Origin of the sequence: Leisingera thetidis (assembly GCF_025857195.1) — a bacterium.
Lineage (GTDB): Bacteria > Pseudomonadota > Alphaproteobacteria > Rhodobacterales > Rhodobacteraceae > Leisingera > Leisingera thetidis.
The window spans coordinates 2579425-2632518 of record NZ_CP109787.1 but is presented as its reverse complement, the minus strand read 5'-3'; the positions used below and the strand labels follow the sequence as shown (position 1 = coordinate 2632518).

The window sequence follows — 53094 nt, the reverse complement described above, 5'->3', positions numbered from 1 at the left end:
CGGGCGGCGGGGCTGGGTTTCGCTGTTCGGGTGATAGCCGGGCCGCAAGGACAAAGTCTATGGCTATTGCCGCCCGCACGGGGCATGTCTGCGGCATGGGAAAGCCGAAGACGAAAGACCTGCCGGATTTGAGCCATCTGTGCGTGCCGGGGGCGGAAATCGCCGTGCGGGCCACCCCCAAGGCTGCGCGCAACGCCATTGCGGCGGCGGAGGGCGTGCTCAAGGTCCGGATCACCGCGGCGCCGGAACACGGCAAGGCCAATGAGGCCGTCCGCCAGCTGCTGGCGATGGCGATGGGGACGGCGGTGTCCAATCTGGAACTGCGCCGCGGAGCAGCCTCCCGCGACAAGCTTTTTGTCTATCTGGGTCCGGCCTGAGGCCTAGTCATCCCCGGGCACCAGCCGGTAGACGCCCTCGGGCAGGTCCAGCGCTGCGGCCAGGTCCCGGACCTGCAGGTGCGACAGGGTGATTTTCTGCACGCTGTCGGTGCGCGGGTCGTATTGTTCGACCGTGACGCATTCGGCAAAGGAATTGATGGTCACATCCTCGTTGAGCGGGTGTCCGTCCTCGTCAACAAGGGTGATGACCGTCGAGTCGAATTCATGTTCGATGGTAAACATGACCCCAGCCTGCACTCTGGCCCGGCTGCTGGCAAGGCCTTGCAATTGCAGACTATCATTCCAATGCAGCGGCAAAGTTCCGCCGCCGCGCGATTGCACTCCGCCAGTGTTGCGCGATAAAGTGGCGGCGAACCGCAAAAGGAGCCGCCATGCGCCGTTTTCTGTGTCTGTTTGCCCTTGCTGCCAGTGCCTGCAACATGGTGGTCGAACCCGCGCAGCAGCCTGTCCCCGCCGCACAGAGGCAGCAGGTGCCGGGGATGGCCCCGGGCGAGGCGCGCGATGCCTTTGCCACCGTCTCGCGCCGGGTGGAGCCGGTGGCGGAGCGCGAATGCCGCCAGCGCACCCAGGGGCTGAACTGCGATTTCCTGATCCGCATCGACCCGAATCCGAATGCGGCGCCCAACGCCTATCAGAGCCTGGACCGCTCCGGCCGGCCGGTGATCACCTTCACCCAGCGGATGCTGGGGCAGATTGCCAACCAGGATGAGCTGGCCTTTGTGATGTCGCATGAGGCGGCGCACCACATCCGCGGCCACCTGGCGCGGCAGGCGCAGAATTCGGCGCTGGTGAGCGTCGGCGCCGGGCTGATCACCGCGCTGGCGGGCGGCGGCCAGGCGACGGTGACCACGGCGCAGGATATCGGCGGCTTTGTCGGCGCGCGCACCTATTCCAAGGATTTCGAGCTGGAGGCGGATGAACTGGGCACCATCATCACCTACCAGTCCGGCTACCGGCCCAGCATCGGCGTGCGCTTCTTCAACCGGCTGCCGGATCCGGGCGACCGTTTCCTCGGCACCCACCCGGCCAACCCGGACCGGGTGCGGGTGGTGCAATCCACGATCGACCGCCACGGGCTGAACTGACCGTGGCCGCCAAGGAGCAGGCGGCTGCGGCGCTGCACAGGCTCGGCGTGGTGCTGACCGACCGCGGCTCGCGCTATGCGGTGACCGGTGCGCCGGTCACCACGCGCGAGGAGGTCGACGCGGTGCTGGCGGAGCTGAAAACAGACCGGGCCTATGCCAAGGCGACCCACAACACCTGGGCGGCGATGCTGCCCGCGGGCGGGCTCAAGGCCGACGACGGCGAGTCCGGGGCCGGCATGGTGATTCTGCGGATGATGGAGCGCGAGGGCCTGAAGGATCACGTCATCATCGTCACCCGCTGGTATGGCGGCAAGAAGCTGGGCGGCGACCGATTCCGCCGGGTGCAGGACGCGGTGCGCGCCTATCTCGGCCACCTGGGCGGGAAATCCGCATAAATCCTGTCCCGTTTGACCTGTGTCAAATCCGCACCATCGCGCCGCGGCTAAGCTGCACTTGGGATAAATGATTCCGGGGAGTGCGCGATGACCACCCAAGCCGACCTGAAAAAACACGCCGAGCTGTTCGACCGGATGGCCGCAACCGTAGGCCTGGACCTGGAGGAAGAAGCGGTGGCCGGCACCCTGCGGTTTGACGAGATTGCCGAGGCGGTGCTGCGCTGCTCGCGCTGCGGCGGCGTCGGTGCCTGCCGCAAATGGCTCGCCGAAGGGCAGCGGCCGGGGGCAGATGCCCCGGATTTCTGCCGCAACCGCGACCTGCTCGGCTACCTGAACGAGCAGCAGGCCTGACGTGCCCTGGCCGCGCGAGGGAGATCACGGCATGCAGCCATTGGGGGACCCGCTCTATCATCTGCGGCTGATGGCCCGGATGGGTCGGACCGTCGGCGCCGACCTGAACGGCGCCTTTGCCGCCGGGGAGATCCGCCACCGGGACTGGGCGGCAATGATCACCCGCTGCCGCGGCTGCACGTCGCCGGAACAGTGCGAGGCCTTCCTGGCCGCGCATGAGCACGCCGAAGCCCCGATGCCAGGCTGCCGCAATGCCGCCGCGCTGATGCAATTGAAGGGCCGCAGCTGATGAAAGACATGGCAGCGGAGGCTGAGGACCTCGGCAATATCTACCGGCACTTGTGGCTGCTGCGGGCGGTGGCGGAGGCGGCGGGCGCGGACCTGGACCAGGCGGTGCGCAGCGGGCGGCTCAGCGGGCTGGACTACGCCCGGTTGGTGACGTCCTGCCGCGGCGCGGGCTGCAGCAAGTCCTGCGCCCTGTGGCTCTCCTCCCGCCGCGGCGGCGGCCCCGCAGTGCCGGACTTCTGCCCCAACGCGGATGTGTTCAAGCGGCTGATGCCCTGAGGCGGGGCAGCCGCCGGTCTGTGCGTCCGGGCGCTGCGGCCTGGCCGTTCAAAGTTTGGAATGGGTGCCGTCGCACAGGGGTTTCCTGCCGGAGTGCTTGCAGCCGCAGAAGAACACCTTGCCGTCCTTCTGCGCGGTGTATTTCACCGGTTCGAAGTCCGTGTCTTTGTGCGAGCCATCGCAGAACGGCTGCCGCGAGGACTTGCCGCAGGCGCACCAGAAATAGGACTTCCCCTCCTTCACCTCGACGGGGAAGGGGGCTTTCTGCGCGATTTGAGGTTCTGGCGTGGTGTCATTCGGCATGGCTGGGGCTCTCCCTGGCTGGTTGCGGCGCCGGACCGGTGCAATACCGGTCCAGCGGCAGTGAACAGGCAGTCTTGGCCGCTGCCTGCACATACGTGTTCTGCAGACTTATTTCTTTTGGATGACAAAGTGCTTCAGCACATTCTCCTTGATCTCCCAGGTGCCCTTGAAGCCGGCTTCGATGACAAAGGCGTCGCCCGGACCCACTTCACCGGGTTCTTCGCCTTCGGCGGTGATGACGATGCGGCCTTCGATCATATGCACAAATTCCCAGTCGTCATAGGTGGCGTGATAGGTGCCCGGCGTTGCCTCCCACCAGCCGCTGATCAGGCTTTCATCCTCCGAGGAATATTCGATCCAGGTTCTCATGGAAGGGCTGCCAGCGGTCTTGGTCCAGCCGGGAAGGTCATCCGGAATCGGCTCCACCGACCGGTCGGGCAGCTTGGTAAATGCTGGTCTGTTCACGGTATTCTCCACTGTTGAGGTGATTTTTCGGGTGTTTGTTTTCCTGTGGTGAAAGAAATATAACCCAAAGTGGCGGCCTTGCAATGACATGCTGACGGCCCGCAGACGAAAAAGGCGGAGCCTTGCCGGCCCCGCCTTCGGAATTCAAATGTGCTGCTGAGGCGGGCTCAGGCGGGCAGCCGCCCCCACAGATCGTATTCGCCGGCCTCGTCCACCTCGACTGTCACCAGGTCGCCTGTCTGCAGCCCTTCGGTGCCGTCGTCGATGAACAGGTTGCCGTCGATTTCCGGCGCGTCGGCCTTGGTGCGGCAGGTGGCGATGCCGTCCTCGTCGATGTCGTCCACGATCACCTGCAGGGTCTGGCCGACTTTGGCCTCAAGCTTGGCCTCGGAAATCGCCTGCGCCTTCTCCATGAACCGCTCCCAGCGCTCCTGCTTCACTTCTTCGGGCACGTGGTCCGGCAGATCGTTGGAGCGCGCGCCAGCGACGTTTTCGTATTTGAAGCAGCCGACCCGGTCCAGCTGGGCCTCGTCCATCCAGTCCAGCAGGTGCTGGAACTCGGCCTCGGTCTCGCCCGGGAAGCCGACGATGAAAGTGGAGCGCAGGGTGATATCCGGGCAGGTTGCGCGCCAGGCGCGGATCTCGTCCAGCGTCTTCGCCGCCGCCGCGGGCCGTGCCATGCGGCGCAGCACATCCGGATGGGCGTGCTGGAAGGGGATGTCGAGATAGGGCAGCAGCGCGTTGTCCGGGTCCGCCATCAGCGGGATCAGCTCGCGCACATGCGGGTAGGGATAGACATAGTGCAGCCGCACCCACAGCTCATCTGCGGGTGCCAGCCTGCCCAGCTCGCGGCTGAGGTCCTGGATATGGCTGCGCACGTCTTCGCCCTTCCACGGGTGCGCGGAATACTTGCGGTCGAGACCGTAGGCGGAGGTGTCCTGGCTGATCACCAGCAGCTCGCGCACCCCGGCCTCGACCAGCTTTTCCGCCTCGCGCAGCACTGCGTGGACGGGACGCGACGCCAGCAGCCCGCGCATGTCGGGGATGATGCAGAACTTGCACTTGTGGTTGCAGCCCTCGGAAATCTTCAGGTAGCTGAAGTGCCGCGGGGTCAGCTTGACGCCCGCCGCGGGCAAGAGGTCCACGTAAGGGTTGGGGCTGGGCGGCACCGCGGAATGCACCGCGTCCAGCACCTGTTCGTACTGGTGCGGGCCGGTGACGGCGTGGATGCGCGGGTGATGCTCGCGGATGTAATCGGGCTCGGCGCCCAGGCAGCCGGTGACGATCACCTTGCCGTTTTCCTTCAGCGCCTCGCCGATGGCCTCCAGGCTTTCCGCCTTGGCGCTGTCGAGGAAGCCGCAGGTGTTGACGATCACCGCATCGGCGCCCGCGTAGTCGGGCGAGATGCCGTAGCCTTCGGCGCGCAGCCGGGTCAGGATGCGTTCGGAGTCCACCAGCGCCTTGGGGCAGCCGAGCGAGACCATGCCGAGAGTCGGCTGGCCGTCACGGGGGGTGTCGCGGAACTGCGGTTCCGGGGCAAGGTCGGGGCGGAGGCTGGGCGGGTTGCTGGTCATGCGCGCGCATATAGCGTGGCTGAACCGTCTTTCCTAGGCCCTGTGATGCATTGCACCTATGTGCGCAGACGCTAAGCTGGGGAAAAGACCCTTGGTGGAACGGGGGACACGGCATGAGGAATGGGCTGATGAAGCTGATAATCCGGGTTGCAACGGCACTGGTGCTGACTGTTGTTGTGCTTGCGGGGCTGCTGCTGCTGCTGCCGGGCGAGAAAATTGCGCGGCTGGCGGCCGATCAGCTGGAAACGCAGACGGGGCGCAAACTGGAGATCGGCGGCAAGGTGCGGTTCACCTTCTGGCCGACGCTGGGGGTCAAGGCGGATGCGGTGACGCTTTCGAACGCTGACTGGGCCGGGCCGGAGCCGATGCTGCGGGCCGAGCGTCTGACCATCGGGGTGGCGGCCTCGGACCTGCTGCAGGGCAATGTGCGGGTCACAGAAGTGTCGGCCATTCTGCCGCACCTCGATCTCGCCACCCGCGAGGACGGCACCGGCAACTGGGTCTTTGGCAGCAGCACCGCAGCGCAGGCCGGCACGGGCACGGGCCGCAGCGCAGTGCCGCTCAGGATCGAAGCGGTTGAGCTGACCGGGGCCTCGCTGCGGTACAGGGCGCATGGCGAGGCGCCGGTGGAACTGAAGAATATCGACCTCAGCCTGCTGTGGCCGGACCCTGCCGGCACGGTGAACGCCAAGGTGACCCTGCGCCCGGCCGGCGAGCCGGTGAGGGTTGATGCGGAGATCGGCACCTTTGCGGCGTTTCTGGCCGGCGACGTGTCCTCGGTCGGGGCAACGGTGGCGGCACCGGGCGGCAAGGGACGGTTCGACGGCCATGCGGCTATCAGCGGCGAGGCCGGCGGACGGCTGACCTTCGGCAGCGAGAACGCGCTGCAAACAGGTGTTGCGCTTGGGGTGTTCCTGCCGGATGCGCTGGCGCAGAAGGCCGTTTTCGGCGCCGATGTGACCTATACCGCGGACGGGCGGCTGTCGATGCGGGATCTGGCGGTTGAACTGGGCGGCAACAGGCTGACCGGTGCGGCAGACGTCGAAGTCAGGAAACGCCCGAAAATCACCGCGCAGCTGCAGGGCGGTGCGCTGGATTTCTCTGCTTTTGCCGCCAGCACGGGCAGCGGCGGGGCCGGGGCGGGGGCCGGCGGATGGTCTGAAGAAGCCATCGATGCGGCGGCGCTGGGACTGGCAAATGCGGTGGTCGATCTGTCCTTTGACAGCCTCAGGACCGGCAGCGTCAACATGGGGCCAAGCAAGCTGACCCTGACCATCAAGCGCAAGCGGGCTGTGCTGCAATTCCTCCCGGCCTCGATGTTCGGCGGAGAGGTGAAGGGGCAGCTTGTGGCCAACAACCGCGATGGCCTGTCGGTGGGCGGCAAGCTCAGTTTCAACGGCATCCGGCTGGAGCGCGCCCTGGGCGAGACCGCAGGCTACAGCCGCCTCAACGGCGAGGCGCTGGGCGAGGTGGAGTTTCTCGGGTCGGGCAAATCGGTGGATGCGATCATGCGCTCGCTGAGCGGAAAAGGCTGGCTGGAAGCGGGCAAGGGGTTTTTCACCGGCTTTGATTTGGAGCGGCTGATGCGCTCGGGCGGCAATGGCGGCAGCACCGTGTTCGACCGGCTGACGGCGAGCTATACCATCGAGGGCGGCAGCCTCGGAAATCAGGACCTGCTGGTGCTGCTGAAAGGGTTTCGCGCGGACGGCAAGGGCCGGATCGGCCTCGGCGCGCGGGATCTGGACTACCTGTTCACGCCGCAGCTGGTGCGGGCAGGCAGCGATCAGGTGCTGACCATTCCGGTCCGCATTACCGGCCCCTGGGACGATCCGCATATCCGCCCGGACCTGAGCCAGGCGCTGCAGACGCGGGTGGACGAGGTGGAGCAAAGCGCCAAGGACCGGGTGCGCCAGAAACTCAGCGAGGAGCTGAACCTGAACACGGACACCGCCCCGGCGCAGGATCTGAACGACGCGCTGAGACAGCGGATCGAGCAGGAAGCGCGGGATCAGCTGCTGAAGCTGCTCGGCGGCAACTGACCGCCCCGGCCTGTCCTTGACGCGGCCGCGCAGGCGCCTTGCACTGGAACTGGCGCATGCAAGGGCAGACCTGCCATTGCATCGCGTCTCAGCCAAAAGAAAAGCGCCCGCCGGAGGCGGGCGCGGATCGCCTGCGCAGCAGGCGAAATCCCTTTGGGTCCGGGGATCAGATGGTCTGGTCGTAGTCGCCGACCAGCGGTTCGGTGCGGATCACCGCGTCGATATCCGCGAAAATCGCGCGCATCTCGGCTTCGCTTTGCGAGCTTTCGCAGACCACCACCAGGTTCGGCGTGTTGGACGACGCCCGCACCAGCCCCCAGGAGCCGTTGTCCAAGATCACCCGCGCACCGTTCACGGTGACGACCTCCTTGATGGCGCGGCCTGCGAATTCCTCGCCCGCCTCATGCTTGGCCGCCAGTTTCTGCACCAGCCGCTCCAGCACGGTGTATTTCTCGGTGTCGGCGCAATGGGGCGACATGGTCGGGGTCGACCAGGTCTTGGGCAGCGCCTTGCGCAGGTCCGACATCGACTGGTCCGGGTTGCGGTCCAGCATCTTGCAGATCTCGACCGCGACGCGCATGCCGCAGTCGTAGCCGCGGCCGACAGGTTCGGCCAGGAAGTAGTGGCCGGATTTCTCGAACCCGGCCAGCGCGCCGATTTCCTTCACCCGCCGCTTCATGTGGCTGTGGCCGGTCTTCCAGTAGTCGGCGGTGACGCCGTTCTTCTGCAGCTCCGGATCGGAGGCAAACAGGCCGGTCGATTTCACATCCGCCACAAAGGTGGCATTCGGATAGATCTTGCTGAGGTCGCGGGCCATGATCACGCCGACCTTGTCGGCAAAGATCTCCTCGCCCTCGTCATCCACCACGCCGCAGCGGTCGCCGTCGCCGTCAAAACCCAGCGCCAGGTCGGCGCCCGAGGCTTTCACCGATGCCGACATGTCGTGCAGCATCTCCATCGCTTCGGGGTTGGGGTTGTAATGCGGGAAGGTATAGTCGAGCCGGTTGTGGCTTTCGACCACCTCGACGCCCATGCGGGCAAACAGCTCCGGCGCAAAGGCGGAGGCGGTGCCGTTGCCGGTGGCGCAGACCACTTTCAGCGGGCGGGACATTTTGAAATCGCCCACCAGATCGTCGAGATAGGCTTCCTTGACGCCGTCCACGAATTCGTAGGAGCCACCGGGCGCGGGCCGGCCTTCGCCGTTCAGCACGATGTCGCGCAGCTCTGCCATCTCGTCCGGGCCGTGGGTCAGCGGGCGGTCAAAGCCCATCTTGACGCCGGTCCAGCCGTTCGGGTTGTGGCTGGCGGTGACCATGGCGACCGCGGGCACATCGAGGTGGAACTGGGCGAAATAGGCCATCGGCGATAGCGCCGGGCCGATGTCCTTGACCTGAATGCCCGCCTGCATCAGGCCGAGGATCAGCGCATTCTTGATCGCCAGCGAGTAGTCGCGGTAGTCGTTGCCGACCGCGATCACCGGCGCGATGCCGCGCTTGCGCATCTGGGTGCCGAGGCCGAGGCCCAAGGCGGTCATGCCGGGGAGGTTGATTTCCTCCGGGTATTTCCAGCGTGCGTCATATTCGCGGAAGCCCGTGGGCGTGATCATCGCGTCGCGCAGAAAGCTCCAGGTGTTCGGGGTCACCTCGGACAGCGGTTTGGTCATGTCTGAAATCTCTTGCTTGGGTCAAATACGGATGGGGTCGGCCTTGGCCAGCGCATCAAAGCGCATCAGGCTGCCGATCAGCTGCGGCATCTGGTCGAGATAGATCATGTTCGGCCCGTCGGACGGCGCGTTGTCCGGGTCCTGATGGGTCTCGATGAACACCGCCGAAATGCCCAGCGACACCGCCGCGCGCGCCATCAGCGGCGCAAATTCGCGCTGGCCGCCGGTGGAGCCGCCCTTGCCGCCGGGCTGCTGCACCGAATGGGTGGCATCCATCACCACCGGGTAGCCGCCCTGCGCCATCTGCGGCAGCGCGCGCATGTCGGCGACAAGCGTGTTGTAGCCGAAGGAGGTGCCGCGCTCGGTCAGCAGGATGTTGGTGTTGCCGGTGCTTTCCACCTTGGCAACCACATTGGCCATGTCCCAGGGCGCCAGGAACTGGCCCTTCTTGATGTTGACCGCCTTGCCGGTGCGCCCTGCTGCCAGCAGCATGTCGGTCTGGCGGCACAGGAAGGCCGGGATCTGCAGGATGTCGACAGCCTCGGCCGCGGCGGCGCATTGCGCCTCGGTGTGGACGTCGGTCAGCACCGGCACATCGAACTCGCGGCGGATCCCGTCCAGAACCTTCAGCCCCTCGTCAATGCCGAGCCCGCGCACGCCGGACAGCGAGGTGCGGTTGGCCTTGTCGTAGGAGGCCTTGAACACGAATTGGGCGCCGGCCTTTTCGCAGGCGTCCTTGAGGGCGCCGGCAATCATCCGGGCGTGGTCCGCGGTTTCCAGCTGGCAGGGGCCGGCAATGATGGTCAGCGGACAATCATTGCCGAGGGTGAGGCCGGCGATATCGATGTTTTTCATGAGCTTCCGATAGCGTTATGATGAGACCTGTTCCCGCAGGATCGATGCGGTGAGCGAGCACATCAGGTAAATACCGGAAAAGATCAGGAAAGCCAAAACGGTATTCTCGAACTTGCGCGGGTATGACGGTTCCTCGCTCGGCACCGGCTCCACCGCGGTGGTCAGGTAGCGGACCTGGCGGTTGGCCTCCAGACGGGTGGTTTCCACTTGCTGCAAAGCCGATTGCAGCATCAGGTCGCGGGTGGCGAGGTCGGCCTGGGCCATCTGGATCTGGATCCGCAGGTTGGCCAGCGAGTTTTCGCCGGCCGAGGCATCCACCATCCGGTTGTTGAGGCTTTCGATCACCGTTTCCAGCCGCCGGATGTCGGCCTCGGCGCCGGACACCTTGGCCCGGTTGGGGCGCGCGTTGTCCTGCAGGGCGGCCAGTTCCAGCCGCTTTTCCTCCAGCTGGATTTCAAAGGTGCTGATCTGCTGACGCAGCGAGGCCACGACGCCTTCGGGATCCAGAACAGCACCCTGCTGCTGCAGCACCACCAGCCGTTCCTGGGCGGCGCGGCGCTGCACCTCGGCATCGGTCAGGGCAGAGGCGGCTTCGGCCATCTGATCGGCGCGTTTCTGCTGCGAGAGGTTGTTCACCTTCTCCTGGGCATAGGAAATCAGCTTGCGCGAAAACTCCGCCGCGGCTGCGGGATCGGCGGCGGAGACTTCCATCCGCACAACCCCTTCCGTCGGGTCGTAGCCGATCTTCACGTTGCGGGTGTAGGTGGCGTAGGCCTGTTCGTTGGTCGGGTCGCTTTCCAGGCGCTGGATCGGGTCCAGCCAGGCCTGGGTGAAATGCGCCTTGAAGCCGGCCTCGCGGTCCAGCCGCAGCATCGCCTCCTTGGACATCAGGTAGCTTTGCACTGCGATCGAGTCCTGGCTGGTGGCGAATTGGGTGCCGGACAGAAGCCCGCCCATGCCGCCGGCCGCGCTGTCGGCCTTGAGCACCAGGAACTCCGATTTGGAGGAATACATCGGCGTCGCCGCGGAATAGAAGTAATACCCGGCGGCCAGCGTCGGCAGCAGCACGAAGAACACCAGCCGCGCCGCCAGCAGCGTCAGTCGGCGGCGGCGGCGGCGGGCGATATCGCGCTGGATCTGCTGAATTTCGCGGTTGCGCCGCTCGGCCGGGCTGAGCTCGGTCGAGGGCAGGGTGGTCTTGGCGGCAGGCACCGTCTGCGGCAGCTGGACTGCGCCCGGCGCCGCCGGGGTGCCGACGGGCTGCGCCTTGTTCTGCGGCACCACCAGTTCCAGCATGTTGGCGCGCTTGAACGGGTCGATGCCGCGTTCGCGCAGCATCCGCACGGCTTCAAAATCCGATGTGGCTGCCAGGTTCTGCTTTTGCGCCATCCGGCGGGCCAGACGCAGCTGGCGGCCGGTCAGGCCTTCGCGGCGGATCGTGTCGATATCGGTTTCCAGCTTGGTTTCACGGGCGGAGCTGACCATGCCGGACATCGGCGGGCCGCCGGGAGTGCTGCCGGCCGGAGCCCCGGGGGCGGCCGCAGCCTGAGCCGGGGATGCGGCGGCGGCCTGAGCCGGGGATGCGGCGGCGGTTTGGGCGGTCTGGGGCTGCGGCTGCGCCGACGCGCCCGCCGGCTGCGGCGGGGCCTCGGCTTCGGCGGTTCCGGCGGCCGCAGGGCTGCGCCGGATGCGGAACTTCTTAGCTCTCGGTTTCATAGTCATAGAGCTGTTTCGCTTCTTCCAAAGTGTCAAACATGTGCAGCTGGCCCTGCAGAAGGACGGCAGCTGAACGGGCAAATTTTTCCAGCGTCTTGGCCTGGTGCGAGACGATGATGATGGTGGTGGTCTGCAGCCGCTCCTGCAGGATCTCGCCGGCCTTGCGGTTGAACTCCACATCCGTGGTGCTGGGCATGCCTTCGTCGATCAGGTAGATATCGAAATCCAGCGCCAGCATCAGCGAGAAGCTGAACCGCGCCCGCATGCCCGAGGAGTAGGTGCCGATCGGCTGGTCGAAATACTCCTGCAGGCCGCACAGCCAGCGGCAATAAGCCTCCACATAGTCCGGGTCCAGCCCGTAGAGCTTGGCAATATAGCGGCTGTTTTCCATCGCCGACAGGCGGCTGATCACGCCGCCCATGAAGCCCAGCGGGAAAGAGATCTTGCAATTGCGGCGGATTTCGCCCTCATCCGGTTTTTCCAGCCCGGCCATCATGTTGATCAGCGTGGTCTTGCCGGTGCCGTTCGGGGCCAGCACGCCCAGCGATTTGCCCGCCTCGACGCGGAACGACACGCGGTCAAGGATCACCTTGCGCTGGGTTCCCGTCCAGAAGGACTTGCTGACGTTTTCAAACTCAAGCATCGCTTGTCCCGGTGCTGCCCATGCGGCCCTGCGGCGGGCTCGGTATGCCTCATGCTGCACGGGCTTTCTTGCGTGCCCGCGTCTCATTTCTATCAAAAGAGTGTTAATGGCCTACGCCGCGAATTTGGCCTTATTATGTCGAATTGTGTCATAGATGTTCAACGAAGTTTTAACGAAATGGGCCTGCGGCCGGCTTTTCGGCCGGGTTTTTGCGGGCGGACCGGACAAGCGGAGCGGGGGATGGCTGTTTTCAAGGGTGAAACAAAGAGCGGCAGCCGGCAGCTTAAGGCGCAGATTCGCAACTGCCGGATCTGTGCCGAACGCTTTGCCGCCACCGCCACCGCGCATGCGCCGCGCCCGGTGGTGTGGTTCCGCCCCACGGCCCGGATCCTGATTGCCGGCCAGGCGCCGGGGGCGCGAGTGCATGAAAGCGGCCGGCCGTTTACCGACCCCTCGGGCGACCGGCTGCGCGCCTGGCTGGGGCTGACCGGGGCGGAGTTCTATGACAAGGACCGGGTGGCGGTGGTGCCGATGGCGTTCTGTTTCCCCGGCTACAGCGCCAAAAAGGCCGACCTGCCGCCGCCTGCCATCTGCGGCAGGACCTGGCACCATCTGGTGATGGCGCAGCTGCCGCAGGTCCGGCTCAAGCTGCTGGTCGGGGCCCATGCGCAGCGCTTTCACCTGGGGGTGAAGGGGCCGGTGACGGAGCTGGTGCGCGGCTGGCGGGATCATGCGCCGCAGGTCTTCCCCTTGCCGCATCCGTCCTGGCGTAATACCGCATGGCTGAAGAAAAACCCCTGGTTCGAGGCCGAGCTGCTGCCGGTGCTGCAGGCCCGGGTGAAGGAGCTGATGCAATGACAGATGAAACCCCGCTGGATCTGGCCCATGCCGCAATGGAGGCGGCCCCCGGCGACGACGCCGCACGGCTGCGGTTTTATGAGCGGCTGGCGGATGCCGAGCTGTTCCTGATGCTGGCAGAGGAAGCGGACGGGGACCGGATCTCGCCGGAGCTGTTCGAGACCCCCGAGGGCGCCTTTGTGCTGGTGTTCGACCGCGAGGAGCGGCTGGCGCAGTTCGCCGGCAAGGCGGTGCCCTATGCGGCGCTGTCGGGGCGGGTGGTGGTGCAGATGCTGGCCGGGCAGGAGATTGGTCTGGGGGTGAACCTGGAGGTGGCGCCCTCCGCAATTCTGATCCCGGCGGCGGCGGTTGGCTGGCTGCATCGGACGTTGGGCCATGGCCCGGACGAGGTGGAAACCGGAGTGGAGGCCTTCACCGCCCCGCAGGGCCTGCCGGAAGCGCTGCTGACGGCGCTGGACGCCAAGCTGGCCACGGCGGGCGGGCTGGCGGCGGCGGCCTACCTCGCCGGGGTGCGCTATGCCGGCGGCGGGCAGGGGCATCTCCTGGGCTTTGTCGGCGCCAAGGAAGCCGCGCAGCCGTCGCTGGCCAAGGCGGCAAGCGAGGCGCTGACGTTCTCCGGCATCGAGGCCGGCGCGATGGATGTCGGTTTCTTCGCGGAAGAGGACCCGGCGGCGGCCAGCCTGGCGCGGGTCGGATTGCGGTTCGACCTGCCGCAGCCGCCCGCTCCCGAGGCTTATAAGCCGGCCGTGCCGGGCAGCGATCCGGACAAGCCGCCGCGGCTGGTGTAGCGGAAGCGGTGATCAGGACGGGGGCGCTCCCGCCTGCTCCGGCACATTTTTCAAATGTGCCGGAGCAGGCGGGCGTGGCGCTGTGCTGGCGCACAGCGCAGGTCCCTGCTGAGACGCGCCTAAGGGCAGGTTTGCCCTTAAGGCGCCATCTCAAGGATTTGCCCTCCTTTTGCCGCGTCAAGGGTGAACCGCGCTGCCGCGCGGCTGCTTGCGCAGCCCTTGACCCGTCAAAAGGCGGGCGGTTTGTTTCTGACGGTGGCGCGCCGCGCGCCAGCGCGGCGCCGGGCCCAAGGCCGCATAAGGAAGCCCGGGCATGGCCCGGGCTTTCGCGGGCGCGGGAGGGCCTGGCTGGCGGTTACTCCGCTGCCGGTTCCAGCTTGTCCTGGGTGCGGGTCTCGAAGTCGCTGGCATCGTGGCGCTCGTGCAGCTGCATCTCCAAGTCGCCGAACGACCGGTTCACCATGCGGCCGCGCTGCACCGCCGGGCGGGCGTCGATCGCCTTGGCCCAGCGGACCACATTCCTGTAGCTTTGCGCGTCCAGGAATTCGGCGGCATCATAGAGGCGGCCCAGAACCAGCTGGCCGTACCAGGGCCAGATCGCGATATCGGCAATGGTATAGTCCTCGCCCGCGATATAGCTCCGCTCCGCCAGCTGCCGGTCCAGCACGTCGAGCTGGCGTTTGCTCTCCATCGCAAAGCGGTCGATCGGATACTGCCATTTCTCCGGCGCATAGGCATAGAAATGGCCGAACCCGCCGCCCAGGTAGGGCGCGCTGCCCATCTGCCAGAACAGCCAGTTCAGGGTCTCGGTGCGCGCGGTGCCGTGCTTGGGCAGAAACTCTCCGAACTTCTCGGCCAGATGCATCAGGATCGACGCGCTTTCGAACACCCGGACAGGTTCGCCGCCGCTGCGGTCCAGCAGCGCCGGGATCTTGGAGTTCGGATTGATCTCCACAAAGCCCGAGCCGAATTGATCGCCATCGCCGATGCGGATGATCCAGGCGTCATATTCGGCGCCCGCGTGGCCCTTGGCCAGCAGTTCCTCCAGCATCACCGTGACCTTCACCCCGTTCGGCGTCGCCAGCGAGTAAAGCTGCAGCGGGTGTTTGCCGGTCGGCAGCTCCTTGTCGTGGGTGGCGCCGGCCACGGGGCGGTTGGTGGAGGCAAACTCGCCGCCGTTCTCTTGCTCCCACTTCCAGACTTTCGGCGGGGTATAGGGGGTGTCGCTCATCTGTCGGGCCTTGCTCTGGTTGTTCCTGTTGGCGGTCAATCGCACGCGCTGCGGCAATCGGCCTTGGCAGAGATAAGAGGATATTTCGAAATTCCAATGACTGGAAGGTATGGGGGGAGGAAATTTTCATGGTGCTCACGAGGTCTCGTCTGTGCACACAGCCGCGTGAGCCCCCCTTCGCATTTTCAGCCAAGCCTATAATGTCTGACCCGAAGCCGGGACAGAAGGCCGGCCCCGGAAACAAACGATCACCGATGAAAGGGATGATTTCATGAAGCGTTTTGCATTTGCTGCTGCCGCAGCGCTGTCCTTTGCCCTGCCGGCCTTTGCGGGCGAGCAATATGTCGACGGCACCGGGTTTGCCGTGTCCGGCTATGATGTGGTGGCCTACCGCAGCCTGGACATGAACCCGGTCGGCGCGCCCCAGACCGCACCGGTGCGGGGCCATGCAGAGTTCACTGCCGGGTACAACGGCGCCACCTGGGCCTTTTCGACGGCAGAAAACCGCGACAAGTTTCTGGCAAACCCGGCTTTTTACGCACCGCAGTATGACGGCCACTGCGCCTATGGCGTGTCCAAGGGCGGCAAGGTGCCGGCCAACCCGAACCTGTGGCGCATCGTCGATGACAAGCTGTACCTGAACATCACAAAGAATGTCGTCGGCTTCTGGGAAGCGGACATTCCCGGCAACATCGCCCTGGCGGAGGGCAACTGGCCGGGCATCGAGCCGGAGGACGCCTCGGACAGCGTGATCCCGAACTTCACCTCCGAAGGCCCGGCGGCGAACTGATCCGCGGCGGAAGCCCGGCGTGGCCGGACCGCAAACCGGGCATGCCAAAAGAAAAACCCGCGCTGGATGGCGCGGGTTTGTTACATTGCTGATGCGGGCCGCTCAGCGGCGGCGGTCGCGGCGCGAGGACATCGGCTGGAACGCCACGCCCACATGCGCCTCGCAATAGGGCTTGCCCTGCTGCGAGGGCAGGCCGCAGAACCAGAAATCCTCGGTCGCCGGGTCGCCGACCGGCCATTTGCAGGTGCGCTCGGTCAGCTCCATCAGGCCCAGCTTCTTGGCCTTCTTCTCGATCTCGTTGACCTTGGCCAGCGCCTCGGGGCTGATTTCATTGGCCGAAGGCTGCGGCGGCAGCGGCTGGCCGGCCGGGATGATCTGGCGGCGTGCCGGGGTGGCGGGCTTGGCCTCGGCCGCTGCGGGCTGGGCCGCTGCGGGGCGGGCCGGCTCGGTCTTGGGCTGCGGCTTGGGCTTGGCTGCGGCCGCAGGTTTCGGCGCCGCGGCAGGGGCTGCTGCGGGCTTTTCCTTCGGCTCGGCCGCCTTGGTTGTGCCGCTGTTGCGGTTGGACAGGCCGAGGCGGTGCACCTTGCCGATCACAGCGTTGCGGGTCACGCCGCCCAGTTCCTTGGCGATCTGGCTGGCCGACTGGCCTTCGCCCCACATTTTCTTGAGCAGTTCGACGCGCTCGTCTGTCCAGGACATATGTTGCCTTTCCAAGCTAATAGCGGCCCCAGGGTTTCTGCGGCCGCCATCCTAATCCGTATGATCGCTCTATTTTAATCACTGCGGGCGGAGTTACAAGGCATCTTGCGCCCCATGCCGCAGCCGTTATGCAGGCAAAGCAGCGGAAAACGGGGGCAGCATGGCGGATCAGGGGTATCAGGTGGAATTGGGCGCGCGGCGGTTCGGGCGGGTGAACTGGCTGGGACTGCGGGCGCTGGCCTGGCGCGAGGTGAAGCGGTTCCTGGCGGTCTGGACCCAGACCCTGCTGGCGCCGCTGATGACGGCGGCGCTGTTCCTGATGATCTTCAACATCGCCATCGGCCCGCGGCGCGGCGATGTGATGGGGGTGCCGTTCCTGACATTTCTGGCGCCGGGCATCATGATGATGACGGTGATTCAGAACGCTTTTGCCAATACATCCTCCTCGATCGTGATTGCCAAGGTGCAGGGCAACATCGTTGACACATTGATGCCGCCCTTGTCGGGGCTGGAGATTCTGCTTGGCTATCTGGCGGGCGCCGTGGCCCGCGGCACGCTGGTGGCGCTGGGCATCGGGCTGGGGCTGATGGCGGTGCTGCAGATCGTGCCCGCGCATCCGCTGACGGCGCTGGTGTTCATCGTGCTGGGGGCGGCGTTTCTGGGCGGCCTGGGCATCGTCGCCGGGGTGTTTGCCGACAAGTTCGACCAGATGGCGGCGATCACCAATTTCATCGTCACGCCGCTCGCCTTCCTGTCCGGCACCTTCTATTCGGTCGAGGCGCTGCCGCCGGTTCTGAAAGCCATCTCGCATCTGAACCCGGTGTTCTACCTGATCGACGGGGTGCGATTCGGGGTGATCGGCACCTCGGACAGCCCGCCCTTGCTGGGACTGGCGGTCTGCAGCGGCGCCACCTGTGCGGTCTGCCTGCTGGCCTGGGCCATGCTGCGCACGGGCTACCGGCTGAAACCCTGAGGCTGAAACCCTGAGGCTGCTACTCGGCGGGCAGGGGATCTTCCACTGGCGCAGGCGCCGTCTTCCCTCGTCCCAGCCGCGGGTGCAGCTTGCCTGCCAGCAGGGCGGCATAGGCGGCAGCCGCGGCGCCGGCTGCAAAAATCCCGGCCAGCGGCGCCACCATCAGCACCAGCCAGGCGGCCCCCGGCGTCACAATGCCGGAGATGTCGCGGTAGCTGGAATAGACCGCCGACATCTCGGTGCGCTCGGAGGGTTTCACCGCCATCAGAAATGGCAGCCCGCCGCAGATGTCCAGCAGGATCAGCGCCGCCGACCCCGCCATCAGCAGACCCACCGAAACTGCGGGCCAGTCCTGCAGCGCCGCCGCAGCGCCGAAGCAGAGGGTGACAATCAGAAACCCCGTGCGCACGGCCTGCCGGATCGAATGCCGCTGCACCCAGCGCTGCAGCAGCGGCGCCGCGAACAGGCAGCCGTTGGTCACTGACAGCAGGATGCCGCCCAGTTCCTGCCCAAGCCCCTTTTCGATGGCAAAGATCGGCAGGTAGACCACATAGATCCACCAGCCGGCCGAACGGATCACCGCAAACAGCCAGCCGGTGACCAGCCGCGGCTGGTCCAGGAACCGCGGCAGGTATTTCAGCGGGCTCGAGGCGGGGCCGCGGGCGCGGGCAATCTGCTTGCCGTTGCCCATCCGCATCCACCAGAAGGCGGCCAGCATCACCAATGCGGCAGCGCCGGATATCAGGAACGGCGCGGGGGGCCAGACCTCCAGCAGCAGCACACCGGCCATCGGCCCTGCGGTCCAGCCAAGCGCCGAATAGAACATCCGCGAGGTCTCGCATTGCCCCAGTTCGGCCCGGGAGATGTAATCAAGCACATAGGCATTGAAACAGATGAAGGCGGTCACGGCCGCCACCGTGTTCAGTGCCAGCGCGGCCAGCACCGACGCCGGGCTGCCTTCGATGGCGAACCCCGCCGAGACGACGAACATCAGCGCCCCCAGCGAATAGGCCCAGCGGCGCGGCACCAGCCGGATCAGCGCGGGGATCATCAGCCCGGCCAGAAGCGACAGGATGCCGATCCCGAAATAGGAGGCCGAAACCATTCCGGCATCGCCCAGGGCGCGGTACATGGCCAGCGGAAAGACCGAGATCAAAGTGCCGCGCACCACGGCCTCCAGCCCGGCCAGGATGCCGAAATCCCGGACCGAAGGCACTGGCGCATGGCGCAGCCATTCGGGAATTCGCCTCTCGTGCATCTGCGTGCTCCTCTCCTGTCAACGGGCAGGGTGGCGCGCAGGAGAGGCGGAAAATGCCGGTTTTCGACGCCGGGGTCGCAGCTGGGCCTGCCGCGGGAAATAACTTTTCGAGAGGCCCGGCTAGGGATTGTTTGCGGCGGCGGCGGCGCGGCCCGCCGGGGGAACGGGCCGCCCCTCGCGCCAGGCGAGAATGGCAGCCCCCGCCAGGATGATGAAGGCGCCAAGAAAGGACACAGCGTCGGGCACGATGCCGAAACCCAGGAAGTCGTAAAGCGCGGCAAAGACCAGCGTGGCGTAGCTGAATGGCGCCACGAAAGACGCGTCAGCCCGCGCCATGCCGTTGATGAAACAGGCCTGGGCACAGGCCATCAGCAGCCCCAGCGCCGCCAAGGCGCCCCATTGGCCGGGGCTGGGCATCTGCCAGACCGGCAGTACCGCGCAGGTGGCGATGCCCAGGCCCAGCAGGTTGTTGACCCACAGCACCTGCAAGGGCGCCTCGCGGCCCGCCAGTTTCTTGATGAAGATCAGCTCCAGCCCCATCACCGCTGCCGCCCCCAGCGCCAGCATGGCGGCGGGCTGGAAACTGGCGGGCGCGGGCCGCAGCAGCACCATGGCGCCTGCCAGCGCAATGGCAGCAGCGCCCCAGCGCCAGGGGCCGACCCGCTCTCCCAGCAGCGGGACCGCCAGCAGCATGCCGAACACCGGGTTCAGAAAGGTGATCGCGGTGGCATCGGCCAGCGGGATGTAGGCCACCGAGGCAAACATCAGCGTGACCCCGGCCCAGCCAAAGGAGGTGCGGCCGATATGATACCCCCAATGCGGCCGGGTGAACCGCGGGCGCAGGGCGATCACCACTGCTGAAATCGCAAGGAAAGCAAAGACAAACCGCCCATGGCTGATCTGCATCGGGTGCAGCGGTGCGCCCAGCAGATCCGTTCCCAATGCCTTGGCCAGCAGCGTGGTGCCGGCAATGAAAGTTGTCGCGGCCAGGATCAGGGCAGCGGCCAGCGGCGGGTTCTGGGGCGTCGCGATGCTCATGTCCAAAGCGGTGCGGCATGCCGCCGCGGGATGCAAGAGGAAACGCTGCGCCGCCTGCCGTGCCGCGGCGGCGCAGAAGGGGCGCTGCCCCTCCCGGCCTTGCGGCCGATACACACCGGTGTATTTCGGGAAAGATGACACGAGGCGCCGGATGATCCGGCGGTTTGGCGGCCCTGCCTGCACAAAAGGGGTTTTCTTTCGCCCGATCCTCCACTATGGAACCTGCCCATGATCAAACGCGCAGACATCACCCTTCCGCGACGCCGACGCCGCCTGGCGTAACCGGCCCCTTGATCCGTTGTGCCGCAGCCCGGCACATCCCCCTTTCAAAAACCGTTGACCCGCCGTTGACCCTTGGCCTTTGCTGAGTCACAGCTTTGGCTTCACTCCATGAAAAGGATGATCCTGATGATCCCGTCCGTTCTGCCGACCTACAACCGTGCACCGCTTGAATTCGTCAAAGGCGAAGGCGCCTGGCTGACCACGGCGGACGGGCGCCGATTCCTGGATCTGGGCAGCGGCATTGCCGTGAACGCGCTGGGCCATGCCCATCCGGCGCTGGTCGAGGCGCTGACCACGCAGGCGCAGGCCTTGTGGCATGTCTCCAACCTCTACCAGATCCCGCAGCAGCAGGCGCTGGCGGACAAGCTGGTGGAGCACACCTTTGCCGACACCGTGTTCTTCACCAATTCGGGCACCGAGGCCTGCGAGCTGGCGGTGAAGATGGCGCGCAAGTACTTCTACGACAAGGGCCGGCCCGAGCGGGTGGAGATCATCACCTTCGACGGCTCCTTCCACGGCCGCTCCTCGGCGGGCATCGCCGCCGCGGGGTCGGAGAAGATGGTCAAGGGCTTCGGCCCGCTGCTGCCCGGCTTCGTGCATCTGACCTTCGGCGATCTGGACGGTGTCACCGATGCCATCAGTGAAAACACCGCCGCGATCCTGATCGAGCCGGTGCAGGGCGAGGGCGGCATCCGCCCGGTCCCGGATGCCGAGCTGAAGGCGCTGCGCGCGATTTGCGACGACCACGGCATTCTGCTGATCCTCGACGAGGTGCAATGCGGCGTCGGGCGAACCGGCAAGCTGTTTGCCCATGAATGGGCGGGCATCACCCCGGACATCATGATGGTGGCCAAGGGCATCGGCGGCGGCTTCCCGCTGGGCGCGGTGCTGGCCACCGAAGAGGCCGCCAGCGGCATGACCGCGGGCACCCACGGCTCCACCTACGGCGGCAACCCCTTGGGCTGCGCGGTCGGCTGCGCGGTGATGAACCATGTGGCGGACCCGGCGTTCCTGGCCGAGGTGAACCGCAAGGCGGGCTTGCTTCGGCAGCAGCTGGAAGGGCTGGTTGCCGGCCACCCGGAGGTCTTCGAGGAGGTGCGCGGCGCCGGCCTGATGCTGGGCCTCAAGTGCAAGACGGCGAATGCCGATGTGGTGAAAGCAGGCTATGACAACGAGCTGATCACCGTACCGGCCGCGGACAACGTGATCCGCCTGCTGCCGCCGCTGACGCTGACGGATGAAGACATCGCCGAAGCCGTCAGCCGCCTTGAAAAAACCGCCGCCCAGGTCGCAGCCGCCTGAGCTTCACCTTTGCAGAAATACTCCCGGGGGTCCGGGGGCAGGCAGCCCCCGGTCTTCGCCAGCCAGAAGCGATACTGACATGAACCATTTCCTCGACATCCACAAAACCGATCCGGCCGACCTGCGCAGGATCATTGATCAGGCCAAGGCGGCCAAACAAGCGCGCCTTGGCCGTCCCAAGGCGGCGCTGGACGATGAGCTGCCGCTGAAGGACCGGATGGTGGCGCTGATTTTCGAAAAGCCCTCGACCCGGACCCGCGTTTCCTTTGATGTCGGCGTGCGCCAGATGGGCGGCGAGACCATGGTGCTCAGCGGCAAGGACATGCAGCTGGGCCATGGCGAGACCATCGCCGACACCGCCCGGGTGCTGTCGCGCTATGTCGACATGATCATGATCCGCACCTTTGACGAAACCGTGCTGACCGAGATGGCGGAATACTCGGACGTGCCGGTGATCAACGGCCTCACCGACCGCACCCACCCCTGCCAGATCATGGCCGACGTGCAGACCTATGAGGAGCACCGCGGCCCGATCAAGGGCAAGAAGGTGGTATGGTGCGGCGATGGCAACAACGTCTGCGCGTCCTTCCTGCATGCGGCCGGCCAGTTCGGTTTCGACTTCACCTTCACCGGCCCGTCGCAGCTGGACCCGGAAGAGGAATTCGTCGGTCTGGCGCGCAAGGCCGGTTCGAAAATCGTGATCGAGCGCGATGCGGCGAAGGCGGTCGAGGGCGCCGATCTGGTGGTGGCCGACACCTGGGTGTCGATGCATGACAGCCAGTCCTCCAAGGAGCGCCGCCACAACATGCTGCGGCCCTACCAGGTGAATGACGCGCTGATGGCCCATGCCAAGCCGGATGCGCTGTTCATGCACTGCCTGCCGGCCCACCGCGAGGAGGAAGTGACGAGCGCGGTGATGGACGGGCCGCAGTCGGTGATCTTTGACGAGGCGGAAAACCGGCTGCATGCGCAAAAGGCCATCATGCGCTGGTGCCTGGGCGGCTGAGCGCAGCCGCCTGCGCTGGGCGGGAGGCTCCCGCCTGCCGCGGTCCATTCAATGGAATGACCCTTGCCAGTTGGGCGTGGCGCCGGGCCTTTGGCCCGGCGCAATGCGTCTGGCAAGACCGTTCGTTTTGACCGCGGCGGAACGGGGGATTGCGCTGGCTTATGCCGTTCAGCTCTGCAATCCTCGCGCCTGCAGTCAAGCGCGAGGGATTTTTCATGCACCGCAGCACAGCTTTGCTGATTGTCGACATGCAGCAGGAGATGGCACATGTGACCGCCTCCGGCCGCCAGCGGGCCAATCCGCAGGCCGAGCAAAAGGTGGCGGAACTGGCTGCAGGCTTCCGCGCAGCCGGCCTGCCGGTAGTGCATGTGATGCACGACGACCCGCGCCCCGAAAGCAGGTTCCGCCGCGATCTGCCCAGCGGTCAGCCGATGGAATGCGCCATGCCGGCGGACGGCGAGGCGGTGTTCTGGAAAGCCGGCTCCTCCGGGTTTGTCGGCACCGGGCTGGAACAGTATCTGCGCAAGGCCGGCATCTCCCGGCTGGTGATCGCGGGCGGGGTTGCGGCCTTCTGCGTGAACTCGACGGCCCGTTCCGCAGCCAATCTGGGATTTGAGATCCAGGTTGCGGAGGACGCGCTGATCGCCTTTTCCCTGCCGGCGCGAAAGGGCGGCGAGCTGGACGCCGGGCAGGTGCTGGAGGTGACGCTGTCGGCGCTGCATGCAGGCTTTGGCACGGTGCTGCCCGCGTCGGAGGTTCTTGCGCAGCTGCCGGCAGCTGCGCCCGCCTGAGCCGCAAAGATGGCGCAAGGGCCCGTGCCTGCGGGTCCTTGAACCGGGGCGGGTTTGCCGCCCGCCTTCCAGTGCCGCAGCAGAGGAGGCCCCGGCATGGCAGAGACATCATCGAAACCGGTTGCGCTGATCGTTGGGGCCGGGGCGGGCCTGTCCGCCTCCTTTGCCCGGGCGCTGTCGCGCGACGGCTATGCGCTGCACCTTGCGGCGCGCAGCACCGGCAAGCTGGAGGCGCTGGCGGCTGAGACCGGGGCAGAGCTGCATCCGCTCGACGGCACCGATGCGGAGGGGATCCGGCGGCTGGTGGAAGGGGTGCAGGGCGATCTGCGGGTCGCCTGCTACAACCCCTCGGCCCGGGTGCGCGGGGCGCTTGCGGAGCTGGACCCTGATGCCGTGCGCAAGGCCGTGGAGGTCACCGCCTATGGCGCCTTTCTGCTGGGGCAGGCGGCGGCGCGGCGGATGCTGGCGCAGCAGCCCGCGGACGGGCGGCTGGGCACCATCCTGTTCACCGGCGCCTCGGCCGGGGTGAAGGGGTTTGCCCGGTCCGCTCCTTTTGCGATGGGCAAGTTCGCGCAGCGCGGCCTGGCGCAGGCGATGGCGCGGGAGCTGCACCCCAAGGGCATCCATGTCGCCTGGGTCAATATCGACGGCGGCATCCGCAATGCCGCCCGCCCCGAACGGGTTGAGGCCGCGGACAATCCGGACAGCATGCTCGACCCGGATGCGATTGCGCGGGAATACATGCATCTGATCGGCCAGCACCGTTCCGCCTGGAGCGACGAGCTGGTGCTGCGGCCCTGGGTGGAGCGGTTCTGACGCAGGGAACCGCCCCGCTGGGAGAGGCTTCTACGGAATAAATACAGGGTTGAGAAACACGGTGCGTGTCTGCCCGGGCGGACAGGCGCGTGCCCGCCGCTGGCGCGGCGGGCGGGGGTGCTTGGTGAAGCGTGGTCAGCCGGAGAGGCCTGGGTCTCAGCCGACGAAGGTGTTGAGCAGCAGGTAGATCACCGCCGACAGCAGTGCCGCGGCAGGCACGGTGATCACCCAGGCGGCCACGATGGTCATGAAGTGGCTGCGGCGCACCAGCTTGCGGCGGCGGCGTTCCTCCGGCGCGATGCGCTTTTCCGGCGGGCGGCCTTCGGCGGTTTTCTTCAGGCGGCGCTCCATGTGCCATTCGCGGAAAAAACCGACGCCGAACACCGCACCCACCGCAATATGGGTGGAGGAGACCGGCAGGCCCAGCCAGCTGGCCACGATCACGGTGATGGCGGCCGACAGCGACACGCAGTAGGCGCGCATCGGATTGAGCTTGGTGATCTGGCTGCCGACCATGCGGATCAGCTTGGGGCCGAACAGGAACAGGCCGAAGGAAATCCCGAAGGCGCCGATCACCATCACCCAGGTCGGGATTGCCACTTTGGTGGCGAAATCGCCGAACTCGGTCGCATGCACGATGGCGGCCAGCGGGCCGACCGCATTGGCCACGTCATTGGCGCCATGGGCAAAGGACAGCAGCGCGGCCGAGATCACCAGCGGCAGGCCGAACAGCGCCTTCAGCGACTTGTTGCGGTTCTCCATGCCCTCGGACTGGCGCTTGATCAGCGGCGCGGTGATCACATAGGACAGCGCGCCGGTGCCGGCGCCGATCAGCAGTGCGGTCTCGAGGTCGATCTTGACGATCCGCTTCAAACCCTTCAGCGCCAGATAGGCGGCAAAGGCGCCGGCCATGATCCCCACCAGCACCGGCACCCAGCGGCGGGCGGCGGCGATCTTGTCCTCCTGGTAGATGATCTTGGCCTTGATGAAGGCCAGGAAAAGCGCGGCGATGACCCCGCCCAGCACCGGAGAGATCACCCAGCTGGCGGCGATCTTGCCCATGGTGGGCCAGTTCACCGCGGCGGTTCCCGCGGCGGCCACGCCGGCGCCCAGCACGCCGCCGACCACCGAATGGGTGGTGGAGACCGGCGCGCCGACCCAGGTGGCCAGGTTCACCCACAGCGCCGAGGAGATCAGCGCCGCCATCATCGCCCAGATGAAGATACTGCTGCTGCTGACTGCAGCCGGGTCGATGATGCCCTTGGAAATGGTCGAGACCACATCGCCGCCCGCCAGCAGCGCGCCGGCGCTTTCGGCAATGGCGGCGATCACGATGGCGCCGCCCATGGTCAGGGCATTGGCGCCCACCGCCGGCCCCATGTTGTTGGCAACGTCATTGGCGCCGATGTTGATCGCCATATAGGCGCCGAAGGCGGCGGCGGCGACCACCACCATGCTCATCGCCGAGCCGCCGAAGAACACGCCGGCGCCGAGGCCTGCCAGCACGATGAAGGCCAGCGCGATGCCGGGCGCCACCAGCGGGCGGGAGGCATAGGCCGTGGCCAGCTCGAGCTGGGAGATCCGGTTCAGATCCTTATCCAGCGTGTTCCATTGAGTGCGCGGATCTGCATCGCTCATCGTGGCATTCCTGATTCCGAGGTCTGCGCACGCGCCTAACGCTGGTCCGGCCACGGATCAAGCATCTGACATGAAAATGTCACATAACTTTTACAATCGGCGCAGAACGGCCTGCAATTCCGGCTCATCCACCAAGCGTGCAGCCTGATCCGGTTTCATCCACTGGCGGGTGCGCTCGGCGGATTCCGGATAGTCATCCTCCAGCTGTTCCACTTCGGCCTCGAAGATCAGCGTGGTCACCGGCTCTTCGGTGCCGTTGTCGTGGCGCTTGGTGAAATGATAGTCGCCAATCGGCTGCGGCGAGATGCGGGCCGATTTGACGCCGGCTTCCTCCCAGGCTTCCTGCAGCGCGGATTCCGGGCCGTCCTTGCCCTCGACCGGCCAGCCCTTGGGCAGGATCCAGCGCCCGGTGCCGCGGCTGGTGATCATCAGCACCTCCTTGCCCTCCGCGCCGGTGCGGCAGCACAGGGCGGCAACCTGCACGCGGGCAGGCCGCTGCAGCATTGGCTTGATGATCTCGTTCCAGGCGCGGGTCAGGGGGCTTGTCATTGGTGCTCAGCCTTATTGTTGGGGAAGATCCCGTGTTTTGTGTGCATTTGTGGGAATCTACGCCCGATTGCCCGGGGGTGCAAGGCGATGCGAAACGCAGGCAGGCAGGCGAAGGCCGTGCTCCCGCCCGCTGGCGGCGCATCGCAGATGCGCCGCCAGCCGTTGGGCCGGGCAGCGCGCCTATTTGCGCCGTTTCGCCCTGAGGGTCGGGTCTTCCTGCGTCGGGTCCTCGGGCCAGGGGTGCCTGGGGTACTGGGCGCGCATGTCCTTGCGCACATCGGCATAGGAGCCGGCCCAGAAGCCGGGCAGGTCGCGGGTGATCTGGATCGGCCGCTGGGCCGGCGACAGCAGGGTGATCTTCAGCGGCACCCCGCCCGCGGCCGGATGCCGGGTGACGCCGAACATTTCCTGCAGGCGGACGGAGATTTCCGGCGCCGCGCCGGCGTAGTCGATCGGGATCCGCCGCCCCAGCGGCGTGCGGAAACTGCCCGGCGCTTCGCGGTCCAGAAGCTGCGTCTGCTCCCAGCTGAGCGCGGCCTGCAGCGCCGGCAGCAGATCGAAGCGTTTCCAGTCCTCGGCCGATTTTACCCCGTCCAGCATCGGCAGCAGCCAGTCTTCCAGCCGGTCCGTCAGTCCGGGCAGGGAGAAATCGGGCAGATCAAAGCCCTCGGCGCGCACCAGTTCCACCCGCGCCGCCAGCCGCGCCGCAGCGCCTGTGAGGCGCAGGCCCAGATCGCGCACCCCGTCCAGCATCGCCCGCGCCACCGCGTCCGGCGGCGCCTCCTTCCAGATCCGGTCGTCCAGCACCACGGCGCCGAACCGCTCCTGCTGGCGCGCGGCCACCCTCCGGTCGCGCCTGGACCAATCGCAGGTGTCCTCCCAGGCGATCTGGTCCGCAAACAGCTCCCGGATTTCCGCCAGCGAAATCTGTGCCGCCATGCGGATCCTGGCCTCGCGCGGGTTGCCGTCGGTGTCGAGCGCCACGATGAGCGGCGCCCCCGCCAGTGTGTCGCTTGCGTCGAGCACCGCGCCCTTGCCGCCGGACAGAACAAACCGGGGGGTGTCCCCCTTGCGCCGCTGGCCGATGCGGTCGGGATAGGCGAGTGCGGCCATTGCTGCCGCAGACAATCCGGCGTCGCGGCGGCCTGCCTGCCTCTGCAGCCGCCGCGCTTCCGCTTTGATCCGCTCCGCCACCGGGCGGTTCAGCTGGTAGGGGTGGGCGCGTTCAAACCCCTTGGGATCCTTCAGCGCCTTCAGCCGCAAAGACAGATCCGCAGGCGCGCCGCGCAGCGGATCGCGCTCCCCCAGAAGCGCCGCCAAAGGCGCCGCCGCAGGCCCGGCCTGCAGCAGCATATGGCCAAGACGCGGATGCAGCGGCAGGGCCGCCAGCGCCTTGCCATGTTTGGTGATCCGCCCCTGCGCATCGAGCGCGCCCAGCATGGCAAGCAGCGCCTGCGCCTCTGCCAGTGCGCCTGCGGGCGGCGGCGTCAGGAACGACAGATCCTCCGGCGCAGCCCCCCACAGCGCCAGTTCCAGCGCCAGCGCAGTGAGGTCGGCGCTTTCGATCCCGGCCGGCGGAAACGCCATCAGCGCGCCTTCCTCGCCCCTGGTCCACAGCCGGTAGCAGATGCCCGCCGCCACCCGTCCCGCGCGGCCCTGGCGCTGGGCCGCCTCGGCGCGGGTGACCTTCTCCGTCACCAGCCGCGACATGCCGGAGCCGGGATCGAACCGGGCACGGCGCGCGGACCCCATGTCGACCACCACCCGGATGTCCTGGATCGTCAGCGAGGTTTCGGCGATGGAAGTCGCCAGCACCACCTTGCGGCCCTGAGCCTCGGGCTGGATCGCGGCGCGCTGCTCGGCAAAGGGCAAGGCGCCGAACAGCGGCCGGACATGGCAGTGGCCGGGCAGGCGTTTTTCCAGCACGCCGGCGGCGCGGCGGATCTCGCCCTCGCCGGGCAGGAAGACCAGGATGCCGCCGCCCTGATCCCTGTCTGCGCTGCGGGTGTCCTTCTCCGCCTGCACCACCAGATCGGCCAGCGCATCCAGACGGCGGGCCTGGGCGGGCAGGGGGCGGTCCAGCCAGCGGGTCTCGACCGGATAGCTGCGCCCCTCGGAGGTCACCATCGGCGCGTCCATCAGCTGCGCTACCGGCCCGGCGTCCAGGGTTGCCGACATTGCCAGCAGGATCAGGTCTTCGCGCAGCGCGCCCGCCACCTCGAGGCACAGGGCAAGGCCGAGGTCGGCGTTCAGGGAGCGTTCGTGGAATTCGTCAAAGATTACCGCGCTGACGCCGGGCAGGTCCGGGTCCGACTGCAGCATCCGGGTCAGGATGCCTTCGGTCACAACCTCGATCCGGGTCGATTGCGACACCTTGGCATCGCCGCGCACCCGGTAGCCGACGGTTTCCCCGGCCCGCTCGCCCAGCGTCTCCGCCATCCGCTCGGCGGCGGCGCGGGTGGCCAGACGGCGCGGCTCCAGCATTACGATGCGCCCCTTGGCCAGCCCCGCCTCGAGCATTGCCAGCGGCACCCGCGTGGTCTTGCCCGCGCCGGGCGGCGCCTGCAGCACGGCACGGCCCCGCGTCCGCAGGGCGTCCAGGAGTTCGGGGAGGGCGTCTTCGATCGGCAATCTGGTCATGCCCGCCTTATCGCCAATGCCGACGGTCAGGTCCAGCAGCCTTGGGACGCCGCGCGATACGCAAACCGCATCAGACGCGGCGGTTTTGCCGCCTTTTCTGCGGCGGCGTCTGATGTAGTCTGCGCCGCGCAGCGGGCCGCAGCCGGCCGCCTCTGGACAATCAGGGCGGGCTTGCGCCAAGGTCCCGCCAATCACGACAGGAAGACACGCATGGATACCGAACAGCTGAAGCAGAAAATCCTGGATGGCGACCGCCGGGCGCTGGCCCGCGCCATCACCCTGGTGGAAAGCGGCCGCGAGGATCACCGCGCCCGGGCGCAGGAGCTGCTGTCGGATCTGGCCGCGCACAAGCGCCAGTCGCTGCGCATCGGCCTGTCGGGCACGCCGGGGGTGGGCAAATCCACCTTCATCGAAAGTTTCGGCATGATGCTGACGGGCCTTGGCCTGCGGGTGGCGGTGCTGGCGGTGGATCCCAGCTCGGCCCGCTCCGGCGGCTCCATTCTGGGCGACAAGACCCGGATGGAGCGCCTCAGCCGCGACAGGAACGCATTCATCCGCCCGTCCCCCAGCCAGAGCCACCTGGGCGGCGTCGCCCGCCGCTCGCGCGAGGCGGTGGCCCTGTGCGAGGCGGCCGGGTTCGACGTGGTGCTGATCGAGACCGTCGGGGTGGGGCAGTCGGAAACCGTGGTGGCGGAAATGTCGGACCTGTTCCTGCTGCTGCTGGCGCCCGCCGGCGGCGATGAGCTGCAGGGGGTGAAGCGCGGCATCATGGAAATGGCCGACCTCATTCTGGTCAACAAGGCGGATGGCGATCTGAAGCCGGTGGCCACCCGCACCTGCGCCGACTACTCCGGCGCCCTGCGGCTCTTGCGCAAGCGGCCGCAGGACCCCGAGGGCTACCCCAAGGCGATGATGGTCTCCGCGGTTGAGGAACACGGGCTGGAGCAGGCCTGGGAGGAGATGCAGGCGCTGACCGCCTGGCGCCGGCAGAACGGCCATTGGGACCGCCGCCGCGCCGATCAATCCTGCTACTGGTTCGATCAGGAAGTGCGCCAGGCCTTGCTGGCGCGGCTGCACACCGCCGCCGCGCAGGCCGCCATGGCGGAACTGTCCGGCCAGGTGGCGGAGGGGGCCTTGACCCCGGCGGCGGCGGCGGAACGGATGCTGCGGGACCATCTGAAAGGCTGACATATGCGGGAGATCCGGGTTTTTGACGGCGAAGAGCTGCGCGCCTCGCTGTTCCACCCGCAGGCCAAGCGCCTGTTTGTGACCTTCCGCCAGCGGGTTGCCGTGGCCGGAGAGTTCGAAGACCGCGGCCCGGTGAAGAACATGACGCAGCACGGCTATGCCCATCTGCATATCCAGTGCCGCAACAACGACTGGTATGTGAACAGCGAAACCAAGGCGCTGTCCCGCAGCCTGCGGGCGCTGGCCAGCGGTTATGACGACGTTGCGGCCATGGGGTTTTCGATGGGCGGCTACGGGGCGCTGCGGTTTTCCGCCGACCTGAACCTGAGCCGTCTGATCGCGGTCTCCCCGCAATATACAATTGCCCAGGGCGTGGTGCCGCATGACCGGCGGCGGCGGGAAGCCGCGGCATTCGATGCCGGCTTGGGCGATCTGGTGCGGTATGGCCGCCACGGCGTGCAGGGGGTGGTGCTGTTCGACCCGTTCCGCAAGATGGATCTGAACCACGCGCTGTACATCCAGGCGGTGTTCCCGGACCTGCAGCTGTGCCGGCTGTCCTGCGGCGGGCACCCGGCCAGCCAGGTGATCCGCGACGGCGGCAGTTTCTGGGACCTGCAGTCGATGCTGCGGTCCGGGCCGCTGGCGGCGGCGCGGGTTCTGGCGCTGCACCGGCAGCGGCGCAGGCTGTCGCAGACCTACTGGCGCCGTCTGGCGCGCGCTGCCCGGCAGCGGGGACGGATGGCGCTTGGCGCCGCCGCGGACGCCCGGCTCGAGGCGCTTGCAGCGGCGCAGGCCGCGGGGCTGAGCGGCGGGCAAGAAAGCTGAGTTGAATCACTTGACGCTGTTGCTGGTTGATCGTATGAGCAGCGGACCAGTTTTCGGGCGCAGCCAATGGCCGCGCCCCTTGTGATATGGCCCGGATCCGATCCGGACCTCCAGAAACGAAGGATGATGATATGTCGCGCCGTTGCGAACTGACCGGAAAAGGCCCGATGACTGGCAACAATGTCAGCCATGCGAAAAACAGAACCCGCCGCCGGTTTCTGCCGAACCTGAATGATGTGACCCTGCAGTCCGAGACCCTGGGCCGCGGCGTCAAGCTGAAGATCTCCGCAGCTGCCCTGCGCTCGGTTGATCACCGTGGCGGCCTGGACGCCTTCCTGGCCAAAGCCAAGGACGAAGAGCTGTCGGCCAACGCGCTGAAAGTGAAGAAAGAGATCGCCAAGGCGCAGACCGCCCAGGCCTGATCCCTTCACCGGATTACAATTTGCGGGCACCGCGCATGAGCACTCATGCGCGGTGTTTGCGTTTGCGCAATCTGCCGCGGCGATGGCCCTTGCGGCGGCGGCGGGGCAGAGGCATATCTGGCAGCGATGAAACAGCCTGCGCGCACATATCTCGGCCTGCTCATGGCCCTTGCCATCGCCCTGACGGCCCATAGCGCCGCGGCGCTGCAGGGCCGCCGGGATATCGCGGGGCAGATGGTGATCTGCACCGGCAGCGGAGCGGTCACGGTCTATGCGGACAGCGAAGGCCGGCCGGTGAAGCCGCCGCATGTCTGTCCCGATTGCGTCCTCCACCTGCTGGACGCGGTGGTGCCGCAGACCGGGCTGCCGACGCTGGAGCGGCTGGCGGCGCGCAGGGTGTCCGCACCCGAAGCGGCCGCAAGCGGCTGCTATGCCAGGCTGCGGGCAAGCGCCCGGGCGCCGCCGGCCGCCGCGCCGCAGGCATAGCTAAACCCTTCAGTATTCAAACGCTTACATATGAGGAGACAGGAAATGTCCCTGAAATCCCTATTCCTTGCTGCCGCCGCAGCGGCCGCCCTGGCCGGATCCGCCTTTGCCGACGGCGCCCATAAGATCATCGTGCATGAGCCTTACGCGCGGGTGTCTTCCCCCGCAGCCAAGGCCGGCGCCGCCTTCATGGAGATTGTCAATCAGACCCATGAGGATGACCGGCTGATCGGCGTCCGCTCGGAGGCCGCGGCCAAGGTGCAGCTGCATACCCACAAGGAAGGCGATGACGGCGTCATGCAGATGATGCATGTCGAAGAGGGCTTTGCCATTGAGGAAGGCGGCACCCGCATGCTGCAGCGCGGCGGCGATCATGTGATGCTGATGGGGCTGACGCGGTCCCTGAGCCATGGCGACGTGGTGAAGCTGACGCTGGTGTTTGAAAAGGCCGGCGAGATGGACATCGAAGTGCCGGTCGACCTGGAGCGCAAGGCTGACGGCCACGGCGGCCACGCGGACTGACCGCAGGAAGGGCAGGGCGGGCGCGGCGTCAGGCTGCGCTGCAGCCCTCCCTCGCGCCCAAAGCCCGCCGCCTGGCGGGCTTTCTGCCGTCCGGCCGCAGCCGGGCAGCTCCGCCGCGCTGCCGGCCTGATGCAGCCCGCCCGCGGCCCGGATGGCGGCCGCCGCTTCGCCGGGCGGACCGCATCAGGCGGAAACGCCGGCCCCTGGCCCGGACGGCACTCCGCCCGGCGCTCTTTCCCTGGGCTCCGGAACATCCTATCACTGGCTCCGACCGAAGGAGCCGCGCACCGATGCCTGTCCGTATTCTGTTTGTCTGCCTGGGAAACATCTGCCGCTCGCCGGCCGCCGAAGGCGTGTTCCGCGCGCTGTGTCCGGAGGCGGAGACCGACAGTGCCGGCACCGCGTCCTATCATGCCGGCGAGCCGCCTTACGGGCCGATGCAGGCGGCGGCGCGGGCGCGGGGGCTGGATATCTCGGATCTGCGCGCGCGGCAGTTCCGGCGCGGCGATTTCGAGGCTTTCGACCTGATCATTGCGATGGATGACAGCAACCTGGAAAACATCGAGGCACTGCGCCCGGCGGGCTGCGGGACCCCGGTGCGCCTGTTCACCGGCTACGCGCCGGACAGCGGCGCCGACCATGTGCCGGACCCCTATTACACCCGCGACTTCGACGGCTGCCTGGACCTGATCGAACAGGCCGCAAAGGGGCTCAAGGCTGCGCTGTAGTCATTCGCCGATCACCCGGAAGCCGCCCGCCAGGAACGGCAGCTGCTGCACCGCGGGATCGATCATCTGGGTCTGCACCAGGCGGCGGACGGTCTCGGCCACATCCCGCGGCACCCGGTCGGCCCAATCGGCGGCGGTGAACAAGGAGATCGTTCGCGACATCTCGCCAAAGGGCAGCGGGAAAGCGTCGATCTGGCCGTGGAACCGCCCGGCCCGCATGTAGCCCAGCGGCGTGGTGATGGCCCAGCCGATCCGGCGCCCGACCATCGCCATCAGCGCCAGATGCGAGCCGACTTCGAACCGGTTCTCGAACTCCAGTTTCTGGCGGGCCAGCAGCCCTTCGACCTGCTGCGAGATCAGCTGCTCGCGGGCATAGCGCAGGAAAGGCAGGCCCTGCAGCTGCTCCGCCGCCTGCGCCGCATCGGACACCGTGCCCTTGGGCGCCACCAGGATGAAGGGATCGCGCACCAGCGGGTATTCCACCAGCCCTTCGTGCAGTTCACCGGTGGTGGCGGCGACGGCGATATGCAGCTCGCGCGCCTCCATCGCCCGCACGATGTCATGGCTGGAGGCGGTGATCATCTTGAACCGGCACTGGGTCAGGCTGTCGGCCAGGATGGTGGCCAGCCGCGGCGTCAGGTCGTTGTCGAAATCGTCGATCAGCCCGATCGACAGCGCCTGCAGGTGGGTGAGGTCCATCACCGTCAGCTCGCTTTGCGCCAGCCGCAGCTCCCCCAGAACCGCCTCGGTGCGGGCCAGGAAGCTGCGCCCGGCAGCCGTCAGCACCATCGGGCGGCGGCCGTGGTCGATCAGCTCGCTGTCCAGCGCCTTTTCCAGGTTGCGCATCTGCTGGCTGACCGCGGGCTGGCTCAGGCCGGTCATTTCGGCTGCCTGCGCCACCGACCCGGTTTTGGCCAAAGCCTCGAACACTTCCAGCCCGCGCAGGGTAACGCCTTTGATCAACATGCAATTGCTCCAATGCCTTGCGCCGTTTCTTCCGCGTTGCGCCGGCCCGGTCAAGGGGGCCAATGCGGCAGCCCTGCACCCTTGCGAAAATGCCGCAGCGCAGATGCATCAAACCAAAAAAGGCGCCCTGGCAGGGCGCCCTTGCTCCGTTTCGGGGACCGGCGGAACCGGCAGAGGGGCGTCAGCCGCAGCTGCGCGCCGCGTGATCGCCAAAGGCCTTGTAGCGCTGCCACAGCCGTTCGTCATTGCGGCTGCTGGACTGGCGCACCACCTGCGCCTGATGCGGGTCGGCAAACCATTTCGACACGGTCTTGCGCTCGGCCCGTGTCAGGCTGCGGTCGGCCACTTTCTGGATGCAGCTGCACAGCCCCGGCGAGGCGGCGGTGCGGTCCGACTGGCGGCAGGCGCGCTCGATAGCGCCGGCCTCGGCGCCCGCGGGTGCCATTGCTGCAAGAAATCCTGCGCAAAGCGCGGTGGTCAGGAAACGTTTCATCTGCTTGTGCCCCGTTTTTGGCAAGCGGGTCTGCTGCCCGCGGAATTGGCGGCAGTATGGCAAAAGCCACAGCGCGTTTCAATCTTGGTAAACGGGGTATTCGTGGCGCTGGAGCGCCGCTGAGTGCGGCCCTCCAGCCCTGGCCGCACTCAGGTCTGGTTCGGCCCGCGCATCGCGCGGATCGCCTGGCGCACGGCTTTCCAGTCTGCCGCCTCGGTGTCTTTGCCGGCCTCTTCGCATTCACGCATCTTCTGCGCGGCCTCAAGCTCGGCTTTGTCGCCATGCGCACTGTAAAGTGCGCGGGCATATTCGGTCGCTTTGATTGCATCCATGCGGGTCGTCCTCCTTTGCTGTGGTCATCACCCGTCAGCGGGGCGCGCGTCTCGCGGAATGGGGCGAGTATAGCGCATTTCGCGGCGGCGCGCAGGGGGCGGGGAGAATTTGAGATGTTTGTGCTGTGCGGTGCGGGCCGGCGGCGTCCGCGGGCAAGGTGAAGCACCGCCGCAGCCGGCCTCATTGGCCGGCGGCGTGGAGCGTGACCTGGGGCTGCCGCTCTTGAACCGCGTCCCGGCGGGCTATCGGGAAGAGGCGCAAACCATGACGAAAAACTTCGGCCCCGCCGGGCAGGTGCTGCCCCGGCCGAATTCTACCTGTCCATCAATGCACGCCAGAGCTTGACCAAACCCCGAATCCAAATCATATGCCTGAGCATGACTGACCTCGCTCACATCCGCAATTTCTCCATCGTCGCCCATATCGACCATGGCAAATCCACCCTCGCTGACCGGCTCATCCAGGAGACCGGAACGGTGAAGGACCGCGATATGAAGGAACAGCTGCTCGACGCCATGGACATCGAGCGCGAGCGCGGGATCACCATCAAGGCCAACACCGTCCGCATCGACTACAAGGCGCAGGACGGCGACACCTATGTGCTGAACCTGATCGATACCCCCGGCCACGTCGATTTCGCCTATGAGGTCTCCCGCTCGATGCGCGCGGTCGAAGGCTCGCTCTTGGTGGTCGATTCGACCCAAGGGGTCGAGGCGCAGACGCTGGCCAACGTCTATCAGGCGATCGAGGCGGACCACGAGATCGTGCCGGTGCTGAACAAGATCGACCTGCCGGCCTCCGACTGCGACCGGGTGGCGGAGCAGATCGAGGACGTGATCGGCATCGACGCCTCGGGCGCCATCCAGGTTTCGGCCAAGACCGGCCAGGGCATCCGCGAAACGCTGGAAAGCATCGTCCAGCACCTGCCCGCGCCCAAGGGCACCCGCGACGCGCCGCTCAAGGCGATGCTGGTGGACTCATGGTACGACAGCTACCTCGGCGTGATCGTGCTGGTGCGCATCATGGACGGGGTGCTGAAAAAGGGCATGCGGGTGAAGTTCATGTCGAACGGCACCCTGCACCACGTCGACCGCATCGGCGTGTTCCGCCCCGCCATGCAGGTGGTGGATGAGCTGGGGCCGGGCGAGATCGGCTTCCTCACCGCCTCGATCAAGCAGGTGCGTGACACCCGCGTCGGCGACACCATCACCAACGACCGGGGCGGCGTCGAAGTGGCGCTGCCGGGCTTCAAGCCGGCCCAGCCGGTGGTGTTCTGCGGGCTGTTCCCGGTCGACAGCGCCGAGTTCGAGGACCTGCGCGACGCCATCGACAAGCTGGCGCTGAACGACGCGTCCTTCTCGTTTGAAATGGAAACCTCCGCCGCCCTCGGCTTCGGCTTCCGCTGCGGCTTCCTCGGCCTGCTGCACCTCGAGGTGATCCGCGACCGGATCGAGCGCGAATACAGCATCGAGCTGATCACCACGGCGCCAAGCGTGATCTACCACGTCTTCATGAAGGACGGCGAGAAGATCGACCTGCACAACCCCGCCGACATGCCCGACATGTCCAAGGTCGACCATATCGAGGAGCCGCGGATCAAGGCGACCATCCTGGTGCCGGACGAATACCTCGGCGACGTGCTGAAACTGTGCCAGGACCGCCGCGGCATCCAGGAGGATCTCTCCTATGCCGGCTCGCGTGCCATGGTGGTCTATGACCTGCCGCTGAACGAGGTGGTGTTCGATTTCTACGACCGGCTGAAATCGGTGACCAAGGGCTATGCCTCCTTCGACTACCACCTGACCGGCTACCGCGAGGACAATCTGGTCAAGATGTCGGTGCTGGTCAACGACGAGCCGGTGGACGCGCTGTCGATGATGGTGCACCGCGACCGCGCCGAGATGCGCGGCCGGGCGATGTGCGAAAAGCTGAAAGAGCTGATCCCGCGCCACATGTTCAAGATCCCGATCCAGGCCGCCATCGGCGGCAAGGTGATCGCCCGCGAGACCCTGTCTGCGCTGCGCAAGGACGTGACCGCCAAATGCTATGGCGGCGACGCGACGCGAAAGCGCAAGCTCTTGGACAAGCAGAAGGCGGGCAAGAAGAAGATGCGCCAGTTCGGCAAGGTCGACATCCCGCAGGAAGCGTTTATTTCAGCCCTTAAAATGGACAGCTGAAGCTGTCCATTTTGGGGGACGGCGGGCGAAAGCGGTTGGCGCAGCCAATTGCGTGCCCGCACCCCGGCGTTCTGCGGCTGAGGTGCCCTTGCGTCCTGCAGCAAAAGGAGCAACCCGGCGCGAGCAGGGCAAACGACCCGAAACGCTAGTACTTGCAGGGCGGAGTTGCGGTTGTGCAATTGAACCCTGGGATCTTGATAATCTTGATGTCGCAACAAGTATCGCTGGACCGCCTGCCTTGCAGCCAGCCTCTGAGATTGGCGGTTTCGATGAGACGGTCTATTTCCTGCTTGGCAAAGAGCAAGCGGATGGTTTCCTCAGTGAAGTTATCGCTGGAATCGATCCAAGTGGATATATCCCTGCAGGCCGTTTCAGCCGCTGCCATGACCGGATCGGAGGATTGCTTCGCGGTCGGGTAGCGTGCCGTGAGTTCGGCAACAACACCGGGCGTAGATCCCGTCCCGATAGGCACCAAGCCGGAGGCGATCGAATTGCAGACGTTCTCAACGCTGATATCTTTGCGGAGGATCTTGAGCGAGGCTTCGGAATTCGGGCCGCCGGAGCTGCTGTCCGTCTCCGTTTTTTGAACAGGCTTCTTAACGATTATATTCGTGCTTTGTGTTTTCGCGTCATAGGCGGTTGTGACCGTCACAGAAACTTTGACTGTTTTGTTGCGGCCCTCGAATTTGTCCGGAGCCTCCCACTCTACTGTCTGCTCATCCTCGTCCAGCAGTTTCCCGCTGCTCGCCTCCCACCTGAATTCAACGTCGTCCGGGAGTTTGCTCCCAATGACGCGGAATTGCAGATGGCCTCCAGGTTGAACGGCGGATTCAGAAACTTGGATGTCTATCGGTCCGAGAACCGGCTTTAGGCGATCCGTCAGATTGGCTCCTACAAACACGGCATAACTGACCCCGGCTACTATGAGGGAAACTGTTGAGAGGTTTTGGAGCCAGTAAAACAGACTCTTGCCGGACACAGGTTCGTCCCGCAGGGCGCAATTCACGAAGTGGTTTGCAAGCGCGTTCATAAGGAGGCTCAAGATCAGCGCGATGGCTCCAGCAACCAACGTGACCCAAACCCATGCGGTAAGTTCGAACGGTTCCGTCAAAAAGCTTGGGGTTGCAACAAGCAAAGCAAAAATACCAGCTGCCGCAATTACGTAGTCCCTAGAACGTTTACTGGTCTGTTCGTAAGTTTTGACGGGAATATCATCTTCGTGTGACATGTTATAAACCTCCGCGCACGCAGTTGTTATTCGCGCCGAACCGAATGGATGAAGCTGTGGAAGTACCTAATTACGATACCAGAATTTGGCGCACGGGTCTATTCTGCTTCAACCGCGCCGCTTTCAGCCGTGAGGCAAGTTGAAAGGCTCCAATAAGCCAAATGGCAACGGCGTTTAGTGCCAAAACCATGCGCCTTTCTCCGCCGGTTTTGTAAGCACCCGCCAATCGCTGCTGAGAATTCGCCGCGCCCGTGCTATCTTCCGCCCAGCCACACTTTAGGAGGATGGCGCCATGACAATCCAAACAGTTAAATTCACCACCCTGGCTGCAGCGCTGTGCCTGCTTGCAGCCCCGGCCTTTGCCGGGCAATGCCCGTCGGACATCGCTGCCATAGACGCGGCGGTGGAGGCGGGCACCTCGCTGTCGGAAGAGGATCTGGCAACGGTCCAGGAACTGCGCGACGAGGGCCAGGCGCTGCATGACAGCGGCGACCATGACGCCTCGGTCGAGACCCTGGCTGAAGCCAAGGCGATGCTGGGCATCGAGTAACGCAAACAGAAAACGCCCGGCAGCTGGCCGGGCGTTCCAGACTTGAAAAATCGGTCCGCTTACAGCGCGTCCTGCACGTCCTGCGCCGCGCCGCTGATCGCCTGGCCGGCCTTGGAAATGTCGCGGCCCGCGCCCTTGGCGGTTTCACAGGCGGCCAGGCCCAGCAGCATCAGCGCCAGCGCAAAAATCCGGATCATCGTCGAAGGCTCCTCATATCTGCCCAGGGCTTTTGCCGCAGTATCTAGCAAGCCGCCCGGGCGCAGGCCAGCGGATTTGCAGCGGCGGCGCGGCGGAGGACGGAGCATTTACCAGAAATTTGCAACTTATAAGGTAGTGCAATCCCCGAAAATCGCGAGTACCTTGATATTGATCAACGTTGTACCTTTGTCGTCACGGTAACCTGTGCGGAAATTGGAACTGGAGGGCATGTGATATGAACTTTTCCACCAGAAAACAAACGCTTGAAATGCGCCGGATGCAGCTGGCCGGAACGCTCGCCAATGCCGGGCTGGCGCCGGACGCGGCGCGGATGGGCTCCTCCCCGCAGCGCAGGGCAGGCCGTGCGGGCGCCGGTTCGATAACCATGCCCGCCAAGGCCAGCCTGGACGAGCTGCGCCGCATCGATGCGGCCCTGGCGCGGCTGCGCGAAGGGTCTTACGGCTATTGCCGGATCTGCGGCGATGACATTGCCGACGACTGGCTGGACCAGCGCCCGGCCTCGCCGTTCTGCCGGAGCTGCGCGCTGTAGCGGCGCACGCCGCGCCGCCCGGGTCTTCCGGGGCCGTTGTTCCGGCATCGATGCATCCTGCGTTTCGCAAAAGCCGGCGGGCCGCCAGCCCGCTGGCTTTTTTGCGGGGCGGGGGCAAAGCCAGTTGTCCCGCTGCAGCGCTGCACTACTTTAGGCATTCGCGCAAAGGCCCCGTTGCCGTGCCGGCCCGGATATGCCACAACCTGCCTGACCGACTGAACAAATGAGTTTAGCAGATGCCAGATTTCGCCGAACGCCGCCGCATGATGGTGGATACACAGGTCCGTCCGTCGGATGTCACGAAATACCCGATCATCGAGGCCATGCTGGCGGTTCCGCGCGAGCAGTTCGTGCCGGACGCGCAGCGCGAAGCGGCCTATGCGGACCAGAATGCAGACCTCGGCGGCGGCCGGGTGATGCTGGAGCCGCGGACCCTGGCCAAGATGCTGGATGCGGTGGATATCCAGAGCGACGAGCTGGTGCTCGATGTGGCGTGCGGGCTGGGGTATTCCACGGCGGTTGCGGCCCGGGTGGCGCAGATGGTGATCGGCGTCGAGGAAGACGAGGACATGGCGGCTGATGCGCAGGGGCTGCTGTCGGAGACCGGCGCGGACAATGCGATTGTCCACACTGGCCCGCTGGCGGAGGGGGCGGCAGAGCATGGGCCCTATGACGTGATCCTGGTGCAGGGCGGTGCCGAGGACCTGCCCGCAGGGCTGCTGGCGCAGCTCAAGGATGGCGGCCGGATTGCGGCGCTGATGCTGACCGGGTCGCTGGGCGAGGTGAAGATCGGCTACAAGAGCGGCGGCCAGGTGTCCTGGCGGTTCGCCTTCAATGCCGGTGCGCCGGTTCTGCCGGGCTTTGCCAAGGCACAGGAATTCGCGCTCTGACCGGACAGGCCGGGCGCAGCGGCTGACAGAGTGCAGCCGCGCAGGAAGGGGAGAGGCCGGGCGCTGGCAGAAACGGGCGCCTGGACAGGGACAACTCACCGCGGCTGGCGGCGCGGCAAAAGATAAGGCAACCGATGCGAATGAAATTTCCGGCGAGTGTGTTCAAGGCTTTTGTGTTTGCCGGCGGCGTGGCCGCCACGGCTCTGATGCCGCTGAAGGCGGCGGCGGACAACCTGTCCGATGCGATGATCGGCGCCTACAAGACCAGCGGCCTGCTGGAGCAGAACCGGGCGCTGCTGCGGGCCGCGGACGAGGATGTGGCCATTGCCGTCTCCCGTCTGCGTCCGCTGATCCAATGGACGATCACGGCCAGCCACGCCTACAGCCGCGGCGTCAACCAGGTCGGCAACTTCAATGAGTTCTCCGACAACGATCTCAGTACCCAGCTGCAGCTCACCCAGCTGCTGTACGACGGCGGTGAGACCCGGCTGCGCAAGCAGGCCGCGCAGGAGCTTGTGCTGGCGGCGCGCCAGCAGCTGCTCAGCATCGAGCAGTCGGTGCTCTTTGCTGCCGTGCAGGCGTATGTGGGGGTGCTGCAGGGGCAGGAGAATGTCGCATTGCGCCGCAACAACCTGCGTCTGCTGCAGGAGGAGATGAAAGCGGCCCAGGACCGGTTCGAGGTGGGGGAAGTCACCCGCACCGATGTCGCCCTGGCGGAAAGCCGGGTGGCGGCGGCCCGCGCCAACCTGACGGATGCCGAAGGCACGCTGCTGACCGCCCGTGCCACCTATTTGCAGGTCGTCGGCCACGCGCCGGGGGCAATTGCGGGCCAGCCCAGGCTGCCGTCGCGGGCGGTGTCGATCGACCAGGCCCAGTCGATTGCGGCGCGGAATCAGCCGGACCTGGTCGGCCAGCAGCATTCGGTCAAATCCGCTGACTATCTGGTGCAGGCCGCAACCCAGGCGTTGGGTCCAACCGTAAGCTTCCGCGCCACCGCCGGGCTGAGTGAGAATATCAACGACAGCACCGGGACCGATACCGATGCCGCGGCTTCAATCCTCCTGACGCAGGACCTCTATGCCGGCGGGCTCAATGCAGCGACCCGGCGCCGCGCAATCGCCAGCGCCGATGCCGAACGCGGCTCCCTGATCAACACGCAGCGTTCAGTCCGCCAGAGCGTCAGCGCGGCCTATTTCAACGTCGAAACGGCCCGTGTCAGCCTGATTTCCTCCGGCGAGCGGGTGCGCGCGTCCAAAGTGGCCTTTGACGGCATCCGCGAGGAGGCCACCCTCGGCGCCCGGACCACATTGGATGTGCTGCAGGCCGAGCAGGAGTATCTCGACGCCCAGACCGAACAGGTCAACGCACGGGCCAACCAGGCCACTGCCGCCTACCAGCTGCTGCAGGCGCAAGGGCTCCTGACAGCAGAGCATCTGGGGCTGGCGGTGGAGATCTACGACCCCTCGCTCTACTACAACCTGGTGCGGAACGCGCCTGCGCAGCACAGCAAGCGCGGCAAGGATCTGGACCGTGTTCTCAAGGCCTTGGGGCGGAACTGAGAATTCATCCTATCGGTTGTGCGGTGGCGGGAAGGCGGCTACACTCTGTCTTAAGAGGCAAGAGTGGTTCAGAAAATGTCCGACCCAGTTACCCATGCCGAGATTGAAGATGTATTGTCCTCGATCCGCCGCTTGGTGAGTGATGACAACCGTGGCGAGTCTGCAGCGCCTGAACCGGCGGCACGGCTGGTCCTGACGCCGGCCCTGCGGGTGCAGGCCCCCGAATCCCGCGACAGCTATCCGCCGGCTGACGATGCGCCGGCTGGCGATGCGCCGCAGGCTGGCGGGGCAGGGCGCGCGACTCCGGTTCCCGGCGAGGCGGAGCAGGCAGCGCCGGCTGAGCCCGGCGGTGCCGCTGCGGATGCGCCTGCTGCCGAAGATGCCGGGCCAGCGGACAGCTTCGCAATCCTGGCCGAAGAGCCGCCGATTGCCTTCCGCCACCGCAGTTCTTTGCCGCCGGCCGGACCCGCGCAGGATGGCGGACCAGCGGACGCCGTGCCGGAAGCGGCACAGGCTGGAACGGATCCGGCCGGATCGGACACGGCTGAACCGGAGGTTGCCGCGGCGGAAGCGCCTTGGGGCGATCCGGATGCCACATTGTTTGCCGCGGCAGCGGAGGCAAAGCAGCCGGGGGACGGCCCGGACTGGGGAAGCCCTGCAAAGGATTATGTTTCGGGCACGGCAGGATCGCGGGCCGCTTCGGTGGTGCGCAAGATTGCCGAACTGGAGGCCCGCACCTCCCGCTCGCAGGACCGCGTGGAGCAGCACTGGGAGCCCGACAGCCAAACCGAGGCCCCCTTTGCCGCCAGCGGTGCCGATACCATTGAATGGCGCGACGAACCGCTGCCTGCCCGCCGCGCCGCTTCGGGCGGCAAGACAGCCGGGGCGGAGGAGGCGGACACCGCATCCCTGGCGGAGGCCGCCATTGCCGGCGCGGCGCTGGAGACGCTGGCGGACTCCGGCGACAGCTATCTTGATGAGGACGGCCTGCGCGATCTTGTCGCCAGTATCGTGCGCGAGGAGCTTCAGGGTCCGCTCGGGGAACGCATCACCCGCAACGTGCGCAAGCTGGTGCGCCGGGAGATCCAACGCGCTCTGGCCGCGCATGATCTGCTCTGACACCGGCTGCAGGACAGGCCGGTTCCGGCACGATCAGGTAGGCAGGATCAGGAAGACACGGACAAGAAGGCGCGCTGGCAGGCGCGCCTTTTTCCGTCTCTGCTGATGGGGGGGCGGGGCAGCTCCCGCCCGGCGCGCGGCTTTGAAAGCCGCTTGCCAGTTGGGCCCGGCGCCGCGCTTTGCGCGGCGCCGGGCCCAAGACCGCAGACGGTTCTGGCCCTGGCCAGGGCAGGCTGCGGGCGCGGGAGGCCCTGCCTGCCTGCTGCCGGGTCAGAGCTGCACGGGCCGGGACAGCGCCAGCAGCCGGTCCAGATCCATGTAGCGCTCCAGATGATCCGCCAGCGCGTCCAGCGTTGCCTCGACACCGTCCTCGTATCCAGCCTGGCTTGCGTGCCCCAAGGCGTCCAGCACGCTGGCGCGGAACGCGTCCGAGGAAAACAGCCCGTGCAGATAGGAGCCCTTCACCCGCCCGTCTGCCGAGGCCGCGCCCTCGGGCCGCCCGTCGATGTCCAGCCAGGCGCGGGTGCAGTCCGCGCCTGTCGTGCGGCCCATGTGGATCTCATAGCCGCTGACCGGCAGGCCGCCCGCGCGGGTCACCGCTTCGGTCAGGGTGACGCGCTTTTCCCCCGCCATCACCGTGTGCACGTCCAACAGGCCAAGACCGTCCACCTTGCCGGGACGCCCGTCGACGCCCTCGGGATCGTCGATGGTCCGGCCCAGCATCTGGTAGCCGCCGCACAGCCCCAGCACATGGCCGCCGCGCCGGTGATGCGCCAGGATATCAATGTCCCAGCCCTGGCGGCGCAGATAGGCCAGATCGCCGATGGTCGACTTGCTGCCGGGCAGGATGACCAGACCGGCATCGCCGGGCAGCGCGCGGCCGGGCGGCACGATCTCCACCGTCACTTCCGGCTCTGCCGCCAGCGGGTCGAGGTCATCGAAATTCGCCATCCGCTCCAGCTGCGGCACCACCACCTTGCAGGCGCCGCCCTGGTGCGAGGCAATGTCCATCATGTCCTCGGCCGGCAGTTTCCAGGCATCCCAGAACCACGGCACCACGCCGAGGCAGGGCCAGCCGGTGCGCGCGGCTATGTCGTCGCGGCCGCCATCGAACAGGCTGAGGTCGCCGCGGAACCGGTTCACCATGAAGCCCGCGACCCGCTCCAGGTCATCGCGTTCAAGCACCGCATGGGTGCCGACGATCTGGGCAATCACCCCGCCGCGGTGGATGTCGCCGGCAATCACCACCGGGACCCCTGCGGCGCAGGCAAAGCCCATGTTGGCGATGTCGTTCTTGCGCAGGTTGGTCTCGGCCGGCGATCCCGCGCCCTCGATCAGCACCAGATCGGCATCCGCCGCCAGCCGCCGGTAGCTCTCCAGCGCCGCCTCCAGCAGGCCCGATTTGTCGCGCAGGAACGACCCGGCGCCTTGCGTGCCGCGGCGTTTGCCCTGCACGATCACCTGGGCGCCGGTGTCGGTCTCGGGCTTCAGCAGCACCGGGTTCATGTCGGTATGGGGCGGCCGCATGGCGGCGCGCGCCTGCAGCGCCTGGGCGCGGCCGATCTCGCCGCCCTCCGGCGTGACCGCGGCGTTGTTCGACATGTTCTGCGGCTTGAACGGCGCCACCTTCAGGCCGCGCCGCACATAGGCGCGCGCCAGCCCCGCCACAATGAGCGACTTGCCGACATTGCTGCCGGTGCCCTGGATCATGATCGAACGCGCCCGTGTCATCTTGCTGCCAGCTCCCTGCCTGCGCCTGCCTGTGCAGGCCTGCATAGCAGGTTAGGCCGCGCCGTCCATAAGCGCTGTGCCGGAACCGCCAGCCGGCGGCCGCCGAGCGACGGCTTGACCCTGCGGAAAGCAGGGCGCGCAAAGAAAAACGCGCCCCAAAGGGACGCGCTTTTCAGCACTGCAGGCAGCAGCCCTTAGGCGGCTTCTGCCTGTGCGGCATTGCGGCGTTCGCTTTCTTCGCGCGACAGCGCGACCGAGGTCCGCACCCCGCGGCCGACAAAGTCCATCAGCCCTTCGACCACCCGCTCATTGGGGTCGATCCCGGCACAGGACAGCACTTCGCGGCCATCGCGCGAGCGTGCCCAGCGGGCGATCTGTTCCGGGCCATTGCCGTATTTCTTGTCATCGGCGATGGCATCATCCAGTGCGGCCAGGACAACAGCGGCAAAGAGTTTGCGGGCGCGGTTGCCTTGCTCGTTGTTATAAGCGGTGCCGTCTACGAAATCTCGCATCTCGTATCCCTTGTTGTTCTTGCTATTGCAATTTTCGGCGTAGCGCTGCTTATGGCGGAATTGTGACGATTCGGATAGCCCGCAGATGCATAGCTTTCATGCAAATTGCGCATAGCTTATCCGCCCAGTCTCCATACCATATCCTTGTCTTGCCAGCGTTCTGCCTGCCAGATATAGGGTCTTGCAAGTTTTCAACAACCATCTGAAAGGCATTTTCCCATGCCCAAGATCAACGGCAACGAAATCCGTCCCGGCAATGTTCTGGAACATAATGGCGGCCTTTGGGCAGCGGTGAAAGTCGATCACGTCAAACCCGGCAAGGGCGGCGCCTTTGCCCAGGTCGAGATGCGCAACCTGCGCAACGGCTCCAAGCTCAATGAGCGGTTCCGCTCGGCGGACAAGGTGGAGCGCGTCCGGCTGGAGCAGAAGGACCAGCAGTTCCTCTACGAGAGCGACGGCATGCTGGTGTTCATGGACGCCGAAACCTACGAGCAGATTGAACTGCCCGCGGACCTTCTGGGCGACCGCCGCCCGTTCCTGCAGGACGGCATGATCATCGTGGTGGAATTCTACGAAAGCGAGGCGCTGAACGCGACCGTGCCGCAGAAAGTGACCTGCAAGATCGTCGAGACCGAGCCGGTTGTCAAAGGCCAGACCGCGGCAAACTCGTTCAAGCCCGCGATCCTGGACAACGGCGTCAAGGTGATGGTGCCGCCGTTTGTCGGCCAGGACGAGATGATCGTGGTCAACACCGAGACCATGGAATACTCCGAGCGGGCGTAATCCCGCACAGGTCAGCACCAAACAGAACGCCCCGTGCAGCACTGCGCGGGGCTTTTCTTATGCGGGCGCGTGTCAAAGCATGAACCGGCTGCGCCTGCACCAGCAGCACCGGACAGCCGGCCGGATGGTCTGAAACGCCGGATGCTGCCGGGCGGCCTGACACTGGATGTGCCGCCGCATCGTCTGTTGCGCCGCCTGAGGCGATCGGCCTTCTCCAAGGGGCGCCTTGCGGGGCCATGGACCATCCATCAGTGATCGAATACCGGACGCAACCGCCGGGGGGCGTTCCGTGTCCGGAACGCGCTTCAGGTCATAGCGCAAGATCGACTGCATCCGTCTGCGGTGGATCAATTCCAACCGCGCAAACGCCGGCGGGGCGGGGGGCTCCTCCGCATCAGGCCAATCCTGTCATGATCAAAGCAGACAGTGCATCCCAAAACCCGCAGGCCGCCGTGTGCGGGGACGTCTTGGATCTGGACAAGCTATCCCAAGGCCGTGCAATTCTTCGAGCGACAGGTTTATTCCCGTTCCATTGGTTCAAAGGAGCTGCGATTGAGAAAATACGCCTTGCCGGCTTTGTCGCAGCTTCACACGTTTGAGGCCGTGTCCCGGCGGATGAGCTTCACCGCCGCTGCCGACGAATTATGCCTGACGCAAAGCGCGGTCAGCCGGCAGATCAAGGCTCTGGAGGCCGCGCTCGGCCGCCCCTTGTTCCTGCGCAAGCACCGCGCCATCGAGTTGACGCCTGAGGGGCGGCAGCTGTTTGATGCGGTGACGCGGGGGCTGGATGAAATCGGGCGCTGCGTGACTGAGCTGCGTGTGACCAGCGAGGCGCCCCAGATCACGGTCGCGGCCTCGGTTGCCTTCTCCTATTACTGGCTGATGCCCCGGCTGGAACGGTTTTCCGAACGCCACCCGGACATAGACCTGCGCGTTCTGGCGACAGACCAGGCGGTCGACCTGACACGAGAGGAGGCGGATGTCGCCGTGCTTTATGGCGAAAACGCCTGGCAGGGCGTTGAAGCCCGGAAGCTGTTTGCCGAGAAGGTCTATCCGGTCTGCAGCCCTGCCTATCTGCGCGATCATCCCAATTTGCGCCGCCCCGCCGATCTGCTCGATCAGACGCTGCTGCATCTCGATGGCGGCGGCAGCATTTGGGGCGCCGTTGACTGGCAGGTGTGGCTGGCGCGGCAGGGTGTCACCGGCCAGCCGGTCCGCCGCGGCATCCGGCTGAACAGCTATCCGATGGTGCTGCAGGGGGCGGAGGCCGGGCGCGGGGTTGCTTTGGGGTGGAGCTATATCACCGACGAAATGCTGGAAAGCGGGCAACTGGTCTGCCCATTGGATTTGCCGCTGGAAACCCGGCACAGCTATTACATCGGCGCATTGCAGGACAAGGTGGCGCAGCCGGAGATTACCGCCTTCCTGAAGTGGATGATGGAAGAATGCGAATCTGGCGAAGGTTTCGCATGATCTGCGGGAATGCGTTGCATTCAATATGATCGTTTGAGAGAGCCGCCGATTCGCCGCTTATTGGACCTCAGGAAACGCCACGAGGTCGCTCATGCCTGCAACCGCCATTCGAAAACCGAACCGCCGGGGCCGCGCCAAGCCCGAAGCCGCCCCCGCGGCATCCCCTGTCAGCCCGGGAATGGTTGGCGGGCGGTACCGGCCCCTCAGCCAGTCAGAGATGGAGCGGATCCACGAGCTGGTGCTGCGGCTTCTGGCGGATCTGGGTCTCAGCCAGGTCACTCCCAGCCTTGAGGCGCGCGCCGTCGCGGCGGGCTGCCGGGTGGACGATGCGGGCCGCCTGCGCTTTCCGCGCGCATTGGTCGAGGATGTGATTGCCCGCACGAGGCGCAAGTTCACCCTGCACGGCATCGACCCGGCGCATGACATCGAAATCGGCGGCAAGCGCGTGCATGCGGGCACCGGCGGCGCGGCGCCGACGATTATGGATTTCCACAGCGGCAAGTACCGCGAAAGCACCGTCGCCGACCTTTATGATATCGCGCGGCTGGTGGACCGGATGGACAATATCCACTGGTATCACCGCTCGGTCGTGGCGCGGGATGCGCATACGATCCTCGATCTGGATATCAACACCACCTACGCCTGCCTGTCGGGCACCGCGAAATCCATCGCCGTCAGCTATACCGACAGCGCCAGTGTCCGCGCAGTGATGCCGATGCTGGACGCGGTGGCGGGCGGCGACGGCAAGTTCCGCGAACGTCCCTTCTGCACTGCCGTCTGCTGCCACGTGGTGCCGCCGATGCGCTTTGCGACCGAAAGCTGCGACGCGCTGGAGGCGGCGGTGGAGGCGGGAATGCCGATCCTGCTCGTGGCTGCGGGCCAGGCCGGGGCAACCGCGCCTGCCGCCCTGGCCGGGGCCGTGGCGCAGGCCTGTGCCGAGGTTCTGGCCGGATTGATTTTGTGCAACATCATCGACCCGGACTGCCGGGGCATCTTTGCCACCTGGCCCTTTGTCAGCGACCTGCGCACCGGCGCGATGTCGGGCGGGTCGGGCGAGCAGGCGCTGCTGTCTGCCGCCTGCGCGCAGATGGCCGGTTTCTACGACCTGCCGAATTCGGTCCCTGCGGGGATGACCGACAGCAAGCTGCCGGACATGCAGGCGGGCGGAGAGAAGGGCTACACCATTTCGCTCGCCGCCCATGCCGGGGCCTCGATGATTCACGAATGCGCGGGCATGCAGGGCAGCCTGATGGGCACCAGCTTTGAGAGCTACGTGCTGGACAACGATCTGATCGGCGCCATCCTGCGCACGGTCAGGGGTGTCGAAGTCAGCGAGGACACGCTCAGTTTCGACGTGATCCGCGGCGTTGTGCTGGGCGAAGGCCATTACCTTGGCCACCCGCAGACATTCAACCGGATGAAGACCGACTACCTTTACCCGGAGATCGCCGACCGCCGCAGCATCAGCGAATGGGAGGACGCCGGCGCCCGCGACGCGCGCGAAGTGGCGCGGGACAAGGTGCAAACGATCCTGGCGGACCACTACCCCCGCCACATCCCCGAAGCCCTGGACCGGCAGCTGCGCGAGAATTTCAACATCATTCTGCCCCGCGGCCGGATGTCCGGCGGCAACGGCGTCTGGTGAGCCAAGCAGGAAAGGATTCCGTCATGCAGTCTCATGCAAAAGTGGTGATCGTCGGCGGCGGCATGATGGGGGTGGGCCTCGCCTATCACCTCGCCGAAGAGGGCTGGAAAGACGTGGTGCTGATCGAAAAGGGAGAGCTGACCTCCGGCTCGACCTGGCACGCGGCAGGCCAGTGCCCCAGCTTCATCGGCAATTACAACATGGCCAAGATCCACCACTATTCCAACACGCTCTACCCGCGGCTGGAGGAGATCACCGGCCAGCCCGCCGGCTGGCATGGCTGCGGCGGCATCCGGCTGGCCACCACGCAGCAAGAGGTGGACTGGTTCAATTACGTCGCCGGGTTCTCGGCCAATGTCGGCTTCCACATGGAGGTCATCGGCCCCGACCGGATCAAGGAGCTGAACCCCTGGCTCGAAACAGACGGCATTCTGGCCGGGGCCTGGACCAATATGGACGGCCATGTGGATCCGTCGAGCGCCTGCAACGCCATGGCTGCCGGCGCGCGGCAGATGGGCGCCACGATCATCCGCCGCAACCGGGTGACGGGTATCAGCCAGTTGCCTTCGGGCGAATGGGAAGTGGTGACCGAACACGGCAGCATCACCTGCGAACATGTGGTCAATGCCGGGGGCTGCTACGCCCGCGAGGTCGGCCTGTGGGTCGGGCTGGATACGCCGATCACCAATATGGAGCACCACTACCTGGTGACCGAGGCGCTGGACGCGTTCAAGACCTGGGATGGCGAACTGCCGGTGATGCGCGACCCGGCCACCGCCGGATATTACCGTCAGGAGCAGAAATCCGGCCTGGTCGGCATCTATGAGCACTACGGCGCCAGGGAAGCCTGGGACCATCGCGGCGGCTGCCCCGAATGGGACAGCGAGAACGAACTGTTCGAAGGCGATATCGACCGGATCGCGCCCTGGCTGGAACAGGCCTTCGAGCGGATGCCGATCTTTGCCGAGGCCGGGATCAAGCGCATCATCAACGGCGCAATTCCGCACACGCCTGATGGCAATCCGCTGGCCGGGCCCGCGCCTGGGCTGCGCAATTTCTGGCAGTGCTGCGGCTCGTCCATCGGCATCGCGCAGGGCGCGGGCGTCGGCAAATACCTGGCGCAATGGATGGTGCACGGCGACAGCGAGATCAACATGGCCTGCGTCGATCCGCGCCGCTTCGGCGGTTTTGCCGATCAGGCCTACACCCGCGCCAAGAGCTTCGAGGATTATCACGAGATGTTCGTGACTCCGCTGCCGGGCCGCGAGGCCGCCGCCGGCCGCAAGGTGCGCACGACGCCGCTCTATGAGCCGCTCAAGGCCAGGGGCGCGGTTTATTCCCAGGTCTTCGGCTGGGAGCGCCCGAAGTATTTCGCGCCCGAGGGCTTTGCCGAAGACCTGCAGTTCCGGCGCAACAATACCTTCGCCATCGTGGCCGGGGAATGCCGGGCGGTGCGCGAGCGCGTGGGCATCTGCGACCTGTCGAGCTTTGCCAAATTCGACGTGACCGGGCCGGAAGCGGAAGCGCTGCTGGACCGTCTGACAGCCAACAAGCTGCCGAAGAAACAGGGCGGTATCACCCTGACCCATGTCCTGTCCGGCAATGGCCGGATCATCGGTGAATGGACCATTACCCGTCTCGCCGATGACCGCTTCTATGTGCTGACCGGCGCGGGCGCCGAACTGCAGGCGCGCGATCATCTCAGCGTTGCCGGAAACGGCGTGACAGTGACCAATGTGACCGATGATTTCGGCATCCTGGTGGTGGCCGGCCCCAAGGCGCGCGACGTGCTGCAGCCCCTGACCGGGGCGGATCTTTCCACGCCCTCCTTCCGCTGGCTGTCGGGGCAGGAGATCACCATCGCGGGCGTCGCCCTGCGCGCCCTGCGCGTGAACTATGTGGGCGAACTGGGCTGGGAACTGCACGCGCCGATGACCCGGCTGGCGGAACTCTACGCTGCCGTCCGGGAGGCTGGCGAACCGCACGGCATTTCCGATTTCGGCGTCCATGCGGTGAACAGCCTGCGCATGGAAAAGGCCTATCACGGCATGAACACGGAACTGACCAACGAAATCACCCTGATCGAGGCCGGCAGCACCCGCTTTTACGCCCCGGAAAAAGGAGAGTTTCAAGGCCGTGCGGCAACTGAAACGGTCCGACAGCAGGGCATCGCCGCCAAATTGGTCTATGGCGAGGCCGCCGCAACCGATTGCGACATCTACGGCGGCGAGCCGGTGATGCAAGGGGACAGGGTGGTGGGTGTCTGCACCTCGGGCGGCTACGGCCATGCCACAGGCAAGAGCCTCGGCTTCGCCTATGTCGATCCGGCGGCTGCCGCAGGGCTGGAGGTGGTTATCCTGGGCGAACGCAAGGCCTTTACCCTGCTTGACGCCCCGGTTTGGGACCCCGCCAACGAACGCCAGAAGGCATGAACCGGCGCAGCTCCCGGAACAGGCGCGCGGTGAAAACTCTGCGCGCTGCCTGGTCCGCCGGTGAGGGGGATCCGGGGCGGCCCTAAAACCTGTCCGGACTGAAGGCTCCGATGTCCTGGTCCGGCCGCCGCCCTGCTATGGCATCTGCGACCAGGCGCCCGGTGGTGGCGGCAAGCGTCAGCCCCAGCTGGCCGTGGCCGGTGGCGAAGGAGACATTGGCCAGTTTCGACGTTCTGCCGATGATCGGGCGGGTGTCGGGGGTGAACGGGCGGCGCCCCATGCGCCGTCTGCGCGTGCCGGCCTGCAGCCCCGGCAGCACCCGGCGGGCGCGATTGACCAGCACATCCGCCCGGCGCCAGTCCGGCGCGGCGGCAAGACCGGCAAATTCCACCGTGCCGGCCACCGCCAGTTCCCGCTCGTAAGGCGTGATGCCGAAGCCGCCCGCCGGGTAGAAAACCGTGTGCTTCAATTCCACCCCGGCATCCTGCAGACCGGTCGAATAGCCCATCAGCCCTTCCAGCTGCAGCCGGATGCCCAGCTGCCGGGCCAGCCCCCTGGACTGGCTGCCTGCCGCGATCACCACCTCGTCGGCGGCCAGCCGCCGCCCGTCCGCCGCCCGGACGGCCGTGACCCGCGCGCCGTCGCGCTCGAACCCCGCGCAGGCCAGCGGCAGCACCGTGCCGCCGCGCTGCGCAAACACCTGCAGCAGCGTTTCCACCAGCCGCTTGGGATCGGCCACAAAGCTCCAGTCCCGCAGCACCGCGGCATATTTGAAGCCGGCGGCGATGGCGGGCTCCATCTCCTGCGCCTCCCGGCCGCTGATTTCGTCGATGGTGCAGCCCAGCTCCCGCGCCAGGCCAAAGGCCGCGCCCATGGTGGCCTTGTCGCGTTCGCCGTCGAACAGCTTGATCACCGGCCGCTCCACCAGCAGCTCCGGGGCGCCGGCATCCGCCAGCTGCGCCCTGACATCCGCGGTGGCGGCAAAGGTCAGCCGGGCCAGGTCGGCGGCAATCGCCCGCATCCGCGACGGCCGCGCATTGGCGGTGAAACGGGCAAGCCAGGGCAGCAGCCCCGGCACGCTGGCGGGCCGCAGCGACAGCGGCGCCTCCGGGTCCAGCAGCCAGCCCGGCACCTTCATCAGCAGGCCCGGCTGCGACAGCGGCACGATCTCCCCCACCGCGATGCAGCCGCAGGACGCCCAGCTTGCGCCCTCGCCAGCCGGGCCAGGCTCCAGCACGGTGACGCTGTGGCCATCCGCCTGCAGCGCCAGCGCGCAGGAAATGCCGGCAACGCCGCCGCCGGCAATCACCACCCGTTTCACGCGGGCGCCGCCAGCGCATCGAGCTGGGCTAGAAGCTCAGTGCTGACCGCGACACCCTCGGCTTCCGCTGCCGCGCGTTTCTTCAGCCGTCCGTCACCCGGAACGCGGGCGGCGCCATTGCCCTCGATCTCGGCGCAGATGCGGGTGATGTAGCCGCCAAAAGCCGCATTGCCAAAGCGGCTCGGGTCAATCGCGATCAGGGTGGCGCCGCCCTTGATGTTGAGCGCGCCAAAGGACTCGCGCTCCTGGTTGT

General features: G+C 66.4%; 56 protein-coding genes (1 of these 56 only partly in view). 31 read left to right on the top strand and 25 right to left on the bottom strand.

Going from position 1 to position 53094, the window contains the following annotated elements; genetic code table 11:
• The first annotated feature begins 95 nt into the window (after nt 1-95).
• The gene (locus OKQ63_RS12625; RefSeq protein ID WP_264213917.1) at nt 96-377 is read left to right on the top strand and encodes a DUF167 domain-containing protein; all 282 of its coding nucleotides are present in this window, start codon (nt 96-98) and stop codon (nt 375-377) included.
• A 3-nt stretch (nt 378-380) separates the two neighbouring features.
• On the opposite strand, the gene OKQ63_RS12620 is transcribed toward OKQ63_RS12625, so the two are convergent.
• On the bottom strand, nt 381-620 hold the full coding sequence (locus OKQ63_RS12620) for a DUF8831 family protein (RefSeq protein ID WP_264210429.1): 240 nt from the start codon (nt 618-620) through the stop codon (nt 381-383).
• Nucleotides 621-769: 149 nt separating this feature from the next.
• Between OKQ63_RS12620 and OKQ63_RS12615 the strand changes: the two genes are divergently transcribed.
• From OKQ63_RS12615 to OKQ63_RS12595, 5 genes are all read left to right on the top strand, one after another.
• On the top strand, nt 770-1483 hold the full coding sequence (locus tag OKQ63_RS12615; protein ID WP_264210428.1) for a M48 family metalloprotease: 714 nt from the start codon (nt 770-772) through the stop codon (nt 1481-1483).
• A 2-nt stretch (nt 1484-1485) separates the two neighbouring features.
• A complete protein-coding gene (locus OKQ63_RS12610; protein ID WP_264210427.1) occupies nt 1486-1878 on the top strand; it encodes a YigZ family protein in 393 nt (130 codons plus the stop codon).
• A gap of 87 nt (nt 1879-1965) precedes the next feature.
• Complete coding sequence (locus tag OKQ63_RS12605) at nt 1966-2229, top strand: DUF6455 family protein (RefSeq protein WP_264210426.1); 264 nt, start codon at nt 1966-1968, stop codon at nt 2227-2229.
• Between the two features lie 31 nt (nt 2230-2260).
• Nucleotides 2261-2518: a DUF6455 family protein gene (locus OKQ63_RS12600; RefSeq protein WP_264210425.1), complete on the top strand. Its 258-nt coding sequence runs from the start codon at nt 2261-2263 to the stop codon at nt 2516-2518.
• Complete coding sequence (locus tag OKQ63_RS12595) at nt 2518-2793, top strand: DUF6455 family protein (RefSeq protein WP_264210424.1); 276 nt, start codon at nt 2518-2520, stop codon at nt 2791-2793. Before OKQ63_RS12600 ends, OKQ63_RS12595 begins: the two co-directional genes overlap by 1 nt.
• A gap of 48 nt (nt 2794-2841) precedes the next feature.
• Here the strand turns inward: OKQ63_RS12595 and OKQ63_RS12590 are convergent, their stop codons facing one another.
• From OKQ63_RS12590 to rimO, 3 genes are all read right to left on the bottom strand, one after another.
• On the bottom strand, nt 2842-3096 hold the full coding sequence (locus tag OKQ63_RS12590; protein ID WP_264210423.1) for a CDGSH iron-sulfur domain-containing protein: 255 nt from the start codon (nt 3094-3096) through the stop codon (nt 2842-2844).
• A gap of 108 nt (nt 3097-3204) precedes the next feature.
• Nucleotides 3205-3561: a cupin domain-containing protein gene (locus OKQ63_RS12585; protein ID WP_264210422.1), complete on the bottom strand. Its 357-nt coding sequence runs from the start codon at nt 3559-3561 to the stop codon at nt 3205-3207.
• Nucleotides 3562-3728: 167 nt separating this feature from the next.
• Nucleotides 3729-5135, bottom strand: coding sequence for a 30S ribosomal protein S12 methylthiotransferase RimO (gene rimO, locus OKQ63_RS12580; protein ID WP_264210421.1), 1407 nt, complete (start codon nt 5133-5135; stop codon nt 3729-3731).
• A 128-nt stretch (nt 5136-5263) separates the two neighbouring features.
• On the opposite strand from rimO, the gene OKQ63_RS12575 reads away from it, so the two are divergent.
• The gene (locus tag OKQ63_RS12575; protein ID WP_264210420.1) at nt 5264-7174 is read left to right on the top strand and encodes an AsmA family protein; all 1911 of its coding nucleotides are present in this window, start codon (nt 5264-5266) and stop codon (nt 7172-7174) included.
• A gap of 166 nt (nt 7175-7340) precedes the next feature.
• Here OKQ63_RS12575 and OKQ63_RS12570 read toward each other — a convergent pair whose 3' ends face one another.
• The 4 genes from OKQ63_RS12570 to OKQ63_RS12555 are packed head-to-tail and all read right to left on the bottom strand — an operon-like array spanning nt 7341 to nt 12051.
• Nucleotides 7341-8837 (bottom strand): phosphomannomutase/phosphoglucomutase, encoded by a 1497-nt coding sequence (locus tag OKQ63_RS12570; protein WP_264210419.1) that lies wholly within the window; start codon nt 8835-8837, stop codon nt 7341-7343.
• Nucleotides 8838-8858: 21 nt separating this feature from the next.
• Nucleotides 8859-9692, bottom strand: a complete 834-nt coding sequence (gene kdsA, locus OKQ63_RS12565; protein WP_264210418.1) for a 3-deoxy-8-phosphooctulonate synthase — start codon at nt 9690-9692, stop codon at nt 8859-8861.
• A gap of 15 nt (nt 9693-9707) precedes the next feature.
• On the bottom strand, nt 9708-11414 hold the full coding sequence (locus OKQ63_RS12560) for a KpsE/RkpR family capsule polysaccharide export protein (protein ID WP_264210417.1): 1707 nt from the start codon (nt 11412-11414) through the stop codon (nt 9708-9710).
• Nucleotides 11392-12051, bottom strand: a complete 660-nt coding sequence (locus OKQ63_RS12555) for an ABC transporter ATP-binding protein (RefSeq protein ID WP_264210416.1) — start codon at nt 12049-12051, stop codon at nt 11392-11394. Before OKQ63_RS12555 ends, OKQ63_RS12560 begins: the two co-directional genes overlap by 23 nt.
• A gap of 240 nt (nt 12052-12291) precedes the next feature.
• Between OKQ63_RS12555 and OKQ63_RS12550 the strand changes: the two genes are divergently transcribed.
• On the top strand, nt 12292-12909 hold the full coding sequence (locus OKQ63_RS12550; RefSeq protein ID WP_264210415.1) for a uracil-DNA glycosylase family protein: 618 nt from the start codon (nt 12292-12294) through the stop codon (nt 12907-12909).
• Nucleotides 12906-13697 carry an SseB family protein gene (locus OKQ63_RS12545; protein WP_264210414.1) on the top strand — a complete coding sequence of 264 codons (792 nt, stop codon included), beginning with the start codon at nt 12906-12908 and terminating at the stop codon, nt 13695-13697. The genes OKQ63_RS12550 and OKQ63_RS12545 overlap by 4 nt, the downstream gene beginning before the upstream one ends.
• A gap of 355 nt (nt 13698-14052) precedes the next feature.
• Here the strand turns inward: OKQ63_RS12545 and yghU are convergent, their stop codons facing one another.
• The gene (gene yghU / locus OKQ63_RS12540; protein ID WP_264210413.1) at nt 14053-14928 is read right to left on the bottom strand and encodes a glutathione-dependent disulfide-bond oxidoreductase; all 876 of its coding nucleotides are present in this window, start codon (nt 14926-14928) and stop codon (nt 14053-14055) included.
• Nucleotides 14929-15199: 271 nt separating this feature from the next.
• Here yghU and OKQ63_RS12535 point away from each other — a divergent pair, with 271 nt between their 5' ends.
• A complete protein-coding gene (locus tag OKQ63_RS12535; protein ID WP_264210412.1) occupies nt 15200-15718 on the top strand; it encodes a YHS domain-containing (seleno)protein in 519 nt (172 codons plus the stop codon).
• A 102-nt stretch (nt 15719-15820) separates the two neighbouring features.
• On the opposite strand, the gene OKQ63_RS12530 is transcribed toward OKQ63_RS12535, so the two are convergent.
• Nucleotides 15821-16417 carry a GcrA family cell cycle regulator gene (locus OKQ63_RS12530; protein ID WP_264210411.1) on the bottom strand — a complete coding sequence of 199 codons (597 nt, stop codon included), beginning with the start codon at nt 16415-16417 and terminating at the stop codon, nt 15821-15823.
• Between the two features lie 160 nt (nt 16418-16577).
• On the opposite strand from OKQ63_RS12530, the gene OKQ63_RS12525 reads away from it, so the two are divergent.
• Nucleotides 16578-17390 (top strand): ABC transporter permease, encoded by an 813-nt coding sequence (locus OKQ63_RS12525; RefSeq protein WP_264210410.1) that lies wholly within the window; start codon nt 16578-16580, stop codon nt 17388-17390.
• A gap of 19 nt (nt 17391-17409) precedes the next feature.
• Here the strand turns inward: OKQ63_RS12525 and OKQ63_RS12520 are convergent, their stop codons facing one another.
• Nucleotides 17410-18648, bottom strand: a complete 1239-nt coding sequence (locus tag OKQ63_RS12520) for an MFS transporter (protein WP_264210409.1) — start codon at nt 18646-18648, stop codon at nt 17410-17412.
• Nucleotides 18649-18768: 120 nt separating this feature from the next.
• On the bottom strand, nt 18769-19686 hold the full coding sequence (locus tag OKQ63_RS12515; protein ID WP_264210408.1) for a DMT family transporter: 918 nt from the start codon (nt 19684-19686) through the stop codon (nt 18769-18771).
• 408 nt (nt 19687-20094) lie between these two features.
• On the opposite strand from OKQ63_RS12515, the gene OKQ63_RS12510 reads away from it, so the two are divergent.
• The 4 genes from OKQ63_RS12510 (at nt 20095) to OKQ63_RS12495 (ending at nt 23883) form a co-directional block, all read left to right on the top strand.
• On the top strand, nt 20095-21270 hold the full coding sequence (locus OKQ63_RS12510) for an aspartate aminotransferase family protein (protein WP_264210407.1): 1176 nt from the start codon (nt 20095-20097) through the stop codon (nt 21268-21270).
• Between the two features lie 79 nt (nt 21271-21349).
• The gene (argF, locus tag OKQ63_RS12505; RefSeq protein ID WP_264210406.1) at nt 21350-22276 is read left to right on the top strand and encodes an ornithine carbamoyltransferase; all 927 of its coding nucleotides are present in this window, start codon (nt 21350-21352) and stop codon (nt 22274-22276) included.
• A 215-nt stretch (nt 22277-22491) separates the two neighbouring features.
• On the top strand, nt 22492-23067 hold the full coding sequence (locus OKQ63_RS12500) for an isochorismatase family protein (RefSeq protein ID WP_264210405.1): 576 nt from the start codon (nt 22492-22494) through the stop codon (nt 23065-23067).
• Between the two features lie 96 nt (nt 23068-23163).
• Entirely contained in the window at nt 23164-23883 is a 720-nt protein-coding gene (locus OKQ63_RS12495; RefSeq protein ID WP_264210404.1) for an SDR family NAD(P)-dependent oxidoreductase, read from the top strand.
• Nucleotides 23884-24039: 156 nt separating this feature from the next.
• Here the strand turns inward: OKQ63_RS12495 and OKQ63_RS12490 are convergent, their stop codons facing one another.
• From OKQ63_RS12490 to hrpB, 3 genes are all read right to left on the bottom strand, one after another.
• The gene (locus OKQ63_RS12490) at nt 24040-25521 is read right to left on the bottom strand and encodes an inorganic phosphate transporter (RefSeq protein ID WP_264210403.1); all 1482 of its coding nucleotides are present in this window, start codon (nt 25519-25521) and stop codon (nt 24040-24042) included.
• 90 nt (nt 25522-25611) lie between these two features.
• Nucleotides 25612-26070, bottom strand: coding sequence for an NUDIX hydrolase (locus tag OKQ63_RS12485; RefSeq protein WP_264210402.1), 459 nt, complete (start codon nt 26068-26070; stop codon nt 25612-25614).
• A gap of 180 nt (nt 26071-26250) precedes the next feature.
• Nucleotides 26251-28710 carry an ATP-dependent helicase HrpB gene (gene hrpB, locus OKQ63_RS12480; RefSeq protein WP_264210401.1) on the bottom strand — a complete coding sequence of 820 codons (2460 nt, stop codon included), beginning with the start codon at nt 28708-28710 and terminating at the stop codon, nt 26251-26253.
• A gap of 210 nt (nt 28711-28920) precedes the next feature.
• On the opposite strand from hrpB, the gene meaB reads away from it, so the two are divergent.
• From meaB to OKQ63_RS12450, 6 genes are all read left to right on the top strand, one after another.
• Nucleotides 28921-29898: a methylmalonyl Co-A mutase-associated GTPase MeaB gene (gene meaB, locus OKQ63_RS12475; protein ID WP_264210400.1), complete on the top strand. Its 978-nt coding sequence runs from the start codon at nt 28921-28923 to the stop codon at nt 29896-29898.
• A gap of 3 nt (nt 29899-29901) precedes the next feature.
• Entirely contained in the window at nt 29902-30723 is an 822-nt protein-coding gene (locus OKQ63_RS12470; RefSeq protein WP_264210399.1) for an alpha/beta hydrolase, read from the top strand.
• A gap of 131 nt (nt 30724-30854) precedes the next feature.
• Nucleotides 30855-31145, top strand: coding sequence for a 50S ribosomal protein L28 (gene rpmB / locus OKQ63_RS12465; protein ID WP_264210398.1), 291 nt, complete (start codon nt 30855-30857; stop codon nt 31143-31145).
• A gap of 126 nt (nt 31146-31271) precedes the next feature.
• On the top strand, nt 31272-31631 hold the full coding sequence (locus OKQ63_RS12460; RefSeq protein ID WP_264210397.1) for a hypothetical protein: 360 nt from the start codon (nt 31272-31274) through the stop codon (nt 31629-31631).
• A gap of 45 nt (nt 31632-31676) precedes the next feature.
• The gene (locus tag OKQ63_RS12455) at nt 31677-32153 is read left to right on the top strand and encodes a copper chaperone PCu(A)C (protein WP_264210396.1); all 477 of its coding nucleotides are present in this window, start codon (nt 31677-31679) and stop codon (nt 32151-32153) included.
• A 290-nt stretch (nt 32154-32443) separates the two neighbouring features.
• The gene (locus tag OKQ63_RS12450; protein WP_264210395.1) at nt 32444-32881 is read left to right on the top strand and encodes a low molecular weight protein-tyrosine-phosphatase; all 438 of its coding nucleotides are present in this window, start codon (nt 32444-32446) and stop codon (nt 32879-32881) included.
• Here OKQ63_RS12450 and OKQ63_RS12445 read toward each other — a convergent pair whose 3' ends face one another.
• The 3 genes from OKQ63_RS12445 to OKQ63_RS12435 all read right to left on the bottom strand — a co-directional run bounded on the left by OKQ63_RS12445 (nt 32882) and on the right by OKQ63_RS12435 (nt 34672).
• Nucleotides 32882-33847, bottom strand: a complete 966-nt coding sequence (locus OKQ63_RS12445; protein ID WP_264210394.1) for a LysR family transcriptional regulator — start codon at nt 33845-33847, stop codon at nt 32882-32884.
• 181 nt (nt 33848-34028) lie between these two features.
• The gene (locus OKQ63_RS12440; RefSeq protein WP_264210393.1) at nt 34029-34340 is read right to left on the bottom strand and encodes a hypothetical protein; all 312 of its coding nucleotides are present in this window, start codon (nt 34338-34340) and stop codon (nt 34029-34031) included.
• A gap of 149 nt (nt 34341-34489) precedes the next feature.
• Nucleotides 34490-34672, bottom strand: coding sequence for a hypothetical protein (locus OKQ63_RS12435; protein WP_264210392.1), 183 nt, complete (start codon nt 34670-34672; stop codon nt 34490-34492).
• 378 nt (nt 34673-35050) lie between these two features.
• Between OKQ63_RS12435 and lepA the strand changes: the two genes are divergently transcribed.
• Nucleotides 35051-36850 carry a translation elongation factor 4 gene (gene lepA, locus OKQ63_RS12430; RefSeq protein WP_264210391.1) on the top strand — a complete coding sequence of 600 codons (1800 nt, stop codon included), beginning with the start codon at nt 35051-35053 and terminating at the stop codon, nt 36848-36850.
• 145 nt (nt 36851-36995) lie between these two features.
• On the opposite strand, the gene OKQ63_RS12425 is transcribed toward lepA, so the two are convergent.
• On the bottom strand, nt 36996-38078 hold the full coding sequence (locus OKQ63_RS12425) for a hypothetical protein (protein WP_264210390.1): 1083 nt from the start codon (nt 38076-38078) through the stop codon (nt 36996-36998).
• Nucleotides 38079-38370: 292 nt separating this feature from the next.
• On the opposite strand from OKQ63_RS12425, the gene OKQ63_RS12420 reads away from it, so the two are divergent.
• Nucleotides 38371-38628, top strand: a complete 258-nt coding sequence (locus tag OKQ63_RS12420) for a PA2433 domain-containing protein (RefSeq protein WP_264210389.1) — start codon at nt 38371-38373, stop codon at nt 38626-38628.
• Between the two features lie 59 nt (nt 38629-38687).
• On the opposite strand, the gene OKQ63_RS12415 is transcribed toward OKQ63_RS12420, so the two are convergent.
• Nucleotides 38688-38825, bottom strand: coding sequence for an entericidin A/B family lipoprotein (locus OKQ63_RS12415; RefSeq protein ID WP_264210388.1), 138 nt, complete (start codon nt 38823-38825; stop codon nt 38688-38690).
• 236 nt (nt 38826-39061) lie between these two features.
• Between OKQ63_RS12415 and OKQ63_RS12410 the strand changes: the two genes are divergently transcribed.
• The 4 genes from OKQ63_RS12410 (at nt 39062) to OKQ63_RS12395 (ending at nt 42944) form a co-directional block, all read left to right on the top strand.
• The gene (locus OKQ63_RS12410; protein WP_264210387.1) at nt 39062-39376 is read left to right on the top strand and encodes a TraR/DksA family transcriptional regulator; all 315 of its coding nucleotides are present in this window, start codon (nt 39062-39064) and stop codon (nt 39374-39376) included.
• A 236-nt stretch (nt 39377-39612) separates the two neighbouring features.
• Nucleotides 39613-40266 carry a protein-L-isoaspartate O-methyltransferase family protein gene (locus OKQ63_RS12405; protein ID WP_264210386.1) on the top strand — a complete coding sequence of 218 codons (654 nt, stop codon included), beginning with the start codon at nt 39613-39615 and terminating at the stop codon, nt 40264-40266.
• A 134-nt stretch (nt 40267-40400) separates the two neighbouring features.
• Complete coding sequence (locus OKQ63_RS12400) at nt 40401-41825, top strand: TolC family outer membrane protein (RefSeq protein ID WP_264210385.1); 1425 nt, start codon at nt 40401-40403, stop codon at nt 41823-41825.
• Nucleotides 41826-41900: 75 nt separating this feature from the next.
• Nucleotides 41901-42944, top strand: coding sequence for a hypothetical protein (locus OKQ63_RS12395; RefSeq protein WP_264210384.1), 1044 nt, complete (start codon nt 41901-41903; stop codon nt 42942-42944).
• Between the two features lie 270 nt (nt 42945-43214).
• Here the strand turns inward: OKQ63_RS12395 and OKQ63_RS12390 are convergent, their stop codons facing one another.
• Both OKQ63_RS12390 and OKQ63_RS12385 read right to left on the bottom strand, forming a co-directional pair.
• Nucleotides 43215-44675 (bottom strand): cobyric acid synthase, encoded by a 1461-nt coding sequence (locus OKQ63_RS12390; RefSeq protein WP_264210383.1) that lies wholly within the window; start codon nt 44673-44675, stop codon nt 43215-43217.
• A 194-nt stretch (nt 44676-44869) separates the two neighbouring features.
• A complete protein-coding gene (locus OKQ63_RS12385; RefSeq protein WP_008556013.1) occupies nt 44870-45187 on the bottom strand; it encodes a DUF6280 family protein in 318 nt (105 codons plus the stop codon).
• A 219-nt stretch (nt 45188-45406) separates the two neighbouring features.
• Here OKQ63_RS12385 and efp point away from each other — a divergent pair, with 219 nt between their 5' ends.
• Entirely contained in the window at nt 45407-45970 is a 564-nt protein-coding gene (gene efp, locus OKQ63_RS12380) for an elongation factor P (RefSeq protein ID WP_264210382.1), read from the top strand.
• A gap of 72 nt (nt 45971-46042) precedes the next feature.
• Here efp and OKQ63_RS26120 read toward each other — a convergent pair whose 3' ends face one another.
• Nucleotides 46043-46303, bottom strand: a complete 261-nt coding sequence (locus tag OKQ63_RS26120) for a TetR family transcriptional regulator C-terminal domain-containing protein (RefSeq protein ID WP_350356309.1) — start codon at nt 46301-46303, stop codon at nt 46043-46045.
• Between the two features lie 219 nt (nt 46304-46522).
• On the opposite strand from OKQ63_RS26120, the gene gcvA reads away from it, so the two are divergent.
• From gcvA to OKQ63_RS12365, 3 genes are all read left to right on the top strand, one after another.
• Nucleotides 46523-47443 carry a transcriptional regulator GcvA gene (gene gcvA / locus OKQ63_RS12375; RefSeq protein ID WP_264210381.1) on the top strand — a complete coding sequence of 307 codons (921 nt, stop codon included), beginning with the start codon at nt 46523-46525 and terminating at the stop codon, nt 47441-47443.
• Between the two features lie 91 nt (nt 47444-47534).
• Complete coding sequence (locus OKQ63_RS12370) at nt 47535-49088, top strand: trimethylamine methyltransferase family protein (protein WP_264210380.1); 1554 nt, start codon at nt 47535-47537, stop codon at nt 49086-49088.
• A gap of 23 nt (nt 49089-49111) precedes the next feature.
• Entirely contained in the window at nt 49112-51520 is a 2409-nt protein-coding gene (locus OKQ63_RS12365) for an FAD-dependent oxidoreductase (RefSeq protein ID WP_264210379.1), read from the top strand.
• Between the two features lie 82 nt (nt 51521-51602).
• Here the strand turns inward: OKQ63_RS12365 and OKQ63_RS12360 are convergent, their stop codons facing one another.
• Together OKQ63_RS12360 and OKQ63_RS12355 are read right to left on the bottom strand one after the other, a co-directional pair.
• Entirely contained in the window at nt 51603-52841 is a 1239-nt protein-coding gene (locus tag OKQ63_RS12360; protein WP_264210378.1) for an NAD(P)/FAD-dependent oxidoreductase, read from the bottom strand.
• A protein-coding gene (locus OKQ63_RS12355) for an Ldh family oxidoreductase (RefSeq protein ID WP_264210377.1) crosses the window boundary here: on the bottom strand, nt 52838-53094 show its end. Its footprint extends 766 nt past the window's final position; 257 of the gene's 1023 nt are visible here — the last part of the coding sequence; its start codon lies beyond the right edge, outside the window; it ends in the stop codon at nt 52838-52840. The genes OKQ63_RS12360 and OKQ63_RS12355 overlap by 4 nt, the downstream gene beginning before the upstream one ends.

Bases quoted from the DNA above. Each gene is read 5' to 3' on its own strand.
- rpmB (WP_264210398.1), top strand. From the start codon at position 30,855: ATGTCGCGCCGTTGCGAACTGACCGGAAAAGGCCCGATGACTGGCAAC.
- OKQ63_RS12445 (WP_264210394.1), bottom strand. From the start codon at position 33,847: ATGTTGATCAAAGGCGTTACCCTGCGCGGGCTGGAAGTGTTCGAGGCT.
- OKQ63_RS12420 (WP_264210389.1), top strand. From the start codon at position 38,371: ATGACAATCCAAACAGTTAAATTCACCACCCTGGCTGCAGCGCTGTGC.
- OKQ63_RS12555 (WP_264210416.1), bottom strand. From the start codon at position 12,051: ATGCTTGAGTTTGAAAACGTCAGCAAGTCCTTCTGGACGGGAACCCAG.
- yghU (WP_264210413.1), bottom strand. From the start codon at position 14,928: ATGAGCGACACCCCCTATACCCCGCCGAAAGTCTGGAAGTGGGAGCAA.
- OKQ63_RS12370 (WP_264210380.1), top strand. From the start codon at position 47,535: ATGCCTGCAACCGCCATTCGAAAACCGAACCGCCGGGGCCGCGCCAAG.
- efp (WP_264210382.1), top strand. From the start codon at position 45,407: ATGCCCAAGATCAACGGCAACGAAATCCGTCCCGGCAATGTTCTGGAA.
- OKQ63_RS12495 (WP_264210404.1), top strand. From the start codon at position 23,164: ATGGCAGAGACATCATCGAAACCGGTTGCGCTGATCGTTGGGGCCGGG.
- OKQ63_RS12620 (WP_264210429.1), bottom strand. From the start codon at position 620: ATGTTTACCATCGAACATGAATTCGACTCGACGGTCATCACCCTTGTT.
- OKQ63_RS12530 (WP_264210411.1), bottom strand. From the start codon at position 16,417: ATGTCCTGGACAGACGAGCGCGTCGAACTGCTCAAGAAAATGTGGGGC.
- lepA (WP_264210391.1), top strand. From the start codon at position 35,051: ATGACTGACCTCGCTCACATCCGCAATTTCTCCATCGTCGCCCATATC.
- OKQ63_RS12500 (WP_264210405.1), top strand. From the start codon at position 22,492: ATGCACCGCAGCACAGCTTTGCTGATTGTCGACATGCAGCAGGAGATG.
- OKQ63_RS12435 (WP_264210392.1), bottom strand. From the start codon at position 34,672: ATGGATGCAATCAAAGCGACCGAATATGCCCGCGCACTTTACAGTGCG.
- OKQ63_RS12510 (WP_264210407.1), top strand. From the start codon at position 20,095: ATGATCCCGTCCGTTCTGCCGACCTACAACCGTGCACCGCTTGAATTC.
- OKQ63_RS12605 (WP_264210426.1), top strand. From the start codon at position 1,966: ATGACCACCCAAGCCGACCTGAAAAAACACGCCGAGCTGTTCGACCGG.
- OKQ63_RS12490 (WP_264210403.1), bottom strand. From the start codon at position 25,521: ATGAGCGATGCAGATCCGCGCACTCAATGGAACACGCTGGATAAGGAT.
- OKQ63_RS26120 (WP_350356309.1), bottom strand. From the start codon at position 46,303: ATGCAGTCGATCTTGCGCTATGACCTGAAGCGCGTTCCGGACACGGAA.
- OKQ63_RS12625 (WP_264213917.1), top strand. From the start codon at position 96: ATGGGAAAGCCGAAGACGAAAGACCTGCCGGATTTGAGCCATCTGTGC.
- OKQ63_RS12525 (WP_264210410.1), top strand. From the start codon at position 16,578: ATGGCGGATCAGGGGTATCAGGTGGAATTGGGCGCGCGGCGGTTCGGG.
- OKQ63_RS12425 (WP_264210390.1), bottom strand. From the start codon at position 38,078: ATGTCACACGAAGATGATATTCCCGTCAAAACTTACGAACAGACCAGT.
- OKQ63_RS12390 (WP_264210383.1), bottom strand. From the start codon at position 44,675: ATGACACGGGCGCGTTCGATCATGATCCAGGGCACCGGCAGCAATGTC.
- OKQ63_RS12570 (WP_264210419.1), bottom strand. From the start codon at position 8,837: ATGACCAAACCGCTGTCCGAGGTGACCCCGAACACCTGGAGCTTTCTG.
- OKQ63_RS12400 (WP_264210385.1), top strand. From the start codon at position 40,401: ATGCGAATGAAATTTCCGGCGAGTGTGTTCAAGGCTTTTGTGTTTGCC.
- OKQ63_RS12590 (WP_264210423.1), bottom strand. From the start codon at position 3,096: ATGCCGAATGACACCACGCCAGAACCTCAAATCGCGCAGAAAGCCCCC.
- OKQ63_RS12385 (WP_008556013.1), bottom strand. From the start codon at position 45,187: ATGCGAGATTTCGTAGACGGCACCGCTTATAACAACGAGCAAGGCAAC.
- meaB (WP_264210400.1), top strand. From the start codon at position 28,921: ATGGATACCGAACAGCTGAAGCAGAAAATCCTGGATGGCGACCGCCGG.
- OKQ63_RS12485 (WP_264210402.1), bottom strand. From the start codon at position 26,070: ATGACAAGCCCCCTGACCCGCGCCTGGAACGAGATCATCAAGCCAATG.
- OKQ63_RS12470 (WP_264210399.1), top strand. From the start codon at position 29,902: ATGCGGGAGATCCGGGTTTTTGACGGCGAAGAGCTGCGCGCCTCGCTG.
- OKQ63_RS12600 (WP_264210425.1), top strand. From the start codon at position 2,261: ATGCAGCCATTGGGGGACCCGCTCTATCATCTGCGGCTGATGGCCCGG.
- OKQ63_RS12520 (WP_264210409.1), bottom strand. From the start codon at position 18,648: ATGCACGAGAGGCGAATTCCCGAATGGCTGCGCCATGCGCCAGTGCCT.
- OKQ63_RS12460 (WP_264210397.1), top strand. From the start codon at position 31,272: ATGAAACAGCCTGCGCGCACATATCTCGGCCTGCTCATGGCCCTTGCC.
- OKQ63_RS12395 (WP_264210384.1), top strand. From the start codon at position 41,901: ATGTCCGACCCAGTTACCCATGCCGAGATTGAAGATGTATTGTCCTCG.
- OKQ63_RS12440 (WP_264210393.1), bottom strand. From the start codon at position 34,340: ATGAAACGTTTCCTGACCACCGCGCTTTGCGCAGGATTTCTTGCAGCA.
- OKQ63_RS12405 (WP_264210386.1), top strand. From the start codon at position 39,613: ATGCCAGATTTCGCCGAACGCCGCCGCATGATGGTGGATACACAGGTC.
- OKQ63_RS12410 (WP_264210387.1), top strand. From the start codon at position 39,062: ATGAACTTTTCCACCAGAAAACAAACGCTTGAAATGCGCCGGATGCAG.
- OKQ63_RS12560 (WP_264210417.1), bottom strand. From the start codon at position 11,414: ATGACTATGAAACCGAGAGCTAAGAAGTTCCGCATCCGGCGCAGCCCT.
- OKQ63_RS12545 (WP_264210414.1), top strand. From the start codon at position 12,906: ATGACAGATGAAACCCCGCTGGATCTGGCCCATGCCGCAATGGAGGCG.
- OKQ63_RS12595 (WP_264210424.1), top strand. From the start codon at position 2,518: ATGAAAGACATGGCAGCGGAGGCTGAGGACCTCGGCAATATCTACCGG.
- OKQ63_RS12450 (WP_264210395.1), top strand. From the start codon at position 32,444: ATGCCTGTCCGTATTCTGTTTGTCTGCCTGGGAAACATCTGCCGCTCG.
- OKQ63_RS12575 (WP_264210420.1), top strand. From the start codon at position 5,264: ATGAAGCTGATAATCCGGGTTGCAACGGCACTGGTGCTGACTGTTGTT.
- OKQ63_RS12515 (WP_264210408.1), bottom strand. From the start codon at position 19,686: ATGAGCATCGCGACGCCCCAGAACCCGCCGCTGGCCGCTGCCCTGATC.
- OKQ63_RS12535 (WP_264210412.1), top strand. From the start codon at position 15,200: ATGAAGCGTTTTGCATTTGCTGCTGCCGCAGCGCTGTCCTTTGCCCTG.
- OKQ63_RS12365 (WP_264210379.1), top strand. From the start codon at position 49,112: ATGCAGTCTCATGCAAAAGTGGTGATCGTCGGCGGCGGCATGATGGGG.
- OKQ63_RS12455 (WP_264210396.1), top strand. From the start codon at position 31,677: ATGTCCCTGAAATCCCTATTCCTTGCTGCCGCCGCAGCGGCCGCCCTG.
- OKQ63_RS12415 (WP_264210388.1), bottom strand. From the start codon at position 38,825: ATGATCCGGATTTTTGCGCTGGCGCTGATGCTGCTGGGCCTGGCCGCC.
- kdsA (WP_264210418.1), bottom strand. From the start codon at position 9,692: ATGAAAAACATCGATATCGCCGGCCTCACCCTCGGCAATGATTGTCCG.
- OKQ63_RS12615 (WP_264210428.1), top strand. From the start codon at position 770: ATGCGCCGTTTTCTGTGTCTGTTTGCCCTTGCTGCCAGTGCCTGCAAC.
- argF (WP_264210406.1), top strand. From the start codon at position 21,350: ATGAACCATTTCCTCGACATCCACAAAACCGATCCGGCCGACCTGCGC.
- hrpB (WP_264210401.1), bottom strand. From the start codon at position 28,710: ATGACCAGATTGCCGATCGAAGACGCCCTCCCCGAACTCCTGGACGCC.
- rimO (WP_264210421.1), bottom strand. From the start codon at position 5,135: ATGACCAGCAACCCGCCCAGCCTCCGCCCCGACCTTGCCCCGGAACCG.
- OKQ63_RS12550 (WP_264210415.1), top strand. From the start codon at position 12,292: ATGGCTGTTTTCAAGGGTGAAACAAAGAGCGGCAGCCGGCAGCTTAAG.